The sequence below is a fragment of the Roseibium sp. genome, from assembly GCF_965233565.1.
In the GTDB taxonomy this organism is placed as follows: Bacteria; Pseudomonadota; Alphaproteobacteria; order Rhizobiales; family Stappiaceae; genus Roseibium.
Window position 1 is genome coordinate 3,351,016 of record NZ_OZ247494.1, and the last position, 41,485, is coordinate 3,392,500.

Annotated in this window: 38 protein-coding genes and 1 pseudogene (2 of these 39 running past the window's edge); 19 read left to right on the forward strand and 20 right to left on the reverse strand. The window is 59.5% G+C overall.

Features of this window, described 5'->3' with window-relative positions; genetic code table 11:
• The 5 genes from phaZ to ACO6TG_RS15545 form a co-directional block, all read left to right on the forward strand.
• Window positions 1-862: the 3' portion of a polyhydroxyalkanoate depolymerase gene (phaZ, locus tag ACO6TG_RS15525; protein ID WP_422378889.1), read on the forward strand. Its footprint begins 671 nt before the window's first position; only the last 862 of its 1,533 coding nucleotides appear in the window; its start codon lies beyond the left edge, outside the window; its stop codon occupies window positions 860-862.
• A gap of 162 nt (window positions 863-1,024) precedes the next feature.
• Window positions 1,025-1,717 carry a glycosyltransferase gene (locus ACO6TG_RS15530; protein WP_422374028.1) on the forward strand — a complete coding sequence of 231 codons (693 nt, stop codon included), beginning with the start codon at window positions 1,025-1,027 and terminating at the stop codon, window positions 1,715-1,717.
• Between the two features lie 163 nt (window positions 1,718-1,880).
• Complete coding sequence (locus tag ACO6TG_RS15535; protein ID WP_208988302.1) at window positions 1,881-2,306, forward strand: DUF2852 domain-containing protein; 426 nt, start codon at window positions 1,881-1,883, stop codon at window positions 2,304-2,306.
• Between the two features lie 205 nt (window positions 2,307-2,511).
• Window positions 2,512-3,249 (forward strand): M48 family metallopeptidase, encoded by a 738-nt coding sequence (locus ACO6TG_RS15540; RefSeq protein WP_422374029.1) that lies wholly within the window; start codon window positions 2,512-2,514, stop codon window positions 3,247-3,249.
• 98 nt (window positions 3,250-3,347) lie between these two features.
• Window positions 3,348-3,782 carry a hypothetical protein gene (locus ACO6TG_RS15545; RefSeq protein WP_422374030.1) on the forward strand — a complete coding sequence of 145 codons (435 nt, stop codon included), beginning with the start codon at window positions 3,348-3,350 and terminating at the stop codon, window positions 3,780-3,782.
• Between the two features lie 147 nt (window positions 3,783-3,929).
• On the opposite strand, the gene ACO6TG_RS15550 is transcribed toward ACO6TG_RS15545, so the two are convergent.
• Window positions 3,930-4,121 carry a hypothetical protein gene (locus ACO6TG_RS15550; protein WP_422374031.1) on the reverse strand — a complete coding sequence of 64 codons (192 nt, stop codon included), beginning with the start codon at window positions 4,119-4,121 and terminating at the stop codon, window positions 3,930-3,932.
• A gap of 394 nt (window positions 4,122-4,515) precedes the next feature.
• Here ACO6TG_RS15550 and ACO6TG_RS15555 point away from each other — a divergent pair, with 394 nt between their 5' ends.
• On the forward strand, window positions 4,516-5,244 hold the full coding sequence (locus tag ACO6TG_RS15555; RefSeq protein WP_422374032.1) for a hypothetical protein: 729 nt from the start codon (window positions 4,516-4,518) through the stop codon (window positions 5,242-5,244).
• On the opposite strand, the pseudogene ACO6TG_RS15560 reads toward ACO6TG_RS15555, so the two are convergent.
• The 5 genes and pseudogenes from ACO6TG_RS15560 to ACO6TG_RS15580 form a co-directional block, all read right to left on the reverse strand.
• Window positions 5,235-5,677, reverse strand: a pseudogene (locus ACO6TG_RS15560) (transposase); the annotation flags it as partial. The gene ACO6TG_RS15555 and the pseudogene ACO6TG_RS15560 sit on opposite strands and share 10 nt — an antisense overlap.
• A gap of 135 nt (window positions 5,678-5,812) precedes the next feature.
• A complete protein-coding gene (locus tag ACO6TG_RS15565) occupies window positions 5,813-8,071 on the reverse strand; it encodes a transglycosylase domain-containing protein (protein WP_422374033.1) in 2,259 nt (752 codons plus the stop codon).
• Window positions 8,072-8,373: 302 nt separating this feature from the next.
• The gene (locus tag ACO6TG_RS15570; RefSeq protein WP_422378890.1) at window positions 8,374-9,312 is read right to left on the reverse strand and encodes a GNAT family N-acetyltransferase; all 939 of its coding nucleotides are present in this window, start codon (window positions 9,310-9,312) and stop codon (window positions 8,374-8,376) included.
• 286 nt (window positions 9,313-9,598) lie between these two features.
• Complete coding sequence (locus ACO6TG_RS15575; RefSeq protein WP_422374034.1) at window positions 9,599-11,956, reverse strand: ATP-binding protein; 2,358 nt, start codon at window positions 11,954-11,956, stop codon at window positions 9,599-9,601.
• 272 nt (window positions 11,957-12,228) lie between these two features.
• The gene (locus tag ACO6TG_RS15580) at window positions 12,229-12,510 is read right to left on the reverse strand and encodes an SCP2 sterol-binding domain-containing protein (RefSeq protein ID WP_422374035.1); all 282 of its coding nucleotides are present in this window, start codon (window positions 12,508-12,510) and stop codon (window positions 12,229-12,231) included.
• Window positions 12,511-12,766: 256 nt separating this feature from the next.
• On the opposite strand from ACO6TG_RS15580, the gene ACO6TG_RS15585 reads away from it, so the two are divergent.
• Complete coding sequence (locus tag ACO6TG_RS15585; RefSeq protein WP_422374036.1) at window positions 12,767-13,534, forward strand: substrate-binding periplasmic protein; 768 nt, start codon at window positions 12,767-12,769, stop codon at window positions 13,532-13,534.
• A 33-nt stretch (window positions 13,535-13,567) separates the two neighbouring features.
• On the opposite strand, the gene ACO6TG_RS15590 is transcribed toward ACO6TG_RS15585, so the two are convergent.
• The 9 genes from ACO6TG_RS15590 to ACO6TG_RS15630 all read right to left on the reverse strand — a co-directional run bounded on the left by ACO6TG_RS15590 (window position 13,568) and on the right by ACO6TG_RS15630 (window position 27,407).
• A complete protein-coding gene (locus ACO6TG_RS15590) occupies window positions 13,568-15,364 on the reverse strand; it encodes an IlvD/Edd family dehydratase (RefSeq protein WP_422374037.1) in 1,797 nt (598 codons plus the stop codon).
• Between the two features lie 125 nt (window positions 15,365-15,489).
• Window positions 15,490-17,010, reverse strand: coding sequence for an HAD family hydrolase (locus tag ACO6TG_RS15595; RefSeq protein WP_422374038.1), 1,521 nt, complete (start codon window positions 17,008-17,010; stop codon window positions 15,490-15,492).
• A 689-nt stretch (window positions 17,011-17,699) separates the two neighbouring features.
• On the reverse strand, window positions 17,700-19,436 hold the full coding sequence (locus tag ACO6TG_RS15600; RefSeq protein WP_422374039.1) for an ABC transporter ATP-binding protein: 1,737 nt from the start codon (window positions 19,434-19,436) through the stop codon (window positions 17,700-17,702).
• A gap of 7 nt (window positions 19,437-19,443) precedes the next feature.
• Complete coding sequence (locus ACO6TG_RS15605) at window positions 19,444-20,421, reverse strand: ABC transporter permease (RefSeq protein ID WP_422374040.1); 978 nt, start codon at window positions 20,419-20,421, stop codon at window positions 19,444-19,446.
• 15 nt (window positions 20,422-20,436) lie between these two features.
• Complete coding sequence (locus tag ACO6TG_RS15610) at window positions 20,437-21,411, reverse strand: ABC transporter permease (protein ID WP_094073191.1); 975 nt, start codon at window positions 21,409-21,411, stop codon at window positions 20,437-20,439.
• Between the two features lie 73 nt (window positions 21,412-21,484).
• Entirely contained in the window at window positions 21,485-23,071 is a 1,587-nt protein-coding gene (locus ACO6TG_RS15615; protein ID WP_422374041.1) for an ABC transporter substrate-binding protein, read from the reverse strand.
• Window positions 23,072-23,187: 116 nt separating this feature from the next.
• Window positions 23,188-24,357, reverse strand: a complete 1,170-nt coding sequence (argE, locus tag ACO6TG_RS15620) for an acetylornithine deacetylase (protein WP_422374042.1) — start codon at window positions 24,355-24,357, stop codon at window positions 23,188-23,190.
• A gap of 19 nt (window positions 24,358-24,376) precedes the next feature.
• Window positions 24,377-26,146 (reverse strand): adenylate/guanylate cyclase domain-containing protein, encoded by a 1,770-nt coding sequence (locus ACO6TG_RS15625; protein WP_422374043.1) that lies wholly within the window; start codon window positions 26,144-26,146, stop codon window positions 24,377-24,379.
• 100 nt (window positions 26,147-26,246) lie between these two features.
• Complete coding sequence (locus tag ACO6TG_RS15630; RefSeq protein ID WP_422374044.1) at window positions 26,247-27,407, reverse strand: hypothetical protein; 1,161 nt, start codon at window positions 27,405-27,407, stop codon at window positions 26,247-26,249.
• Between the two features lie 199 nt (window positions 27,408-27,606).
• Here ACO6TG_RS15630 and ACO6TG_RS15635 point away from each other — a divergent pair, with 199 nt between their 5' ends.
• Window positions 27,607-27,966 carry an ArsC family reductase gene (locus tag ACO6TG_RS15635; protein WP_422374045.1) on the forward strand — a complete coding sequence of 120 codons (360 nt, stop codon included), beginning with the start codon at window positions 27,607-27,609 and terminating at the stop codon, window positions 27,964-27,966.
• A 50-nt stretch (window positions 27,967-28,016) separates the two neighbouring features.
• Window positions 28,017-28,598, forward strand: a complete 582-nt coding sequence (locus ACO6TG_RS15640; RefSeq protein WP_422374046.1) for a hypothetical protein — start codon at window positions 28,017-28,019, stop codon at window positions 28,596-28,598.
• A gap of 18 nt (window positions 28,599-28,616) precedes the next feature.
• On the opposite strand, the gene ACO6TG_RS15645 is transcribed toward ACO6TG_RS15640, so the two are convergent.
• Window positions 28,617-29,033 carry a YcbK family protein gene (locus ACO6TG_RS15645; protein ID WP_422374047.1) on the reverse strand — a complete coding sequence of 139 codons (417 nt, stop codon included), beginning with the start codon at window positions 29,031-29,033 and terminating at the stop codon, window positions 28,617-28,619.
• 238 nt (window positions 29,034-29,271) lie between these two features.
• Here ACO6TG_RS15645 and ACO6TG_RS15650 point away from each other — a divergent pair, with 238 nt between their 5' ends.
• Together ACO6TG_RS15650 and ACO6TG_RS15655 are read left to right on the forward strand one after the other, a co-directional pair.
• Complete coding sequence (locus tag ACO6TG_RS15650) at window positions 29,272-30,588, forward strand: aspartate aminotransferase family protein (protein ID WP_422374048.1); 1,317 nt, start codon at window positions 29,272-29,274, stop codon at window positions 30,586-30,588.
• A 2-nt stretch (window positions 30,589-30,590) separates the two neighbouring features.
• Window positions 30,591-31,409 (forward strand): 3-keto-5-aminohexanoate cleavage protein, encoded by an 819-nt coding sequence (locus ACO6TG_RS15655; RefSeq protein ID WP_422374049.1) that lies wholly within the window; start codon window positions 30,591-30,593, stop codon window positions 31,407-31,409.
• Window positions 31,410-31,418: 9 nt separating this feature from the next.
• Here ACO6TG_RS15655 and ACO6TG_RS15660 read toward each other — a convergent pair whose 3' ends face one another.
• On the reverse strand, window positions 31,419-32,345 hold the full coding sequence (locus tag ACO6TG_RS15660) for a LysR family transcriptional regulator (RefSeq protein WP_422374050.1): 927 nt from the start codon (window positions 32,343-32,345) through the stop codon (window positions 31,419-31,421).
• A 95-nt stretch (window positions 32,346-32,440) separates the two neighbouring features.
• Here ACO6TG_RS15660 and ACO6TG_RS15665 point away from each other — a divergent pair, with 95 nt between their 5' ends.
• Complete coding sequence (locus ACO6TG_RS15665; protein WP_422374051.1) at window positions 32,441-32,677, forward strand: hypothetical protein; 237 nt, start codon at window positions 32,441-32,443, stop codon at window positions 32,675-32,677.
• Between the two features lie 82 nt (window positions 32,678-32,759).
• On the opposite strand, the gene ACO6TG_RS15670 is transcribed toward ACO6TG_RS15665, so the two are convergent.
• The gene (locus tag ACO6TG_RS15670; protein ID WP_422374052.1) at window positions 32,760-33,287 is read right to left on the reverse strand and encodes a TetR/AcrR family transcriptional regulator; all 528 of its coding nucleotides are present in this window, start codon (window positions 33,285-33,287) and stop codon (window positions 32,760-32,762) included.
• Between the two features lie 135 nt (window positions 33,288-33,422).
• Here ACO6TG_RS15670 and ACO6TG_RS15675 point away from each other — a divergent pair, with 135 nt between their 5' ends.
• Entirely contained in the window at window positions 33,423-34,133 is a 711-nt protein-coding gene (locus tag ACO6TG_RS15675) for a methyltransferase family protein (protein WP_422374053.1), read from the forward strand.
• A 6-nt stretch (window positions 34,134-34,139) separates the two neighbouring features.
• Here ACO6TG_RS15675 and ACO6TG_RS15680 read toward each other — a convergent pair whose 3' ends face one another.
• Window positions 34,140-34,886: a substrate-binding periplasmic protein gene (locus ACO6TG_RS15680; RefSeq protein ID WP_422374054.1), complete on the reverse strand. Its 747-nt coding sequence runs from the start codon at window positions 34,884-34,886 to the stop codon at window positions 34,140-34,142.
• A gap of 148 nt (window positions 34,887-35,034) precedes the next feature.
• A complete protein-coding gene (locus ACO6TG_RS15685) occupies window positions 35,035-35,631 on the reverse strand; it encodes a LysE family translocator (protein ID WP_422374055.1) in 597 nt (198 codons plus the stop codon).
• Window positions 35,632-35,736: 105 nt separating this feature from the next.
• Here ACO6TG_RS15685 and ACO6TG_RS15690 point away from each other — a divergent pair, with 105 nt between their 5' ends.
• The 6 genes from ACO6TG_RS15690 to ACO6TG_RS15715 all read left to right on the forward strand — a co-directional run.
• Window positions 35,737-37,146, forward strand: a complete 1,410-nt coding sequence (locus ACO6TG_RS15690) for a PLP-dependent aminotransferase family protein (protein ID WP_422374056.1) — start codon at window positions 35,737-35,739, stop codon at window positions 37,144-37,146.
• 132 nt (window positions 37,147-37,278) lie between these two features.
• Window positions 37,279-38,058, forward strand: a complete 780-nt coding sequence (locus ACO6TG_RS15695) for an energy-coupling factor ABC transporter ATP-binding protein (protein WP_422374057.1) — start codon at window positions 37,279-37,281, stop codon at window positions 38,056-38,058.
• Window positions 38,055-38,663, forward strand: coding sequence for an energy-coupling factor transporter transmembrane component T family protein (locus ACO6TG_RS15700; RefSeq protein WP_422374058.1), 609 nt, complete (start codon window positions 38,055-38,057; stop codon window positions 38,661-38,663). The genes ACO6TG_RS15695 and ACO6TG_RS15700 overlap by 4 nt, the downstream gene beginning before the upstream one ends.
• A 143-nt stretch (window positions 38,664-38,806) precedes the next feature.
• The gene (locus tag ACO6TG_RS15705) at window positions 38,807-39,376 is read left to right on the forward strand and encodes a biotin transporter BioY (protein WP_422374059.1); all 570 of its coding nucleotides are present in this window, start codon (window positions 38,807-38,809) and stop codon (window positions 39,374-39,376) included.
• A gap of 23 nt (window positions 39,377-39,399) precedes the next feature.
• The gene (locus ACO6TG_RS15710) at window positions 39,400-40,827 is read left to right on the forward strand and encodes an AMP-binding protein (protein ID WP_422374060.1); all 1,428 of its coding nucleotides are present in this window, start codon (window positions 39,400-39,402) and stop codon (window positions 40,825-40,827) included.
• On the forward strand, window positions 40,824-41,485 hold the 5' portion of the coding sequence (locus ACO6TG_RS15715) for a thiolase family protein (RefSeq protein ID WP_422374061.1). Its footprint extends 529 nt past the window's final position; the window shows 662 of its 1,191 coding nt (coding positions 1-662); the start codon lies at window positions 40,824-40,826; its stop codon lies off the right edge, out of view. The genes ACO6TG_RS15710 and ACO6TG_RS15715 overlap by 4 nt, the downstream gene beginning before the upstream one ends.

The following is a 41,485-nucleotide window of genomic DNA, read 5'->3' on the forward strand; positions in this document are numbered from 1 at the left end:
GGTGCCGTTCCCGCATGCCGGTTTCATGCGCGACGTTTATCCAGGCTTCCTGCAGCTGTCGGGTTTCATGAGCATGAACCTCGACCGGCACGTGACGGCACACCGGGAGTTCTTCCAGCATCTGGTGGAAGGGGACGGCGACAGCGCGGAGAAACATCGCGAGTTCTATGACGAATATCTTGCCGTCATGGACCTGACCGCGGAATTTTATCTGCAGACCGTCGAAACGGTGTTCATCGACCATGCGTTGCCCAACGGCACCATGATGCATAACGGCCGGCTGGTCGACTGCAGCAAGATCACCCGCACCGCTCTGCTGACCGTGGAAGGTGAGAAGGACGACATTACCGGCCGTGGCCAGACCCGGGCAGCGCATGATCTGTGCGTCAACCTGCCGGACGACATGAAGGCGCATTACGAGCAGCCGAATGTCGGCCACTACGGCGTGTTCAACGGCTCGCGCTGGCGGTCCGAGATCGCGCCGCGCGTGATGGATTTCATTCGCTCGAACCGCCCGGATCTGCAGAAAAACAAGCCTGTTTCCAAGCCACAAGCCAGGAAAACGGCTCCGGCGGCTCCAGAGGTGAAATCGAAAAAGCCCGCGGCAAAGGCAAGCAGTCCGCTCGAGAGCATCCTTCTGGCAAAACCGGATGGTGCGGCGGACGATCTGAAGGCCATCAGCGGTGTCGGGCCGAAGCTTGAATCCGCGCTCAACGAGGCGGGGATTTTCCACTACTGGCAGATCGCCGGCCTGACCGCAGAACAGATCGAGGCCCTTGATGGCAAGCTCGATTTCCGCGGCCGGATTGCGCGCGACAACTGGATCAAGCAGGCTCGCGAACTGTCCGAAACGGTCAGCTGAACGACTGGCTTGCACACAAGGTTCATGGGTGCTTCGTTTGAAGCACCCATAACTTGCCTCAAATAGTCCGGTTTTTTACGAACCTCCCGGCCACCGCTATTGATCTGCCGCATTTGGAGCAATACAAGGTCCGGTCAGTAAGAGACGCCGGAGGTTTCTGTAGTGCTCAATATTTTCATCGGTTTCGATCCGCGCGAAGCGGTCGCCTATCACGTCTGCGCCAACAGCCTGACACGGCAGTCGAGCGACGTTCTGGCGATCACGCCACTGTCGCTGCACAATCTGAAAACCTATAACGAGACCCATACAGACGGGTCCAACCACTTCATCTACACCCGGTTTCTGATCCCGCACCTGATGAATTACAACGGTTGGGCGCTGTTCATGGACGGCGACATGATCGTTCGGGACGATATTGCCAAGCTGTTTGCGCTCCGCGACGAAAGCAAGGCGGTCATGTGCGTTCACCACGACTACAAGACCCGGCAGACCACCAAGTATCTCGGTTCCAAGAACGAGAACTATCCGCGCAAGAACTGGTCGAGTGTAGTTCTGTGGAACTGCGCCCATCCCGCCAACAAGGTGGTCACGCCCGATTTCGTCATGAACGGCACCGGGGCGCAGCTGCATCGTTTCACCTGGCTGGAAGACGAGCTGATCGGCGAATTGCCGATCGAATGGAACTGGCTGCCGGACGAACTCGGTCCGAACCCGGATGCCAAGCTGTTGCATTTCACGCTCGGCACGCCCTGCTTTCATGAATATGCCAACGCCCCAATGGCCGCTGAATGGCATCGGGAAAAGCTCCTGGCCAATTATTCCGCACAACATGTGATTGATGGGCCGTTCGACTGAACGAAGCTTCATTTGTCATAGAAAACAATGGAATAGACCCGGCGAACTACCAGTGTCGCCGGGTTTTTTGCATCCGTTTCACTGTGATCTCCATCACGAATCCTTGAAGGCAGGCCCGCCAATCCCCACTTGGAAAACGTGGATGTCTTAAATGGATAGGACGATGACGACGACCAAAAGTTGCATGATTAAACCTGCCTGGACGCCTGTCACTATCGGCCTGATGGTGCTGGGTTTCGTGGCCTTCTGGCCGCTGGGCCTCGCCATGCTTGCCTATATTTTGTGGGGCGACCGCTTTGAAAGCATGGCGCGCGATGCGCGTGATCAATGGCGGGGCAGCCCGCTGAAGGGAGCATTCGATCAGATGTCAAATACGACCGGTTATGCGCGTACGGGCAATGTCGCTTTCGACGATTATCGTGAGCGTGAACTGAAGCGCCTGGAAGAAGAGCGCGCCAAGCTCGACACCATGCGTGCCGATTTCGACGACTTCCTGCGGGAGCTGCGCCGTGCACGCGACCAGGAAGAGTTCGACCGCTTCATGGCCAACCGGGGCCGGAGCAGCAGCAGCGACCCTGCTCCGCTGTAAATCTCCTCCCAGACCCGTCCCTGGACGGCCAGACCGAGAGCGGCGCCCTGAAAAGCGCCGCTTTCGTCATTTTGAATTGACGATCGTGCCGCGGTCGTTTTCCACCGGACCTCAGCCTGAAATTTGGCCGCGCTCCCGTCCGGCAAAGTCAGTAAACTGGGTCAACTGATTCGCTTGGACAGATTCCCCTGGAACACACCATTTGATGTTTTCGCGCGCCCGCAGATCCTCCCTACCGGACCACATCGAGATTGATGCCGGCGACGGCGCCGTGCGTATCCGCCTCAAGGCCAATCCGCGTGCACAGCGGTACCTGCTGCGTCTGCCCGCGGACAGTTCCGGCCCCGTGCTGACGGTCCCCAAGGGCGGCAACCTGGCACGCGCAGAGCATTTTGCCCGTCAGCACATCGACTGGCTGTTGGAACGGCTTCAGGACCGGCCCGACCATGTTGCCTTTTCTCCCGGCGATATCGTGCCGCTCCGCGGCGAGGACCATGTCATCGTGCCGACCGGCAAACTGCGCGGTCTCGTCACTGTCGGCGCAACCGAAGACGGGTTTCCGGCCTTGCAGGTTCCCGGTGCGGACGATCACATACCGCGCAAAGTGACGGCCTGGCTGAAGGAAGAGGCGCGCTCAGACATTACCCGGCAGGCCACGCTGCACGCCCAGACCATTGGCAAGAAGATCGCGGCGATCAGCATCCGCGACACGAGAAGCCGCTGGGGCTCCTGCGCCTCGAATGGCCGATTGTCCTTTTCCTGGCGCCTGATCCTGGCCCCGCCGGACATTCTTGATTATGTCGCGGCCCACGAAGTCGCCCATCTTCGGGAAATGAATCACTCCGCAAGGTTCTGGCGCCTGTGCGAAGACCTGGCACCGCAAACGCCGCGTGCACGGATCTGGCTGAAGAAAAATGGCCAGCGTCTGCACGGCTTTGGTTAAGGCTTGTGCTGCGTTCGCCGTCTGATCCTGTCCGAATTTGCAATTGCATAAATCTGGAAATGTGATTGGCTTTCCCAACGTGAGTTGGGAGGGCATTCATGAATTTATTGAAAAGACTATCGGCGGCCGCCGCAGGCCTTGCATTTTGCGCCGGTCTGAGTGTGCTGCCGGCCAGCACAGCGATGGCCGACAGTTGCTGGAACCACAATGGGTCGCTGATGCGCCTTCAGGCCCAGGGCAATCAGCGCTGGCTTTCCTACGAGCGGCCGCGCAGCGTTCTGCGCAATGCCGGCGTGCGTTCCGGAACGCTGCTGTTCAATGGTGTGAAGAACGGCAACTGGTATTCCGGCACGGCGCGGGTCTTCTCCAAATACTGCCCTGGGTCGCCGCTGGAATATTATGTCGAAGGGCCGGTGCGCGGCGACCAGCTGCAGGTGACCGTTACGGGCACCCGCGAGGTCTACAACCGCTGCCGCCCGACAGGCCGGTTCACGACGGATACGCTGGTCTTCACCTACAGTCACCAGTGTTGAGGGTTTTCGTATCGGCGCTTGGATAAAGAGCTGCGTAAATCAGGGGCTTGTCGAGGAATGTGGCTTGACCAAAGATCACGACGAGAATGGCCGTACAAGCTGTGGAAACCAAAAGGGGGCGACCTGTGAAGCCGCCCCCCAGTCTGCTTACGCGGTCGGGAAATCCGCCGGAAGCTGTTTCGCAGCCGGAATTTCGGGGAACCTGCGTCCCTTCATAACGTCTGCGATGCGACCCTGATTGATCTGAAAATACGCTGCGATCCGAGCGTAGTTGTATTTCAGGCTCCGGGCCAGTTTGATCACCGGCACCATGTCCGGTGTGAGTTTACGGTCTTGCATGCTTTTAACCTTTCGCATGATAAGACCGAGAAACCGGTTGACGCAGATTCCCATATGAATCATAGTCAGTTGGCTTGTGATAGGCTGGTTTCCCGGTCTGTTGTTCTGGTCCGGAACTATTTCCTAACCAGTGTGGAGCCGGGGCAGAGCCCCGACCCCTGCCGCCCATTCGGCGACTGCTGACCTAACCAGGTGTGCTAGACCTCGTTAGACCAGGAAGCGGAAACTATATGGGCTCCATTTCTTCATTCTCCGAATGTTGCGACACCGAGGGCTGCTACCCTCGGTGAATCGCATCATGCATATCTATAGCTCATTCGCAAGTCGTTTTGGCTAAAATTGACTTTTATCCAGTGGCGGGCTATAAGTCGCGTACCCACCAAGGAGCGCTACTATGGCCCGTGTAAGAAGTCCTGCTTATCCAGCCCTCAGCCTGCCTGATGCTGTTGAGATGGTGCGCAAGGTCTACGAGCTACAGCAGACAACACCGGAACCCCGTAGCGTGGTAATCCGGCATATGGGGTACACAAGTGAAAATGGTCGAGCGCTAAAAGCACTAAGCGCATTGATTAAATATGGTTTTTTGGACAAAGCAAGCGAGAGCGGACTTCGAGTAAGCCCACGAGCAATTGCAATTTTATTCCCTGATCCAGATCATCCGGATGCAAAGCACAAAGCTTTGTTTGATGCCGCTCGTGAGCCGTCCCTTTTCAATGAATTTTTTGATCGATGGGAGAATCGACCGTCGCTAGAGAGCTTAAAAGCTTACCTTGTCAAAAAAGGGTTCAATTTGAACTCTGTGGAAAACGTAGCTCGCGCATTTTACGAAACCTATGACCTTGTATCGGATCTCGGTGATTCGTATGATTCGGCAGACCCGAGTGACAATGACGAGGAGGGAGGCACTGCCATGCCAGAACGACAGAAAGCCGTTGGCGAAAAGGGCGCTACGTCAAAATTGCCTCCAGATAAAGATTTGAACCAAATGAATGTTACGAAACCGCTATTCGATTTCGAGACAGTCAGTATCAACACTATTATCGACAACCAGCAAGATTTGGAGCAGTTGATTACTCGGCTGCAACAAATCAAGTCGATGTTGCCTGAGAAAACTCAGCACTGATTGCCTCTACGCTGCCAATAGCCGCACGAGCAGTCGGACTTCGGAGCAATCGACACGGCACCCATTACCATCGTGTACTGGGTGCCGTTTGATTCACGGCGGCAATCCTCGCGTCAAGCCATTTCAACGGCGTATGGGTCGAGGTAACGACCGGCAATCTTGTGATGAATGCCGATTTCAGCGCGGCGGAGGCGGGAAAGAAGCTCTCAGCCTGATTGGTGCAGGCGCCGTCCTTGGAGTAAGCTTCCTTGTGGTTGATACGCTTTATCGGGAAGTAGGCAGCGAACTTGTCCCAATGGGATGCTTCGTCAGCATGGACGGTGGAACCGTGTTTGACCTTGGCAGCAACAAGCTTGACGACTTCGGCTTCCGAGCCAGTCACATACGTAAGGGTGCGGCCATCACGTGGGTGCATAGCAACTACGACTTGACGCTAGTCCGATTGGTTGACGGCCCTTGACCTCGTTTGTCGGCTACACGTAACCGACAAGTATTTGGTGGTTTTACTCCACGATACCGGGGCTCTTTGTCAAATCATCCTCTGTACCACATGTGAGCTGCGCCAGACCTATCCGCCGCCGCCGAAGATGTTCCGGAGCAGATTGAGCGGGCCGCGGCGTTCGCCGGTGGTTTCGCTTCCGCCGATCGGGGCCGGGGGCAGCGGCTCGCTTCCGGAGCCGACATTCTGGGTTGGCACGGGTTTGCGCGGCGCCGCCACTGTCGCAGGCAGGTTCGGGACCCCGGGAAGGTCCGCCACCGGCAAACCTTCGTGGGCAGCATCCATGACGCTTTTCCAGACTTCGGCAGGCAATCCGCCACCTGTTGCCTTCTTTGTCGGGGAATTGTCGTCATTGCCGAACCAGACGGCGGTGGTCAGGTTGCCGGTGTAGCCGATGAACCAGGCGTCGCGGAAATCCTGGCTGGTACCGGTCTTGCCACCGGCGGGCCGGCCGCTTTCCAGCCGCGCCTTGCGACCGGTCCCGGTCATCAGCGTTTCGGACATCATCAGGTTCATCTCACCCACATGGCGCCGCTCCACCACCCGGCCGCGGCCGTCGCCCGACCGGGAATAGAGCGTTTTGCCATCCACGGTCCGGATCCTGCGGATGATGTGCGGCAGGACGCCATATCCGCCATTGGAGAGCGGCACGTAAGCGCCGGCTATCTCGATTGGCGTCACCTCCGACGTGCCAAGCGACAGCGACAGGTTCCGTTTCATATCCGAGCTGATGCCGAGCCGTTTCGCGGTGTTCGCCACAGTGCCGGCGCCAACTTCATGAGCAAGCTGTGCTGCAACCGTGTTCAGTGACAGGCTCAGCGCCCGCGTCAGCGTGACGGGGCCATAATGTTCCTTGGTGTAGTTCTTCGGCGACCAGTTGCCGTATTTGACCGGCCGGTCCTGCCGCACGCTCTGCGGGCTGAGGCCGTTCTCAAGCGCTGCCAGATAGACAAACGGCTTGAAGGACGAACCGGGCTGACGTTTGGCATAAACCGCACGGTTGAACTGGCTCTTGGAATAGTCGGCACCGCCGACAAGGGCCTTGACGGCGCCGGCCGTATCAAGCGTGACGATTGCGCCCTGGGTGACACCGAATGTCTGTCTGTTGTCCTTCAAGGCATTGCGCAGGGCCTGCTCCGCAGCCTGCTGCATCTTCGGATCGATGGTCGTGTCGACAATGATATCCTTCTCGATCGAGCCGACAAAATGCGGCAGCACATCCATGACCCAGTCCGCGGCGTAATTTTCGCTGGCCGTTGTGTAGCGGCGCACCACCTTTGCGGGCGCTGCGAGTGCGTTCTTGGCCTCATCGTCGCTGATGTAGCCTTCTTCGTTCATTGCCGCGAGCACCAGCTGGGCGCGGTCTTCGGCAAGGCGCGGGTTGCGCGCCGGGGAATAGCGGGAAGGCGCTTTCAGGAGACCTGCGATCGTTGCGGCCTCGGGGATGGTCATCAGACGCGCGGACTTGCCGAAATAGCGCCGGGCCGCGGCATCGACCCCGTAGGCCCCCGATCCGAGATAGACCCGGTTGAGATACATCTCGAGGATCTCGTCCTTGGAATATTCGGCCTCCAGCCAGAAGGCGAGCACCAGTTCCTGGATCTTGCGCTTGATGGTGCGGTCCGGCTCCAGGAAAAGATTCTTGGCCAGCTGCTGGGTCAGGGTCGACCCGCCCTGCTGCAGCCGTCCGGACGTCAGGTTGGTGAACATCGCGCGGGCCAGGCCGATCGGGTCGACACCGAAATGCGAGCGGAACCGGCGATCCTCGATGGCAATCACCGCGTTGGGCAGATAGGGCGGCAATTGCTCGAGGCGGACAGCCTCTCCGCCCGTATCGCCGCGATTGGCGATCAGCGCGCCGTTGCCGGCAACGATTTTCACGTTGGGTGGCCGGGCCGGCACCTGCCATTCGGACGTTGGCGGCAGGAAGGCCGCGTAATAGCCGATCACGCAGACCACCGCGATCGTACCCCAGATGCCGAGCACCATGCTCCAGTAAAGCCCGCGCTTCAGCAGGCGCCCGAAGAATGTCGGTGCCTGGAAGCGGTTCTTGCGTTTGGTGGAACGTCTTTTGGCACCGGAGCGGCCGCCTCTGGCTTTGCCGCCGCCCGAACTCTTGGTCTTGCGGCGTGTGGCTGTGCTTTTCTTGGCCGGTGCCTTTTTGCGCGTTCCCGAGGAGGCGGTTTTCCTGGATTTGGTCTTGGTTGTGGACTTGCCGGAAGGCGCGGCGGTGCGATCCTGCGGGCTCAGTCGCAGGTTCAGCAGGCTGCTTTCGCTCTCTCCAAATGTCGGTTCAATACGCGGCTGGCGTTTCGCCCGAGGCGCCATTGATCCCTATCCCTTTTTGATGCCGGCCAAACACCGGTTTCCCCGGTGATGATCCTAGATTGCGGCAATTTAAGGGGGCGTTAAGGCTTTGGGACTTTGCGGGAAAAGCGACGGCTTTTCGCAAGTGGTGAACCCGGCGATTCGATTGATCGTTCTTCCGGACGTAACTCAGCGAAAATTTGGGATCGATGAGGCACCAGGTCTTGATGTCAGGGCGTCGAGGGCAAGAGGCGACCACACCGACCCCGGACCGGCGTTTGTCCGGGGGGATGCTGTGCCGCGACGGGCCCGCGTCAATCCGGCTAACTGGAGTAGCGGCTGGCGTCGGCGCCGTAATAGTTGACGTATCGTGTGTTGAGTTCGGAAACCGGCATGATGATCAGGACGTCCGTGGTGCCGAACTGCTGATCGACCACGGCCCCGTCGCCGATGAATGCGCCGAGGCGCAGATAGCCCTTGACCAGCGGCGGCAGGGCGCGCAGCGCTTCCTTGGCGTTGAGCTCCTCGGCAGTCTGCCGGTTCATCTCAACGTACCGGTCATCGACCGCGCGCACGCGCCACTCTTCGGGCGCTCTTGCGTTGTGGTGCAGGAAGGACAGCTGGCCCGCAAGCGCATCCGGATTGGTGCCTTCAATGGAGGCGCAGCCGAGCATGACGTCGATCTTGTGCCGCAGCACATAGGACCAGATGCCATGCCAGAGCAGTTCGACGGTCTTCTTGTTGCGATAGGGTTTGAGCACGCAGGACCGGCCGAGCTCCATGAAGCGCTTGTCCGGATTGGCGTCGATCAGCGACTGGATGTCATATTCGGCAGCGGTGTAGAAACCGCCGTGCTGGTTGGCAATTTCCTGTCGCAGAATGCGATAGGTGCCGACAATTTCCGGCTTGAGTCGCCCGAGTTTGTTGCGTTTCAGCGAGGCATGATCGACGACCAGGAGATGATCGCAATAGGCGTCGAACGGGTCGGCATCGCGGCGCGTCGCCAGCGTATGAGCATCGGCAATGGCCGACATTTCCTCGTAAAAGACCTCGTAACGCAGGCGTTGCGCCTTTTTGACTTCCTTGAAATTGCGCGCCATGCGGACTTCCAGGGAGCCGATGCGGCCGAGTGTTTCACCTGTCTTGACCGGCAAACGGAGAGAAGGATCGGAGCGTGTCGCGGTTGCCATGGCAGTGCGCGGACGCATCGACGGTGTGAATTTGCGAACCAGTTTTCGCGGAGAAAACAACCCTTGCCGCATTATGGACATTCCACCCTCTTGTATTCCTTTTGGCCAAGCTGCCGGTTTCACAGGTTAGAGGCTGTTTCACCGACAGATTTACCTTCGCCGGAACAAGAACCCGTTCGAAAGTAACTGTGCTTTGACCCTGCCGTAGAACATACAATTCCGACAACTGGATGACACCCGGTTTGTTTCCGGGTTTATCTGGCCACAGGATACTCCAGTCCGGGCGCTTTGTGAATTTTAACGATCACCGCAAAGCGTGTTTTCTGGTGAGTATCTAAATCACAGGTAGAAATCGCTGTTATTGTCGGCCGATTTCAGAGAGGGCGTCCGAGATCGCTTCAACGGAAAGAGGCTTGGTGAGGTAGCCGGCTGCGCCGACTTCCGCGGCCTTGTCCCGGGCGTCTTTCATCACGTCTGCAGTGACGATCAGCACCGGAACGGGTTGCCGGCCGCTCGCAGCTTCGTCGCTCCTGATCTTGCGGATGGCCTGAAAGCCATCCAGGCCCGGCATGTGCAGGTCCATGAGAATGGCATCGTAGGAACCGTTGGAAGCCTCTTCCACGGCCTTTTCACCGTCGACAACCATGACGGGGACGTGCCCGAGCTTGCGCAGCATCGCTTCGCTCAGGAGCCGGTTGATATCGTTGTCTTCGGCGACCAGGAGGCGCAAGGGGCGGGCAGGCATCTTGTGCCGGCTGGACAGAAAGCCGTTGCTGACCGGCTCGGCGCTCACATCCCACGCATGGGCCTCGCCCGCATCGTCGAGAAGGCCCGCCAGGATCTGGGCCAGCGTCTCGATGCGAACCGGGCGGATCAGGTAGGCGGCATAGCCGGCTTCGCGCAGGTGTTCCAGGCGCTCACGCTCCGGCGGTGCAATCATGACGATGGCAGGTGCCTGGCATCCTGTCAGCCGTACCGTCGCCAGCCAGCCGCCGCTGTCTGACAGGGCGGCGTTGTCGACGATCAGCAGGTCAGCGGTTGCAAGGCGGGCGTCAAGCTCCGGGTGCCCCGGTGCAAGCACGGCGACATCCGCCTGGTGACGCCGCAAACGCTCCGCCAGCAGCGGGCATTCGATCTGACTGTTGCTGACAAAGATGACCTTTCGCCCGGAAACCTTGTCGAGACGCGGGTCCTGGTTTTCCGACAGTGCCTCGGGGATTGGCAGGGAGACGCGAAAGAGGGCACCGCCCTCGCCGGACGGGCTGGCGGAGATCCTGCCGCCCATCAGGCCGGCAAGCCGTTGCGCGATTGCCAGGCCAAGACCCGTTCCACCGAACTTGCGCGCCGGGCCGTGATCTACCTGTTCGAATTCCTGGAACAGCCGTTCGGCTTCTTCCTGGTCAAAGCCGATTCCCGTGTCGCGGACATCGATATCGAGAAAGCTGCCGCCGTCGGGTGCCGGGCGGCCGGACAGTTCGATTGCAACGCCGCCTTCATCGGTGAACTTGACCCCGTTACCGATCAGGTTGAACAGGATCTGGCGGACACGGGTGGCGTCAAGCGTGACCTGTTCCGGCAGGCTCGGATCGAGCATGGCGCCGATTTCCAGCTTTTTGGCATGCGCCTTGGGAGCCAGAAGTTCGACAACGCTTTCCACCAGCGCGCCGACGCGGACCGGTGAGGCCTGGATGTCCAGCTTGCCGGCTTCCACCTTGGAGAAATCGAGCACTTCGTCAATCAGGAGCAGCAAGGTTTCCCCGGAGGTCTCCAGTGCTTCGATATAGGCGCTTTGCTCCTTGGTGAGCCGGGTGTCGCGCAACAGCGCAGCCATGCCGAGAACGCCGTTGAGGGGGGTGCGGATCTCGTGGCTGACCGTGGCCAGGAACCGGGACTTTGCCTCGTTGGAACTCTCTGCCGAATGGCGGGCGGCGAGCAATTCCTCTTCGATCAGACGGCGTTCGGTCACATCGCGCAGAACGGTCTGCACCAGCTGGCGATCCGTCGTCGTGTCGCGCACCGGAATGTCGATCCGGGAGAACCAGCGATGGCCTTGTGCCGTTTCAAGATGCAGGTCCTGAAAGCCCATGCCGCTGGAACCGTTTGCTTCCGGAACGCTGTCGTTCCGCGCTCCCGATCCGCTTGCCGCCAGTGGCAAGGTCATCGGTTCTCCGGGTTGCAAGTGATGGTCAGCGCCAAATACGTCGGTGGCCGCCGAATTGACATAGGTAACGAGCCCGTCCTGGTCCCGTCGGATGACGACATCGCCCAGGGTCGCCAGAATGCTGGCGTGACGTTCGTCGGATTCGCCAAGTTCCCAGGCGCGGTCCTCAAGTTCCTCGCAGCGCGCCATGAGGCGCCTGATCTTGTCGTCCTTCAGTTGCACCGCCTGGATGGCACGGTGCATGTCGTCGGCAAAGAGCCTCCAGACGGCAAGACCGCCAGCAAAAAACACCAGCCCAAGGCCGAAATACCGGTTGATGCCGTCGGTCGACACCAGGAGAAACCCGGCAACAAGACCGATGACAAGCCCGGCGACCGCCATGTGTTGCAGTGACTTTGCCGGTGCCGACACCGGCAGGTCCGTCGCGCGCCGCCCGGGGCCGACCTCCGGACCATCATCGACATGCGGGCTTTCGGCCTCTTCGAAAGGCGAATAAGCGGTGTCTTCCTGAGGGGGGTAGGTCTTGTTGTCGGCAAAGCGGTCCTGGTCCGCCACATCGGCTTCCGGCACAGCTTTGGCGGCGCGATCACTGTTTTGACTGACCAAGATCACTACTCTCTACAAGACTCAGTTGCCGAGAGAGTGCCGCCTAAACTTTGAAAAACCGTTTCATTGACAAAACTGCCAAGGAATATTCGAAACGATTGCTTGATCGGCTTGTCAGGGAATGAAGGGGCTTGTTCGCGCTCTGCAAAAAAAAGCCGGTCCTGGTGAGGACCGGCAGGCAAGGTCTTGCTGCAAGACCGAATTCGATTTCCCTTGTGGGATTAGACGATGCTGCCCAGTTTCATGGCGACACTCATGTCGCCTTCCACCTGCATCTTGCCACCCATGAAGGCTGCGGTCGGATTGAGATCACCGGACAGCAGGTCGGCGAGATCGTCGGCGGACATCTTGATCGTGCAGTCGGCGTCGCTGTCCTCATTGGAGACAGTGGAGCCCTGCAGGAAGATGATACCGGATTCACCGAGATCGAACTTGACGCTTTCTTCGATGCCACCATCGGCCACTTTGCCGCGCACGCCGTCAGTCAGCTGTTCCAAGGACATTTGGTCTTCTCCCATTTGATGTGAGCCTGAACGCTCGTTGCCTTCTTGAAGCATGCCGTTTACGTAATCGTCAAGAAGGAAAATTGATTGGCACTATCGCGGGAACTCAATTCACGTTGATCTTCGGACGACCCAGACTACGCCCGCCGTTTGAATTATGCGGGTTATTCAGCGGCGGGTCCGTGGCATTTTTCTGAAATCGGGAAACCTGTCTTAAGATGCAGGGAAAGAGAAGAGCATCTGAAGGGACTTGAAAGTGCACATATCGTTTCGGACTGCTCTCCTCCTCCTGTTTCTTTGGCTGGTCCCGGACGACGGGCAGGCCGAAGACACGATCGTCAGGTTCGGTCATTACAACGGCTATCCGCCCATGACCCATGGTGATGGCGCCGATGTCCAGGGAATACTGGTGGAATCCCTCAAGGAAATTTTCAGCCGCGTGGATGGATATTCCGCCGCGTTCTACGGCTACCCATGGGCACGTGCGCAGAAGATGGTCGCGGCCGGGCGTCTTGACGCATTTTGCACGGTTCCGACACCCGCAAGGCTGGATTACACGTATTTTGGATCCGAGGCGGTCTGGGACCCGCTTCCTGTCGCCTTTTATGATGCCGACAATCCGCATGCGGGCCGTATCCGGGACATTCGGGAAAAAAAGGATCTGGAAGACATCCTGCTGATCGATTTCATCGGCGATGGGTGGGGCGAGGCGAACCTGTCAGAATTCGAACCTCAAAAGGTGGCGGATCTGGAAACGGTTTTCAGGCTGCTCAAACGGCATCGCGCCGACGCCCACATCACCCCTTATCTGCTGGGGCAATACCAGATCAACCGGCTCGGGATGGAGTTTGCTCACGTCGACCTGCCGTTCTTCGGTGACGGTTTCACCTTCAAGATCGGCATCAGGAAAGACTTTCCAAATGCCGAAGACCTGCTGGTCCGGCTTGATGCAGCCATAACCGAGCTTCGAGAAGAGGGCGAGCTGGCCCGCATTCAGAAAGACTATCTTCAGCGGGTCAACTAGACCGGTGGCTTACAGCTTCCGGACCCGGAAACATCAGTGATTGTCCCGCGGCAGGCCCTTGTGAGCAACGTCCTGATATTTGACGGCCGGTTCAAGCACCATGCCCTTGTCGAACTGGCCGATCATCGAGCGCTGGATCTCCTGCCAGGGGGTCTGGCTGTCGACGATCCTGAAACCACCGGCTGCCTCAAGGTCCTTGCGGCGTTGCGCCAGTTCCTCGTCAGGGATCAGGATATTGGCTGTCCCCTTGTTGAGGTCGATGCGCACGCGGTCTCCGGTTTGCAGCAGCGCAAGCCCGCCCATTGCGGCAGCTTCCGGCGACGCGTTCAGGATGGAGGGTGAGCCGGAGGTTCCCGACTGGCGGCCGTCGCCGATACAGGGCAGGGCCGTGATGCCGCGTTTGATCAGTTCGGCCGGCGGTTGCATGTTCACCACTTCAGCGCCGCCGGGATAACCGATCGGCCCGGTACCGCGAATGAACAGCAGGCAACTCTCGTCGATGGCCAGCTCCGGATCATCGATCCGGTGATGGTAGTCTTCCGGACCCTCAAACACGATCGCCCGGCCTTCAAAGGCGTTCAGATCGTCCGGATTTGAGAGATAGCGGTCCCGGAATTCCTCGGAGATCACGCTGGTCTTCATGATCGCGCTGTCAAAGAGGTTGCCCTTCAGGTTCAGGAACCCGGCCCTTTCCTTCATGGGCGCGTCAAACGGCTTGATCACGTCCGGCAGGTCCGTGGTGATGCCTTCACAATTCTCGGCCATGGATCTGCCGTTGGCGGTAACCGCTCCTGGATGCGGCAACTTTCCGTGGCGCATCAGTTCGGCAATGACGGCCGGTACACCACCGGCATGAAAATAGTCTTCGCCAAGATAGTCACCGGCGGGCTGCAGATTCACCAAAAGCGGCACGTCCAGACCGATGGCCTGCCAGTCGTCATTGGTCAGGTCAACGCCCAGATGGCGGGCAATGCCATTGAGATGGATCGGTGCGTTGGTCGAGCCGCCGATTGCCGAATTGACGACAATAGCGTTCTCGAAGGCTTCGCGTGTCATGATGTCGGACGGCTTCATGTCCTCATGCACCATGTCGACGATGCGCTTGCCGGTTTCATAGGAAATGGCACCGCGCTCGCGGTAGGGCGCCGGAATGGCTGCGGACCCGGGCAGCTGCATGCCAAGCGCCTCGGCCAGCGAATTCATGGTCGTTGCAGTGCCCATGGTGTTGCAGTAGCCGACGGACGGGGCGGAGGAGGCCACCAGATCCATGAAGCCTTCATAGTCGATTTCGCCCGCGGCCAGCATCTGCCGGGCCTTCCAGACAATTGTGCCCGAACCGGTGCGCTCACCCTTGTGCCAGCCGTTCAGCATCGGCCCGACGGACAGCGCGATCGCCGGAATATTGACGGTTGCCGCGGCCATCAGGCAGGCAGGGGTGGTCTTGTCACAGCCGATTGTCAGCACCACGCCGTCAATCGGATAGCCGTAGAGCAGTTCGACAAGGCCAAGATAGGCCAGGTTCCGGTCGAGGGTAGCGGTCGGCCGTTTGCCGGTTTCCTGAATGGGGTGGACCGGAAATTCAAAGGCAATGCCGCCGGCGTCCCGGATGCCCTCGCGCACGCGTTTTGCCAGTTCCAGGTGATGGCGGTTGCAGGGCGACAGATCGGAACCGGTCTGGGCAATTCCGATGATCGGTTTGCCCGATTGCAGCTCTTCCCGTGTGATGCCGAAATTGAGGTAACGCTCGATATAAAGTGCCGTCATGCCCGGATTGTCCGGGTTGTTGAACCAGGCGGCGGACCGCAGTTTTGGTGTTTTCATGTCACTCATGGCGCCTCGTCCCTCATCGCGTACAGACCTGTTGAGGGCCGATAAACACCAGCGTCAGGGTACTGTAAAGCGGGATTGGTTCCACCATGTGAGATTGCCGCTGGTCCTGCAAGCCTGCGAAACCCCTAGTCGATCGACTTCAAGGTATCGGCAACGGAAAAACGGGCAAAGGCCCACAGGATCGCAAGACAGACGGCAAACAGCATGGGAGCTGCAAAAAGGGGCACAAGGGCAGCGCCGCCACATAGTCCTGCAAAAAGCCAGAGACCGGTCAGAAGGCGGCGGGCATGCACGGCCAGGAGCGTGCGGCGCATGGCAAGCGCTTTCAGGGCCGGAAAGGCGCCGATATCGTCCGTGTCGCTGACTGCAATCGGGTCTGGCCGGTCGCGGTCGTTTGACCCTGCCTCATGGCCCTCGCGCAGTTCGAGCGACAACCTGTCCTCCGAGAGCGACAGGACCAGCGGGGCGCCTCCGGGAAAGATCCGGGCCGCAGCCTGTTGCGCGCTTTCACCGGGCTCGGGATCATCGAGATGTTCCAGGCCAAGCAAGCCGGCCAGCGCTTCGCGGGTTTTCGGGCTGTCGCCGCTGAACAGCCAGGGGATCAGACCCTCCCGGCGCAAGGCCATGCCTGCGACGCCGGCGTCCTGTCTCAATGTGCCTTCCAGCCCCAGAACACCGACGACGCGCCCGCCGACTGCGACGCGAAGAGCGGTCTTGCCGTCGGCTTCCAGGGATCGGGCAATGGCATCCGCGGTGAAGCTGTCGATCTTGAGCCGTTTCAGAAGGTCCGTGGTGCCGATCACGACGGTCTGCCCCCCCAGGAGAGCAACGACCCCGAGGCCCGGGGCCGGTTCGAAGCGGTCCGGGTGTTTCAAGGCCACATGCCATTGCTCGGCAAGTTGACGCAGGGCCTGTGCCACGGGGTGACTGCTTTGCGCCTCCGCGGAGGCGGCAACCGCAAGCAGGGTTCGCGGTTCATTGTTGAAAGCCATGACGTTGGTGACGATCAGATCCGGTCCGGACATGACCGCCATCTTGTCGATCAGGATGTCGCGTGCGCGTGCAATCTTGCTGAAGGCGCCGGGTTCAAGAACGCGGGTGCCGGCATTGAGGGCGGCCTGGTGGAAAACCTTGTCGGCGAAGGCATTGATGCCGTCGATCAGATGCGGCCAGGACAGAAGGAGGGTTGCCGCCAGGATGGCGGGTGCATGCATCGGGCCTGCAAGGCCCCACCAGAGCGATGCACCGACAACGGCAAGCAGGAGTGAGAAAGTGGCCTCACGCAGGCCGCTGTGGTCGCCGCGGGGAGGCAGGATGGCAACGCCATAGGCGCGAAGGACCATCAAAAAGGCGGCGGCAAGGGCAAGAGAGCCTGATGCGCCCATGGGAAGGCCTCCCTGCTGGATCAGAAAGGCGCTTGCCAGCAGGACAGTGCTCACGGCGGACGTGAAGAGCGTGAGGGACCGTCCGATTTCGGAGTTCAGGGAAAAGGAAAGGGACAAAAGCGCAAAAATCGCAGCAAACATGCTGAAAATCAGGGCACTGTGCGTGCCGAACACCATCAAACTGGAATGCCCGGCGATAACGCCCTCGCCGTGAACGAGGCAGGCAAGCGCCAGGAATGCGGTGGCGAATCCCAGGGACAAGATCCAAGTTATTGAATTTATGCGATTTGTCGGCATGGCCGTGTGTCTTTCGTGACGGGCGAACGGATTTGGGCTGTTTGGGCGGTGGACAAGAGACACATTCAGGGCGCCCGGGAGGCCGTTAAAAAATGCGGGAGCCCGAGTGCCCAGGCAATGCCGCTTTGGTCCCCAAACAGGCAGATTGCCTCGTTCACGGGCGCAAGCCTGCCAATTCTGCCGAGCATTTGTGCGAGGCAATGCTTGCTGTGAGAGGTGGCTGACGTAGAATTATTTCGAAGGTATTTCAGAAGACCCGATGTATTTAAGGGTCATGCAATGGTTGTCTGAGTAAGCAACCTTATTTTTTGGGTGTGGTATATTCGCGGGAGGGCTGTTGGGCCCTCCCATTTTTATGGGAAAAGCCCATTGTTGCCACTTTCATGCAAGGAAATACAGATTAACACTTCATTAGGAAGTCAATCGTTCCCAATCGGAACGAAGCTTAACTGTCCGAAAAAAACGATAGGGTCAGGACCCGGCAAAAACTGCCCGGTGCGGACTGGTTTGTGGTTACTGGCAGGCTCTGCTGAAGGAATCAGGGAGGCTCGGTGAGTCAAGACCGCGACTCGCCCGAATCTGAAAAAAGACTCAATTCCAGAGACTTGGCCGGTGCAAATGCACCGGCCCAGCCGGCTTCGGGTTTATGGCCGTCAGGTGCCGGGTTGCTCCACCGTATCCAGGTTGGCGGTCGACAACAGGTCCAGCGACGGCATCAGGGACAGCAATTCACGCGTATAGGCGTGTTGCGGCGCCTCGAACAGCTGGTCGCAGTCTGAGACTTCGCATAGTTCACCATTGCGCATGACGCCGATGCGGTTACACATTTGCCGGATCACCGCGAGGTCGTGACTGATGAACAACATGGTCAGGCCGAGTTCCTCCTGAAGGTCCTTCAGGAGGTTCAGGATCTGGGCCTGGATCGATACATCGAGCGCGGAGGTCGGTTCGTCGCAGATCAGGAACCGGGGCCGCGTCGCCAGAGCCCGCGCGATCGAGATTCGCTGCCGTTGCCCGCCGGAAAACTCATGCGGGAATTTCTTGCCGGACGCCGCACCGAGGCCGACGTGATCGAGAAGATCGTCAACGATCTGCCGGACTTCCGCATTGCTGGAGGCCAGCTTGTGGAACTTGATCGGCTCGGCGATGATGTCGCTCACCCGCATGCGGGCATTCAGCGAGGAATACGGATCCTGGAAGATCATCTGCATCTGCCGGCGCATGGCCAGAACGTCGCGGCGATTCTTCAACGAGGTCAGTTCGGTCTTGCCGAACAGGATCGAACCACCGGTCGGATGATAGAGACCCGTGATCAGACGCGCGATGGTCGACTTGCCTGATCCGCTTTCGCCCACGAGGCCAAAGGTTTCGCCTTCCTGAATGTCGAAACTGACCTTCTTGACGGCCTGGAAATACTTGCGCCTGGACGGAAAGATCGAGCCACGGGTTTCAAACCGCATGTCGAGGTCCCGGATCTGGACAAGCGGGCCGGTGACCTTTTCATAGTCGCGTGCCTTGCCCAGCCAGTGTGTGGAGATGTCGATATGCTTTTGCGGCGTACCGGCTTTCTCGATGTAGTTGACCACTGGAAACCGTTCGACCCGGATGTCGGGGCGCGGCACGGCGGAAATCAGGCTTTGCGTATAGGGGTGCTTCGGCGCCCCGAGCACCTGTTTTGTGTCTCCGAATTCCACCAGGTCGCCGTGATACATCACGGCCACATGGTCGGTGATATCTGCGATGACGCCCATGTCGTGGGTGATCACCAGCATGGCCACGTTGCGCTCGGCGCAGAGGTTTTTCATGAGGTCCAGGATCTGGGCCTGGATCGAGACGTCAAGCGCGGTGGTCGGTTCGTCGGCGATGACCAGTTCCGGCTCCGCGCAGAGCGCCAGCGCAATCACGACACGCTGGCGCATGCCGCCGGAAAACTGGTGCGGATACTGTTTGACGCGTTCGGCCGGATTGGGGATGCCAACGGCATCGATCAGTTCCACCGCCCGTTGCTGGGCCTCCTTGGCCGACAGCGGCAGGTGGGTGCGGATCGTCTCGACGAGCTGGGATTCAACGGTCTGCAGCGGATCAAGGCTGGTCAGCGGATCCTGGAAGATCATGCCGATCTTGCGTCCGCGCAGCAGGCGTTTTTCCTTGTAGGGCAGCTCGTCGATGCGTTTGCCGTGCAGAAAGATCTCGCCGCCGGCAATGTGACCCGGCTCCTGCAGGAGACCGATGACGGCATTGCCGACCGTGGACTTGCCGGCCCCGGATTCCCCGACAACACCCAGCACCTTGCCGGCTTCGACACTCATGTCGACGCCATTGACGGCGACAAAGACCGATTTTCGACCCGGGAACTCGACGGTCAGGTTTTTGATATCAAGAACTGACATGGCGCCCTCACCGCAGTTTCGGGTTGAGGGCGTCGCGCAGCCAGTCGCCCAGGAGATTGACGTTGAGAACCAGCAGTGCCAGTGCCAGGCCCGGGAAAATGGCAATCCACCATTCGCCGGAATAAAGGAAGTCATTGCCGATGGCGATCAGGGTGCCGAGCGACGGCTGGGTGGGCGGCATGCCGACCCCGAGGAACGACAGCGTTGCTTCGGTGACGATCGCCAGGGCCAGGTTGATCGTGGCGATGACCATCACGGGTCCCATGACATTCGGCAGGATGTGGCGCGCCATGATGATGAAGGCCGGAATGCCGATCACCCGGGCGGCCTGAACATACTCCTTGTTCTTCTCCACCATGGTGGAGCCGCGGACAGTGCGCGCATATTGCACCCAGAAAGACAGGGCCAGCGACACGATCAGGATGTAGAAAGCGAAGATCTCCCGATCGAGCGAGCCGAAGACACCGGCGGCGACACCGTCGATCAGAAGCGCGATCAGGATGGCCGGGAAGGTCAGCTGAACATCGGCGATCCGCATGATGACGGCATCCGTGCGCCCTCCCACATAGCCCGCCACAAGCCCGAGCGTAATGCCGAGTATGGCCGCCGCAATGACCGAGCAGAAGCCGACGATCAGCGAAATCCGCATGCCGTAGAAAATGCCTGAAAGCAGGTCACGTCCCTGGTCGTCGGTCCCCAGGATGAAACGGGGATCCGCATATTCCATCCAGACGGGCGGCACCCTTGCATCCAGGATCGAGATGGAGGCCAGGTCGAACGGATTGTGGGGGGCGACCCAGGGGGCCAGGAAGGCCAGCAGGAACAGGATCAGCGTCCCGCAGGCGGCAACCACGGTGACCTTCGAACGCAGGAAGGAGTGAAACAGGTCGCTGTCCAGCAGCTTGGCAACGCTGCCCTGGTTCTGGGGCACGCCGGCCCTGTCCTGAACCGCGGTTTTAGCTTCTTCGTTGGAGACGTAAGGCATGGGTTCATGTCTCCCTTATGGCCGGCCGACGCGCAGGCGCGGGTCGATGAGGAAATAGAGAATGTCGACGATGAAGTTGATCGCCACGAACAGGAAGGCGGTCAGCAGCAGATAGGCCGACATGATCGGGATATCGACGTTCTGCACGGCCTGCAGGAACATCAGGCCCATACCGGGCCACTGGAACACGGTTTCGGTAATGGTCGCAAAGGCGATGATGGCGCCGAGTTGCAGACCGGTAATCGTGATCACGGGGACGAGCGTGTTTTTCAGGGCGTGCCGGAAATGAACCAGACGGTCCGGCAAACCGCGGGCGCGGGCGAACTTGATGTAGTCGGTCCGGATGACCTCGAGCATCTCGGCCCGGATCAACCGCATGATCAGCGTCATCTGGTACAGACCGAGGGTGATCGACGGCAGGATCAGTGCCTTCAGGCCGGACACCGTCAGGAAGCCGGTGGTCCACCAGGAGCCGACTTGCACCACCTCGCCGCGCCCGAAACTGGGCAGCCACTGCAAGGTCACGGAGAAGAGGAAGATCAGCAGGATGCCGATAAAGAAGGTCGGCAGCGAGATGCCGATGAGTGAGACGGACAGGAACAGTTTCGAAATGGCCGATTCCCGGTTGAGGCCTGCATAGATCCCCATGGGTATCCCGACCACCAGCGCAAACAGCGCAGAGGCGAAGCTGAGTTCAAGGGTCGCTGGAATCCGCCGCGCAAACAGCTCGGAGACCGGTTGCTTGAACTGGTAGGAGGTGCCGAAGTCGAATTGGGCCGCATTGCCGACGAAGCGTGCGAACTGGACCGGGATGGGGTCGTTGAGGCCGAGCCGTTCCCTGAGGGCTTCGCGTTCTTCGATGGATGTCTCGATCCCGACCATCTGGTTGATGGGATCTCCGACAAAACGGAACATGGTAAAGGCGAGAAGCGCCACCACCAGCATGACAATCATCGCCTGAAACAGGCGACGCGCTGCAAAACCAATCATTTCGGCTCTTTAGGTCTATATATGAAAAGACGCTCCCGGCCGGGGCCGGGAGCGCGGTGTCGGGTTATTCAGGTCACTTCTTGGTTACGAAGCGGAACTTGAACTGGTTGTCGGCACGTTGCACGAGATCCACATCGTCAGCTACACCCCACGCCAGGCCCTGCTGGTGCAGCGGGATGTAATAGGCGTTGTCGTGGCTGATCTGATAGGCTTCGGCAATCAGCTTGTCGCGCTTGTCCGGATCGATTTCGACCAGCACTTCCTTGGTCAGGCTGTCGATTTTCGCGTCGCAGAAACCGCCGAGGTTGAACGGCGAGCCCTTGCCGGCCTCGTCACGGCAGTTCATCAGGTTGGACAGAACGTTCCAGCTGTCGAGCGAGCCAGGGGTCCAGCCAAGCAGATAGAAGGACGTGTCAAAGCCGCCGGATGCCAGCACCTTGGCGAAATACTTCGCTTTCGGCTGGGCATTGAGGTCAACCTTCACGCCGACGCGTGCCAGCATGGCAGCCACAGCCTGGCAGATTGCTTCGTCATTGACGTAGCGGTCGTTCGGGCAGTCCATGCCGACGCTGAAGCCATCGGCATAACCGGCTTCGGCCAGGAGTTTCTTGGCGTTTTCCGGATCGTAGGCGTAGCGCTCGAACTCGCTGCCCTTGGAGAACAGGAACGGAGAGATCATGATCGCGGACGGGGTCGAGAGATCCCGCATCACTTTCTTCTTGATCGCCTCGATGTCGATCGCCTGATAGAACGCCTGGCGGACTTTTGCGTCCTTGAACGGGTTCTTGCCCTTGACGTCCGAATAGAGCAGCTCATCGCGCATCTGGTCCATGCCGAGGAAGATGGTCCTCAGTTCCGGGCCGGTCAGGGCCACGGTGCCGGCATTGTCGTTGATGCGTTTGATGTCCTGAACCGGGATCGGATAGACCATGTCCAGCTCGCCGGACAGGAGTGCCGCAACGCGGGTAGCGTCGGATCCGATCGGCGTGAACTCGACGGTGTCGAGATTGTGTTTCGCTTCGTCCCACCAGCCGTCGAATTTCTCGTAGACGGTTTTCACACCAGCTTCATGGCTGAGGATCTTGAACGGACCGGTGCCGTTGGCGTGAAGAGAGGCGTAGTTCGGGGATGTGTCGGACGCAGACGTGACCTTGACCGCATCGTTCTCGGTCGTCCACTCCTTGTCCATGATGTAGAACGTGTCCCACTCGTAGTGCAGGATCGGGTTCGGACCGGGCAGGACAAAGTCAACGGTGTGATCGTCTACGATTTCCACCTTAACGTCGGCGCCGACGCGAGTGGTCAGGTCGGAACCTTCGGAGCGGACGCGGTCGACGGAAAATGCGACGTCTTCAGCCGTGAAATCGCTGCCGTTGTGGAACTTGACGTCCTTGCGCAGATAGAAGCGCCAGCGGTTCGGTTCGATGATTTCCCAGCGTTCTGCAAGGGCCGGTTCGATGGCCAGGTCCGCGCCGCGCCGGGTGAGACCTTCATAGGTGTTGCCCAGCGAGGACAGCGTGAAAGTTTCGTTGAGGCTGTAAGGATCCAGCGCGTTCAAAGTGCCCTGAAAAGCGAATTTGAGTGTTTCGGCCTGCGAAGTCGAAACCGATCCCGCCACGAGAAGCGCAGCAGTGATTGCGATACTTGTCTTTTTCATCATCCCCTCATTGTTTCCGGTTTCCGGAAGTCTTTCATGGTCTTAGTGCCCCTTTCGGGGCTTGGCGCCATCTTGTCAAACCTAACTATGACACCGTAACTCTCTGTGTTCAAACCTGTTTAGCTGTCAAATTGCGACATTCTGTCAGTCAGCTCACTCAGGAAAGATGCGCAGCGGTCCAGTTGAGCCAGCTCGATGAATTCATCGGGCTGGTGTGCCTGGTCGATGGAACCCGGGCCGCAGATCACGGTTGAGAGCCCGTGAGACTGAAACAGGCCGCCTTCAGTCGCATAGACAACCACGTTGCGGGCATTGTCTCCGGTCAGGCGGCGCGCTGTGACTTCGGCAAGACCGTCTTCTTCCTCGCCAAGTCCCGGCACGTTGGCAAGCTCGGTTATTTCCACATCGCATAGCGCCGAAACAGCCTTCATGTCCGGCAGGATCTCGGTTTCGACAAAACTGCGATAGGCTGCGATCCATTGCTCCGGCGTCTCACCGGGCAGCATGCGGATGTCGGTGACGAATTCGCAGCTTGGTGCCGTGATATTGTGCGCTTGACCACCGGAAATCGTGCCGCAATGGAGCGTCGTATAAGGTGGCTCAAAAGGGCAATCCGGATCGGCTTTTGCCCGATTTTCCGCCGTTTTTCCGTCCAGCCAGCCAATCAGTCTTGCTGCGACAGAAATAGCGGACAACCCGCGATGCAACTGGCTTGAATGAACCGGATGGCCGGTGATGCGGGTTTTCAGGACCGTGATGCCCTTGTGCCCTGTCACCACTTTCATGCTGGTCGGTTCGCCGACGATGACCCGCGCCGGACGCGGGCCGTTGTCGAGCATGTCCGGGATCAACCGCCGCGCACCGTCGCAGCCGGTTTCCTCGTCGTAGGACAGAGCGATATGGATCGGTGCGCGCAACTCCGCTTTCAGGAAGTCGGGTACCTTGGCAAGAACAGTCGCGGCAAAGCCTTTCATGTCGGCCGCCCCGCGCCCGTAGAGGCGGCCATTGTCTTCCCAGGCCTGGAAAGGATCGCGGGACCAGGCCTGGCCCTCGACCGGTACGACGTCGGTATGTGCGGACAGGACCGTGCCGCCGTCCGTGTCCGGACCGATCAGCGCATAGAGGCTTGCCTTTTCGCCGGTCGGGTCCGGAACGCGCTGCGTGCGGACACCCCAGCCGTGGAGATAGTCTTCGACAAAGGCAATCAGGTCGAGATTGCTGCGATCGGAAACCGTGTTGAAGCCGATCAGTTTTGTCAGCATCTCTTGCGGTGTATATGTGCGCCCCACGGCCCCTCCTGGCATCGCATCAACGGTTTCCGGCGGGCTCACTTGCTGCCAGAAAGAGCGTATCTAAGCTGCTCAAAGCAAAGATTTGCAAGGGCTTTTCTTTACCCCGGATCTTGATTTCCGCTGTCTCGGCGCCGTCGACCCGGGCGGCCGCTGCGTCAATCACGGCCTTGGAAACCACCAAAAAACTGTCATGAGTTTTGTTTTCCGTCTCCAGACGGCTGGCCGTGTTGACCACATCCCCGAGTGCGGTCAGGCCGCCCTGGCTGCCGGCCGTTCCAGCGGCGCCGATCCGCCCGAGAATGGCAGGACCGAGATGCAGCCCGATTCCGAGCCGGATCGGGTCCTGAAATTGCGGCCCCTTCTCCGCGTCCAGAGACTTCATCACCGCCTCGATGCGCTTGCAGGCAGCCAGTGCCTGGCGGGCCCCGGTTTCCGGACTGGAATCCATTCCGAAGATCGCCATGATGCCATCGCCGATAAACTTGTCGACATATCCGCCTTCCGCACGGATGGCCGAAGAGGCCTGGTCGAGATAGCTGTTCAGAAGATAGACGACGTCATAGGCAAGCTGGCTCTCGGTGATGCCGGTGAAGTTGCGCAGATCGACGAACATCACGACCACATCCTGTTCGACACCCCAGTAATAGGCATCCTTGATGTGTTCACTGTTGGTCAGACTGGCCTTGACCGGAACCAGGGGCTGAACGGCAAGACTGTGGTCGGGCCGGATCTGGCAGGCCAATCGGACATCTCCGCCTGCACCGATCCGTGAAAGCACCGCGGTTTCCGCTGTGCCCGGCTTTGCCAGCGCGTCAGCGCCTTCCAGCACCTTGACCCGGCAGGTGGAGCAACGTGCACGCCCGCCGCAGACCGAAGCGATCGGAACGTCATTCATCCGGCTGATTTCCAGAAGTGTAGCACCGGGCTGGGCCTTGATGGCCAAGCCTCCCGGATAGGTAATGGACAGGCTTCGGGCGCGAAGGCCGAGCAGATACCGGATAAGGACCGCCAGCAGGCTGACAGCGATCAGGCCAAAGACCACCGCCTGGAACTGGACAACAACCTCGTGTGCCCAAAGTCGCTGGTCTTCAGTGATCTTGACCTCAACATCGGACGTCAGGGCCAGTCGCCGGGCGGCTTCGATCCATCCCCAAAGAGCGGCTACCGGTAGAGCGACTGCAAATGTCGCGGCGAGGGGGCGCAGTCGCTGGTAAAGCGGATAAAGCCGAAGCCAGAAATGCAGGCCGATCATGGCATGGATCCAGACGACGAGCAGCAGCAGCGACTGGTCGAAAGCGTGCCTGGGCCAGAGGATGGTCAGCATTTGCTCATAGACCGGTGAGAAGCCGAACTCTTTCGCGAGACCCATCGTTGTGGCGATGTGAGGGATCAGCTGCCAGGGTATGTAAAGGCCCAGTGCCAGCTGCAAAAACTCCCAGCGGGACATCTTGAAGGTGCGACGCTTGCCTGTGCGCCAGAGGGCAAGAAAGACATGCGTGAGGGCTGCCAGGGTCAACAGCGCTTCACCGGGCACGCTGCGCCATATCCAGTAGTGCCAGACCGACGCCTGGTCCATGGCTTCCAGAGAAACGATGCCAAGGGCGTGGTTGGTGAAGTGGCTCAGGCAGAAGGCGAACAGGATCAGTCCGCTCCAGAGACGCAGGCGCTGGCGCCAGTTGCCGTGGCCCATCATGCCGCGCCGTTTGCCATGGTCTGCATTTGTCGCCACCATGGGTTTCACCGCTGCCCTGCCCCGACGGGATGTGGCCTCTGTCTTTTCAGCCATCTATGCCGAACCTCCGGTGCGCCTCCGGCATGGTCGCAGCCGAAGGGTCGTCGGTTCACTTCAAGCCTGCGAGGCCGGAGAGGTCAAGCGCCGGGTGGTCTTAGTGGTGCACACTGTTGTGTGTTTTGGGAACGCGCAGGGTGAACGGATAGCATTCCGTACGGAGCTTGGGATAGCCATCTCCCATGCGCCAGGGAATTTCAAGCCGTGGCACCTTTGCCTTGCGGTCCGGCTTCCTGCCATTCTGAAGGTTCAGTTCCTCACGCACGGTCCAGAGTTTCCAGTGCAGCTCGCGAATGTCAGCCAGTTTCCTGTAAAGATGTTTTTCATAGGCATCTTCCCAGTTTTCCAGCTTGTCGTGACGGGTATCGAGTTTGTCATGACGCGCCTGCGCGGCTTTCTTCTTTTTTTCATAGCCCCAAAGGACATTCTGCAGGGCTTCGCGGTCCTTGCGGTGATAGATCTTGCCCTGCCATGTCGCGAGACCCTTCTCCAGAAGCCGTTCATACTGACCCATGACCATATCGAAATTGTTGCTGGAGGCTGTGAGGACCTTCGATGTCTTGCTCAGTTCGATCTCGATGTTGTCCGCGCGGCGGTCGACTTTCACGAATTTTCCGATCATCACCTTGAGTTCGCTGATGGCGCGTTCCAGCTGGCCGATCAGTTGCGTATTCTGTGCCTCCAGGCCGATCAGCTTTTTTACAAGGGCCTTTTGCCTGTCTTCCTTGGCCTGCAGCTTGCTCCGCAACTTGGTTCGAAGGTTTTTGTAGGTGTTGGTCCAGGACACACATTCATACCAGCCTTCCGCGACACCAGCGGCCGTCGACATGAAATTGAGAACGGCCGTGTCGGCGGACCTGTTCACTTTCTCCAGATATCTTTGGTATTTGCGATCCACCTTCAGGTCGATGATCGGGATCATCTCCATCAGGGTGTCGAGAAGGGCGTTGCCGTCCAGCGTGGAAAAGGCGTTGGCTTCGGTAAAGACCTGGGCGACGGCAAGCGAAAATGGCAGGCCGGTTACCGGTTTGTCGGCCTCTTTTTCATAGGCTTTCAGCAGGAGATCGCCTTTTTTGGTCAATTCAAGGCTCTGTGTATCCTTACCAATGTCCCGGTCCATCGCATTGCGGGCAAACTGCCTGGACTGGGATTTGACAGCTGATCGCAGCGCGATATTGATCAGCGACTTAATGCCTTTTTTCGCCAGTTCCTTGGCTGACGCCTTGGCGACCTGACCTCCAATGGCTCCACCGGGCATTTGCTGATCTCCATCCGACTAAGACTAAAACAGACTACCGGCAAAAACCGCAGGAAGCTGTGATAGCCGGCACAAGATGACGCGGCGGCATGAGGGCGGTGGTTTTCCCCAGACGACCAGAAACTCGGATAGGGCCTCTTGATTGTTCCGCCGCAGTCGGCACAGTCCGCTCCGGGCATGAAACAGCTGGAAAGAGACGATGAAGGTTTACGGCATCAAGAACTGCGACACGGTCAAGAAGGCGCGGAAGTTTCTAGAGGAGGCTGGTGTCTCCTACGATTTTCACGACTACAAGAAGGACGGTGTCGATGGCGACAAACTCGCCCGGTTCGTCGGTGAATTTGGTTGGGAAGCCGTTTTGAACAAGCGCGGCACGACCTGGCGCCGGCTGGACGAGGCCACGCAGGTCGGCGTGGTCGACGCCAAAAGCGCGATCGATGTCATGATCGATAACCCCTCCGTGATCAAGCGGCCGATCGTCGAAGGCGAAGCCAAGAACTTCATTGGCTTTGATGCCGTCGCCTGGGAAATGGCTTTGGAACTTGGCGAATTGAAATAATTCCTGAATGGCTATACCAGGATTGGTGGAGCTGGGGCACTGAACAGCCTGTGCTTGAGACGCAGCGAGATTCAGTGCGCGAGCCGGCTTTGGTTTCGGCCTTGCTGAAACGCTTCGAAGGAACCGCTTCCATGTCTCAGTCGATCAATCCCGAGATAGTCGTATGGGTGAAAAAGGACCCGTCTCCCCTCCGTTTAGCGCTCGCGGCCAAGCGTTACAACTGGGACGAGGGTATGGAGTTTCTGCATTGGCTTTTCGAAACCTACGACGTCGACAAGGTTGCGGCACTTGAGATTGCTTATGCCGCCGAGCCGAGAGATTTCAGCGGATTGAATACGTCCGAAGAGGTTGTCGAAAAATGGGGCGAGATCTGGCTGGAGGGATGGCATTTTCTGGAGTTGCTCGAACGAGAATGGCTTAAGGGAAAATTCCGCTCCCAGCGAACGGGTGCCTTTCCTGAAGTGCGGCGGAACCTTTTGGACCGGATGAATCCGGTACCGGCCGATGTCATGGGCTGTCCCCGGTTCACCTTTCTCCAGGAATTCGAAAGTCTGCGTTCCGACTTGCCCATATGGACCTACTCGGATCTTGAAGACGAGGACCTGTTGGAAATGAACGAGATTTTCTTCTGACGGAACGCGGCGGGCTCGTTACCAGGTCCGGCGCGGACCTGTGTCGATGTGATAGTGGCCGGACGAATAATGTTTGTAGCCGCCGACTTCTTTTTGTGCCTTCAGGAAGGCGATGACCGAGGACGGATTGCCGGCGACGGAGAAATCCACGGCCTGGCAATTCAGGTGATAGCTGTCCCTGGCGCCACCCTTCCACCAATTCTCCAGCCACCAGCGTTTGGTGGAATGCACAGTCACCTTGCCGTAGCGCCGGGCAACCCGGTTCAGCACCTTTTTCAGCTTGCGCGGCACACACCAGGACGTGTCGTTGTAGTCAATGGAATTGTGGGAACCTGTCATCCAGCCCATGCCCGTGACGCCTGCCACCGTGCCGCACCCGGCCAGGGCAACGGTCAGTCCGATAAAAACGATCCAGGCGATGAGGCGCTGACGCATGAGAGGCAAGCCTTGTCAGAAAGTGTTTGCGATGTCGTCCCCCGCACAAATGCTCCTGCAATTTGATTAAAATTGTAATGAAAAACGTGGTTAACGGATTACGCTCCGGTGCCGGGGTTTGATGCGGTCCATGCGTGGCACGCGGGCCCGAAACAAATGTTTCAGCTTTTGCAAATTTCTGATACAAATGTCTCAAGCCCGTCCGGGCCACTGCCGCAAACATCAGGTTTTCAGCGCAATGTCACACGTCTTTCCACGTCACACCAAGGCCACGCTTCCTGTCGCGGCAAGTGGTGATGGTTGTTACATCATTGACAAGTCAGGGAAAAAATACTTCGACGGGTCTGGCGGAGCCGCCGTGTCCTGTCTCGGGCATTCCGACGCGGACGTCACGCAGGCCATCAAGAACCAGATCGACAACATCGCCTTTGCGCATACTGGCTTCTTCACCACCGATCCGGCTGAGGAATTGGCGGATCTTCTGATCGAACATGCGCCCGGCGGCCTCGACAGGGTTTATTTCGTTTCCGGCGGGTCGGAAGCCATGGAAGCGGCGCTGAAGCTTGCGCGTCAGTATTTCCTGGAAAAAGGCGAGACTTCCCGGCATCGGGTGATCGCCCGCAGACAGAGCTATCACGGCAATACGCTGGGTGCGCTGGCAACCGGTGGCAACCAGTGGCGCCGGGAGCCCTTCTCGCCCCTGATGATCGAAACCTCTCACATTGCCCCGTGTTACGAGTATCGCGGGCGCAGGGAGGATGAGACGGCCTTCGACTATGGTCAGCGGGTGGCCAATGAACTTGACGCGGAAATCGAGCGGCTAGGCGCAGAAAACGTCATGGCATTTGTCGCCGAGCCTGTGGTCGGTGCGACGGCCGGTGCGGTGCCGCCGGTCGAGGGGTATTTCAAGCGCATTCGCGAGATTTGCGACAAGCACGGTATTTTGCTGATCCTGGATGAAGTCATGTGCGGCATGGGCCGCACAGGGACCTTGTTCGCCTGTGAACAGGACGGCGTTGCACCGGACATTCTGTGTATCGCCAAGGGGCTCGGCGCCGGCTACCAGCCGATTGGCGCCATGCTGTGTACATCCGACATCTATCAGGCCATTGAAGACGGTTCGGGCTTCTTCCAGCACGGCCACACCTATATCGGCCACCCGACCGCCTGCGCGGCAGCCCTGGCCGTTTTCAGGAAGCTGACCGGCGGCGTTGCAGATCGCGTCAAACCAATGGGTGAAAAGCTGCAGGCAGCGCTCGGCGAGGCGTTTGGCCAGCATCCCCATGTCGGCGATATTCGGGGGCGTGGCCTCTTCCGTGGCCTGGAAATCGTCGAAGACCGGGCGACCAAAGCGCCGTTCGATCCCAAACGCGGTGTCAACAAGGCGCTGAAAAAGGCGGCCTTCGAGGCAGGCCTCATCTGTTACCCGATGGGGGGCACGATTGACGGCGTAACCGGTGATCATATCCTGTTGGCGCCGCCGTTCATTCTTGAGGACGCGCAGGTCGATGAAATCACCGGCAAGCTCGACACCGCCTTTCGGGCCGTATTCTGACCATGAGCCAGAGTGATTTGATGTCGCCATTGCCGCTCATCATGGTGGCGCCAAACGGCGCGCGCCGGACGAAGGCCGATCACCCGGCCCTGCCTGTCACGATCGCGGAAACGGTGGCGACGGCAAAGGCCTGTTTTGAAGCCGGTGCCGGCGCGCTTCATGCCCATGTCCGGGACGCGACCGGGGCTCATGTCCTTGATGCAGGTCTTTACAGGGAGCTGCTCGCGGAAATGAGATCGGCAGTGCCTGGCATGCTGGCACAGATCACGACCGAAGCCGTCGGGCGGTATTCGCCTGGAGAGCAGCGGGCCCTGGTTCGGGACGTTTTGCCGGACGCGGTTTCCATTGCACTCCGGGAAATGATCCCGACCGATGACGTGGCCGCTGCGCAGGCTTTTTATACCCTGCTTCATAGCCGGGGCTGTGCGGTGCAGCATATTGTTTATGACGCCGCTGATCTCGACCGGTTTTTTGACCTCACCGCTGCTGGCGTTCTACCCGGAAACCGTCATCAACTGCTGTTTGTCCTCGGGCGTTATGCTGTTGGCCAGCAAAGTGACCCGTCCGACCTGGAACCGTTTCTGGACACGCTGCAAGGGCGGCGCGGCGATCTGGACCTGGACTGGGCGGTCTGTGCCTTCGGACACCAGGAGACCGCGTGTCTCGTTGAGGCGGTTCGAAGAGGTGGCAAGGCCCGGATTGGGTTCGAAAACAGCCTCTGGAACGCCGACGGCGCGGTTGCGGCCGACAATGCGGAGCGAGTCCGTGACCTTGTGTCAGCGCTGGAAGGCGATGGCCTGATGCGGGCAGCGAGTGCCTGACCCGGAACGTCAGGCCACCACGGCCATCTTGCCGTGAATCGGCATGCCGTCCCGTTCGAGTTCCGAAGTGACCCAGTCCCGAAACAGTCTGACCTTCCGACTGGTGCGGAGCGCCGGCGGATAGCTCAGATACCAGCTTTCACTGTCCGCGCGGCAGGTCAGATCGAACGGCTGGATCAGCTGCCCGTTTTCCAGGGCCATCTTGCAGAAATAGGGTGTCAGGATGGCGACACCCTGCCCGGCAATGGCCCGGTTGGCCTCCAGCGCCTGGGACCCCATGCGTGAGCTTGGATGTCCGCTCAAATCGACGTCTTCAAGCCCGGCGGCCTCGAACCACATCGGCCACCAGGGGTCCTGAGGGTCGACAAGCGGAAGCTTCAGGAGGTCTTCCGGGGTCTTGATGCCGCCGATGCTCTCCGCAAGGCCGGGGCTCAACATGGGTGTGAAATCTGCCTGGACAATTTCATGGGCAACCCAGCCCTTTGGCGGCGCCTTGCAGGCGGACACGACGATGTCCGACTCGCTGAAATCGGGATCGGCCTTGGGGCCGTAGGGGACAATGCGCACGCCAACGTCCGGGTTCTGCATCTGAAAGTGAAACAGCCGGCTGGCGAGCCAATTGACGGCAAAGGTGGTGTTGCTGGAAACGACAAGCTGCGCGGCGTTCAGTTCGCTGACATCTTCAAAGGCGCTGCGCAGTGCCGAAAAGGCATCGACAACACGGGCGGCCAGCTGCGCGCCGTGGTCGGTCAGTTCGATCTTGCGGGCCTTGCGCGTGAACAGCTGAAAACCGAGTCTCTCTTCCAGAAGCTTGATCTGGTAGCTGACGGCTGCCTGGGTCATGCCAAGTTCGTCTCCGGCCTTGGTAAAACTCAGGTGGCGACTGGCGGCTTCGAAAGCGCGAATGGCGGACAAGGGTGGCAGGTTGGTTGGCATGCATAAATCTCCCTTATGCATAGCTAGTGACATTTCGTTGGTAACACAAGCCGGACACGCCGATATCTAGCTCCTAACAACAAGGAGTTAGAAAAATGTCCCCGTCATCGCAATGCCAATCCAACCGAGAAATCCATCAGCAGGGTTTAGGTCAAATTATCCTGAAACTGGTCGCTCTGTTCATGGGAAGGCAACGGTCCAGCCGCCGCGTCCTGCGCAGCACTGCCGACCTGCCGGCCAGCTTGCGCCACGATATCGGCCTTGATCCTGATGGAGCGACCGGCTCGTTCGAGGCCAGGTGGCAAGAGGAACTGAAGTGTTTGACGCGGTGATGGCCGTTTTTTCACACCGGATGCGGTCTCCCCTGCATCCCGACTGACAGGTCCTGCAAGGAGTTCGCAGGACCTGTCCCCTTCAACGCATGTTGTCCAGGAGCGGCCGGAGTGTCTCATAGGACAATTCCCCGCCGGTAAAATGACGCATGAGCAAGGTGCCCATCATCAGGCACATCACGGCATCAGGGTCAGCCGTACCGGATATTTTCTCCACCTGTTGACGCAGGCGCCCATTGGCAAGACGCATTGCCGGGTCGGCGGCGATGTCATTCGCAGACTTGCCGCGCAGATAGTCGAACAGCAAGGCCATTTCCCTGGCAAAACCGGGTTCAAGCTTCCTGGCAAAGGCGATCAGGGCATCGGCCGCACCGTCATCCGTCTGCTCCGGCACCTCCTCGGTCTGTACATACGTCATAACGGCTTCGGTACAGGCCAGAAACAGGCTCTTCTTGGTTGGGAAGTAGTGGTAGAGCGCGCTTTTGGAGAGGCCGAGTTCCTCGGCGATGCGGCGCATGCCCAGGCCGGAATAGCCCATTTCGGAGAACAGCGGGGCAGCTCTTTGGGCGATATCCCTGCGATGTGCGTCGTGATCGATCTGTTTTGGCATTTATTTCGTCCATCTGGTCGAGAACATATTGACCAACACCCGAAGCGGCGTCTAGATCTCTATTTCGTCCAGTCGGTCGATAAAGGTTTTGGGTAGCGGTGAAGATGACCATACCTCCGCGTCAAGGAGAACCGGATGAGTAAATCGGGCGGTGTGAGCCGCACTCATGGCAGATCAATCGCTGAGAAAACCCTGTTCGCCGGATTGCACCTGACAAGTGTCGCCCTGTGTGCCTGGCTCCTGTTTGGAGGCTGGCAAAGCCTCGGGGATGTGATCGGGCCGGCCCTTTCGCTGGCCGACCCCGAACGGGGACTGCTGCTGCTTGCCTGTGCCCTTCTCTATTTTGGCCGCCACCTCGTGACCCTGTTCGTGCTGCTGACCCGAAAGGTCGCCCTGTCCGAGGTGATCGGCCTTTCGGCATTCATTGCCGTCTTTGAGATCGGCTTCCTGCTGCTGGGTGCTGGGGCCTTGCGCGATTCGCCGGTTCCCCTGGGCTGGCTGGACGGAGTGGCGATCGGCCTGGTGCTTGCTGGTTCCTACCTGAACACCTGGTCGGAGCTTCAGCGAAAATGGTGGAAGCAGGACCCGGTCCATCGCGGCCGTTGCTATACGGGCGGCCTGTTCGGCTGGTCGATGCACATCAACTATTTTGGCGATACAGTGCTGTTCACCGGCTGGGCAATGCTGACCCAAAGTCTCTTCGCCTTCAGCGTGCCGGCCTTCATGGCGATGTCATTCGTTTTCTTCCATATTCCGGCGCTGGATGCCTATCTGGCAGAGCGATATGGTTCCGACTTTGACGCTTATGCCGCCAGGACACGGAAATTCATTCCGTTCCTGTATTGAATTGCTCTAGCGATAGCGGTCGTGGATCTTCTTGTACGTGCCGTCTGCGCGGATTTCGGCAAGGCCCTTGTCGAACAGGGGCAAGAGTGTCTCTGACAGGGGATGCCGCCTGGAAAAACACAGATGATAGTCCCAGTTCTCGGTCACCACGAAGCCGAACTGATCGGTCATGCCAAGTTGCATGATCTGAAAATCGGTCGATTGTTTGCCGCTATAGAGAAAGTCGAAACGACCGAGGGCAAGCATCTTGAAGCCCATGGTTTCGGACTGCACTTCGACAGGGTTCGCGCCGATCTCGATCAGCTTGGCAAGGGACGCGTAGCCGGAGACCGACGCGACGCTTTGCCCGATAACATCTTCCAGCTTTCGGATCTCGGGTGGTTTGAAGTCTTTTCGGTAGTAGAGGCCGTAGGTGTCCTGGCTGATCGGTGCGCTGAACAGAAAGTCCCGTTCGCGTTCGGCATTTCTGGCGCAGGACAGCAAGGCCGGTGACAGGCCGTTCCTGGTATCACTGACGGCCCGTGTCCAGGGCACATAGATGATCCGGGCTTCGACCCCGACGCGGTGAAAGGCCTCGACTACGGTTTCATGATCGAAACCATGCAAACCGTCGACCGGTACATCCATCTCGAAGGGGGGATAGTTGACCGCCAGGATGGTCACCGGTTCGCGCGGGTCTGCGAGCACTGACCGGCCGACGCCGAATATCAGCATCAGGCAGTAAAGGCATAGAATGACACGAGGCCTTTTCATGAATAGGAAGCCTGGCATTCGTGTTGAGACCGACGACAGACCAGATCATAGCAGCAAGTGGTAAGAAAATCCTTGCGCGATTACATTAAGTGTATTTCGCCCAATGACTTACTTATGGTGGTATGGTCTTGTGTTGCCGGTTTTAGGGCTAAATCAATAGCGCCCAAACCGTTGCTGCCAGCATGGCTATGGCCATCGCGACCGTGATGACCCGCATCAGGGGTCCATCCCCAATCAGTGCGAGAATGGAAACGCCGACCAGGGCCCAGAGCGAGTGAAACACCATGCCGCCAAGGGTGAAGCCGATCATCAGGATCAGGGCGTTTTCCGGAACGCTCAGCCCATTGCCGGCCAGAAAGGTCGAGAAGGCGACCAGGCTCATGGCCCATGTCTTCGGGCTGAGCGGGTGGATCAGGACACCTTCCCAGAAACTCGGCAGGGCGACTTCGCCCTTTGGCTTCACGCTGAGCGAAATGATGCGCCAGGCGAGATAGGTCATGTAGGCCATGCTCAGGCCCTTGAAGATGGTGACAACCGGCCCGCCGCTCGCCATGACATGACCAAGACCGAGCGCAACGCTCAGGTTCAGCGCGAGCGATCCCACCTGGGAGGCCAGAATGACCGGGAAGGCGGTTCGATAACCTGACGAGGCTCCAATCGCCAGGAATGTGAGATTGCCCGGGCCAGGCGTTCCGGTCATCACGATGACAAACACCGCAAAGGCAAATAGCGTTGCGAGATCCATGAGCGTCTCCAGGCAATGTGAATGCATATCGATACAATCGATACAAAATCGGGAAGACATAAATGCACTTGAGGAATTGTATCGGTCAATGATAACATTGTTCTCATGACAATGTGGGTGCCGAACATCGAGGCCGCGTCTGGGCCGATTTATCTGGCGATCGCCGATGCCCTGGAACAGGACATCAAGGCCGGTGCGCTGGCCCAGGGGGATCGCTTGCCGCCGCAGCGCGAGCTTGCCTACCAGTTGGGTGTCACCCTCGGCACGATCACCCGTGCCTATGGTGAGGCCGAGCGGCGGCGCCTGGTGAAGGGCGAAACCGGCCGCGGCACCTATATTGCCTCCGAAACCCAGAAAGTCTCGCCATTGGTTCCCAAGGAAGACGAGCCCGACAGTTGCGATCTGGCGCGAAATTTCGCCTATCCGCATCTTAATCCCAGCCTGTCGGAAGGGCTGGTGCGGATGGCGCGTACGGCAGGCATCGACCGGCTGAACGGCTTTGTCCCGTCCGAAGGGCTGAAAACGCACCGCGAAACCGGCGTGCTGGTGTTCAAGGATTACGGTCTTGAGGCGGACCCGGCGCGCGTTGCGGTCACCTGTGGCGCCCAACACGGCATTCAGGTGACGTGCCAGGCCCTGTTCCGGACAGGTGACGCGGTGGCTGTCGACCGGTTCACTTATCCTTCGATCTTCTCTTCGCTGGCCAGTCTTGGTCTGAAACCCGTGCCTGTGCCTGCGCTCATCCGCGAGGATGGCGGGTTCGGGGCCATGGATCCCGAGGCACTGGTCCGGGCGGCGGAAACACATAATGTGCGTGGCGTTTTCCTGATGCCGAACATGCAGAACCCGACCACGCACACCATGTCTCTCACCGAGCGCGAGGATCTAGTCCGAGTGGCGCGGCAATCGGACCTGAAGATTGTCGAAGACGACCCTTACACCCCTTTTCTTGCGGAGACCTTGCCGGCTTTTGGTGCCCTGGCGCCGGAGCGAACGGCGTCCATTGCCAGTATCTCGAAGGTGTGTTCGCCGGGAAGCCGGATCGGCTTCGTCCACGTGCCGGAAGCCTTCGGCGACAGCATTCGCAACAAGATCGGTGAAAGCACCTGGATGGCCTCACCGATCACGGCGGAACTGATCGCCGGCTGGGTGCGCGAAGGGCATCTGTTCAAGACGCTGCGTCTGAAGCGCAAGGCCAACCGCCAGCGCTTTCTCTTCGCGCGCGATCAACTGGCGCCGCATTTCCTGCAAGGGGACGTCAACAAGGTCTTTGGCTGGCTGCGCCTGCCGGAGGGGGTCGATCCCGATGCGCTCCAGGCAGCCCTTGCGCATCAGGGCATCGCTGTTTTGTCGTCACGCTATTTCCAGGTCAAGGATCACGTGCCGGCCCCTTTCCTGCGCTTGACCTTCGGGTCCGAGGAGGCCGATGACCGGTTCCTTTGGGCGCTGAAGCGCATCAAGTCGACGATCAGCCAATTGGCCGACTTGCCGCAACTCACCCGCCCGGTAGGCTAGGACCGACCCGGAGAAACGCTTCGCCCGTGCCAAGCGAAACATTTACCGGTTTTGACAAACGCCAGATTCCGGCTGATAAGCGGCGCAAAGCGAAGGACCGGGCACCCAAGAAGCGGCCCGTGACGAGGTGATATGGCTCTCTGGCCCAAAAAGAAAAACAACAACAAGGCTGATCCGGTCTGCAATCCCGAAGCGACACCCTTTGCGGTGTTTGACAGCGTGGGGCTGGAGATCGGCGGCAAAAAGATCCTCGAGGACATCAGCCTGTCGCTGGAGGAAGACAGGATTGGCGTGATCGGTCTGAACGGGTCCGGCAAGAGCTCGCTGGTGCGCATGCTGAACGGATTGCGCATGCCCACGAGCGGGGCGCTGACCTTGTTCGGTGCACCGGCGCGTGAGGCCGAACCGGAACTTCCGCGTCATGTCGGCTTCGTGTTCCAGAACCCGGATCACCAGGCGATTTTCCCGACGGTCGAAGAGGAAATCGCCTTTGGTCTCACGCAGCTGGGCGAAGGCAAGGCCGAAAGCCGCAGCCGTGCCCGCGCTTTTCTGGCGTTGCATGGCTGCGAAGCGCTGGCCGGCAAGCCGATTACCGAGCTTTCCGAAGGCCAGAAACAGCTGGTCTGCATTTTGGCAGTTCTCGTGATGGAGCCGCGCCTCCTGGTTCTGGACGAGCCGATGACAAGCCTCGATGCGCTGGTCACGCGGAGGATCCGGGACAAGATCCTGTCATTGCCGCAGAAAATCGTCATGGTCAGCCACGACCTGGACCATTTTTCCGGCTTTGACCGTCTGGTCTGGCTGGAAGACGGACGGCTGCGCATGGATGGCGCCCCAGCTGACATACTGGAGGCCTACCGGGAGGACATTCAGCTGCGGCTCGGCGGTGAAACGGAGTTGGCAGGCCTATGATCCCGATCTATCTACAGGGCAACAGCTGGGCCCACCGATTGCCCGCAGGCCTGAAACTGCTCACCGTTGCACTTGCCAGTCTGGTGTTGTTTCAGGTCGCCGACTGGCGCGTGTTTCTTGCCTGCCTGGCCGGTGTCCTGCTGTGTTATGCCTCGCTCGGAAAACAGGGACTTGAGCAACTCAGACTGTTGCGCGGCCTGAGCATCCTGGTGCTGTTCCTGCTGCTGTTGCACTGGCTTTCCGGAACATTGATCGAGGGCATGGTTATCAGTCTCCGGCTGGTGGTGATGATCCTTGCGGCGAATTTCGTATCGGTCACGACCCGGCTGGACGACATGCTGGCCGCCGTAGAACCCCTGTTCTGGCCGCTCAGGGCGTTCGGTCTGTCCGCCCGCAAGCCGGCCCTTGGTGTTGCGCTTGTGCTGCGGTTTGCGCCGCACCTTCTCCTGATCTACGGCGTGTTGCGCGAGGCCTGGCAGGCGCGCACAGGGTCGAAAAACTCCTGGAGGCTGCTGGCTCCTTTCGCGATCCAGTCCCTGCGCATGTCGGACCATGTCGCTGAAGCGCTGAAGGCGCGTGGCGGTTCAGAAGGATTGTCAAGATAACCTAAGAAAAAAGACTAATGCGACTGGAGTTTGCCAAGAATTTGGGTTATCTCGCCAACAGGAAACGCAGCGTCGCGCTCAAGAAATTGATAAGTTCAACTTAGAGCGGTGGAACGCTCGACAAACAAAACAGGGTATATAACATGAATGACCGGTCTTTGGTGCATGTCGCCTTCTATGCTGCGCTCATCGCGGCCTTGGGGCTTGTTCCGCCCGTGGCAATCGCTTTCCTCGGCGGTGTTCCGATCACGGCGCAGACGCTTGGTGTCATGCTTGCAGGGGTGATGCTCGGTCCGGTCCGCGGCGCGTTGGCCGTTCTGCTGTTTTTGTTCCTCGTCGCGCTGGGCGCGCCGCTTCTGGCTGGTGGACGCGGTGGCCTCGGGGTCTTCATGGGCCCGTCCGTCGGCTTCCTGATCGGCTGGCCGATCGGTGCGTTTGCTGCCGGTCTTGTCATGCGTTCGACCCGTGACATGAACATCCTTGTCTCGGCCGCTCTTGCAGCCGCCGTGGGCGGCATTCTGGTGGTTTATGCATTCGGCATTCCCGGCGTTGCCATCATGGCGGGCCTCTCCCTGCCGAAAGCCGCTCTGGGCAGCGCGATCTACATCCCGGGTGATCTGGTCAAGGTCGTCTTGACGGCGATCATTGTGCAAACCGTTGCGCGAGGTCTGCCGGGCGCTGTTCTGTCACGCGGCGCCGGCCCCAAAATCTAAGACTGTGGCGGGTAACGCAGGTCATGGCTTTTGTCGGCGACCGGCTTGACCAGTTTGCAACCGATTTTCCCGAACGGGCCGCACTGACATGCGGCCCGAAACGTTTGTCGCGGCGAGACCTTGTCCGTGCGCTGGATAGCTTGGAACGCGCTTTGCTGCCGCGAACCGGTGACACTGGCCGGGTCGTCCTGCGCCTGAGAGATCCGGTCGCCCTGCTCCTGGGCTTTTTTGCCTGTGCGCGTACAGGCAGGATTGCCGTGGTGATGGATCCGGACTGGCCGGACGCACAGGCCGGTTCCACCCTGGCTGCGGTGTCTCCTGACCTTGTGGTGACCGACCGGACCTATTCGGAGCTTGTGGCCTCCTCGCCCGACGTGGGCACGCTGGTGCGGCCCGGGGCAGAAAATCTGTTCTATGCGGGTTTCACGTCCGGTTCCAGCGGACAGCCCAAGGCCTATGTGCGGTCTCACGGCTCCTGGCTGGACAGTTTTGAATTATCCTCGACAAGCTTTGGCATTGCACCGGACAGCCGTGTCGTCATTCCCGGGCAGCTGACCCACTCGCTGCATCTTTACGGAGCTGTCTGCGGTCTCGCCGGCGGTCAGGAAGTTGCCATTGTACCGCGCTTTGATCCGCGCTCGGTGCTTGGCGCCCTGTCCGGTTCGAAGACCGGCGCCGTCCTTTATGCAACGCCCACCCAGTTGCATCTGATTGCCGAGGCAGCGCGGCATTCGGGGCCGGTCGAAAACGTCAGGCAGGTGCTTGCCAGCGGCGCAAAATGGCATGACGCAGACCGGAAAGCGCTTCGCGCAGTTTTCCCGGAAGCGCAGCTGTTTGAATTTTACGGAGCCTCCGAGACCAGCTTCATCACGATTTCCGGACCTGAAGACCGGATGCCCGAGGGCTCGGTGGGGCGCGCGGCCAAAGGGGTCGACATTCTCATTGGTGAGCCGCGGAACCCGGCACCAACCGGACAGGCCGGACCTGTTTGGGTCAGGAGCAGTCTCCTCTTTCACGGCTATCTGACCGGGGCATCGCAAGTGACCCGCTGGCAGGATGGCTGGTTGACGGTTGGTGATCACGGCCGGCTTGATGCTGATGGCTTCCTGTTTCTGACGGGGCGCGAGAACCGGATGATTGTGACATCCGGCCTGAATGTTTATCCGGAGGAAGTGGAAACGGTTCTGGCCAGCCATCCGAATGTTCTGGAAGCGGTCGTGATCGGTCTGGCCGATCCCGTGCGCGGCGAGCGGCTGGAAGCTGTGGTGAAAATGACGGCGGCGACGGAAGAGACGGCCATGGAGCTCACACGCTTTTGCCGGGACAGGCTGGCACCCGGAAAGGTGCCGCGTGCTTTTCATGTCAAGGAGACCCTGCCGATGACGGCCGGTGGCAAACCCGATATTCAGCAGCTCGTCGCGGACCTGACGAGCCCTGGAGCCCGAGTATGAGCCCGGACAAAAGGCCGGTACGGCGGGCCGTCATCGTGGCGGCAAGACGCACGGCCGTTTGTCCTCGGGGCGGGGCTCTGGCGCATCTGCAGGCGGATGAACTGGCTGCGCCGGTTTTGCGGCAACTGCTTTCAGATGCCGATCTTGCGCCCGACGCCGTTGACCAGGTGCTGCTCGGCAATGCGCTTTATGGCGGCGGCAACCCGGCTCGCCTTGCCGCACTCAGAGCCGGTTTGCCTGCTTCCGTGCCCGCCATGACCATCGATACGCAATGCTGCTCCGGCCTGGATGCCATTCTTCAGGGCGCGCGCATGATTGAATCCGGTGCCGCTGAGTGCGTCTTGGCCGGAGGAGCTGAAAGTTTCAGCCGGGCGCCGATCCGCATGCACCGCCCGGAAACAGCTGAAGGTCGCCCGGTTGCTTATGACCGGCCGTCCTTTGCACCTCCCCCCTTTGGTGATCCGGATCTGACGGAGGCTGCTGCCTGTCTCGCTGACCGGCTTGGTGTCGCGCGGACCGCCCAGGCGGATTTTGCCGTCACATCGCATAGCAAGGCCGATGCAGCGATGCCGGCAATTGGCAAAAGATTGGTTCGCCCGGACGCCGGGGCGCCGGACAGGGACGGGTTCACCAGACCGCTGACCCGAAAGACCGTTCT

Bases quoted from the DNA above. Each gene is read 5' to 3' on its own strand.
- ACO6TG_RS15710 (WP_422374060.1), top strand. From the start codon at position 39,400: ATGGCTTTTGTCGGCGACCGGCTTGACCAGTTTGCAACCGATTTTCCC.
- ACO6TG_RS15700 (WP_422374058.1), top strand. From the start codon at position 38,055: ATGATCCCGATCTATCTACAGGGCAACAGCTGGGCCCACCGATTGCCC.
- ACO6TG_RS15535 (WP_208988302.1), top strand. From the start codon at position 1,881: ATGACGACGACCAAAAGTTGCATGATTAAACCTGCCTGGACGCCTGTC.
- ACO6TG_RS15680 (WP_422374054.1), bottom strand. From the start codon at position 34,886: ATGAAAAGGCCTCGTGTCATTCTATGCCTTTACTGCCTGATGCTGATA.
- ACO6TG_RS15605 (WP_422374040.1), bottom strand. From the start codon at position 20,421: ATGCCTTACGTCTCCAACGAAGAAGCTAAAACCGCGGTTCAGGACAGG.
- ACO6TG_RS15675 (WP_422374053.1), top strand. From the start codon at position 33,423: ATGAGTAAATCGGGCGGTGTGAGCCGCACTCATGGCAGATCAATCGCT.
- ACO6TG_RS15555 (WP_422374032.1), top strand. From the start codon at position 4,516: ATGGCCCGTGTAAGAAGTCCTGCTTATCCAGCCCTCAGCCTGCCTGAT.
- ACO6TG_RS15695 (WP_422374057.1), top strand. From the start codon at position 37,279: ATGGCTCTCTGGCCCAAAAAGAAAAACAACAACAAGGCTGATCCGGTC.
- ACO6TG_RS15705 (WP_422374059.1), top strand. From the start codon at position 38,807: ATGAATGACCGGTCTTTGGTGCATGTCGCCTTCTATGCTGCGCTCATC.
- ACO6TG_RS15610 (WP_094073191.1), bottom strand. From the start codon at position 21,411: ATGATTGGTTTTGCAGCGCGTCGCCTGTTTCAGGCGATGATTGTCATG.
- ACO6TG_RS15625 (WP_422374043.1), bottom strand. From the start codon at position 26,146: ATGGCTGAAAAGACAGAGGCCACATCCCGTCGGGGCAGGGCAGCGGTG.
- ACO6TG_RS15630 (WP_422374044.1), bottom strand. From the start codon at position 27,407: ATGCCCGGTGGAGCCATTGGAGGTCAGGTCGCCAAGGCGTCAGCCAAG.
- ACO6TG_RS15615 (WP_422374041.1), bottom strand. From the start codon at position 23,071: ATGATGAAAAAGACAAGTATCGCAATCACTGCTGCGCTTCTCGTGGCG.
- ACO6TG_RS15670 (WP_422374052.1), bottom strand. From the start codon at position 33,287: ATGCCAAAACAGATCGATCACGACGCACATCGCAGGGATATCGCCCAA.
- ACO6TG_RS15655 (WP_422374049.1), top strand. From the start codon at position 30,591: ATGAGCCAGAGTGATTTGATGTCGCCATTGCCGCTCATCATGGTGGCG.
- ACO6TG_RS15650 (WP_422374048.1), top strand. From the start codon at position 29,272: ATGTCACACGTCTTTCCACGTCACACCAAGGCCACGCTTCCTGTCGCG.
- ACO6TG_RS15660 (WP_422374050.1), bottom strand. From the start codon at position 32,345: ATGCCAACCAACCTGCCACCCTTGTCCGCCATTCGCGCTTTCGAAGCC.
- ACO6TG_RS15580 (WP_422374035.1), bottom strand. From the start codon at position 12,510: ATGTCCTTGGAACAGCTGACTGACGGCGTGCGCGGCAAAGTGGCCGAT.
- ACO6TG_RS15565 (WP_422374033.1), bottom strand. From the start codon at position 8,071: ATGGCGCCTCGGGCGAAACGCCAGCCGCGTATTGAACCGACATTTGGA.
- ACO6TG_RS15645 (WP_422374047.1), bottom strand. From the start codon at position 29,033: ATGCGTCAGCGCCTCATCGCCTGGATCGTTTTTATCGGACTGACCGTT.
- ACO6TG_RS15690 (WP_422374056.1), top strand. From the start codon at position 35,737: ATGACAATGTGGGTGCCGAACATCGAGGCCGCGTCTGGGCCGATTTAT.
- ACO6TG_RS15540 (WP_422374029.1), top strand. From the start codon at position 2,512: ATGTTTTCGCGCGCCCGCAGATCCTCCCTACCGGACCACATCGAGATT.
- ACO6TG_RS15570 (WP_422378890.1), bottom strand. From the start codon at position 9,312: ATGCGGCAAGGGTTGTTTTCTCCGCGAAAACTGGTTCGCAAATTCACA.
- ACO6TG_RS15600 (WP_422374039.1), bottom strand. From the start codon at position 19,436: ATGTCAGTTCTTGATATCAAAAACCTGACCGTCGAGTTCCCGGGTCGA.
- ACO6TG_RS15635 (WP_422374045.1), top strand. From the start codon at position 27,607: ATGAAGGTTTACGGCATCAAGAACTGCGACACGGTCAAGAAGGCGCGG.
- ACO6TG_RS15685 (WP_422374055.1), bottom strand. From the start codon at position 35,631: ATGGATCTCGCAACGCTATTTGCCTTTGCGGTGTTTGTCATCGTGATG.
- ACO6TG_RS15665 (WP_422374051.1), top strand. From the start codon at position 32,441: ATGTCCCCGTCATCGCAATGCCAATCCAACCGAGAAATCCATCAGCAG.
- ACO6TG_RS15590 (WP_422374037.1), bottom strand. From the start codon at position 15,364: ATGAGTGACATGAAAACACCAAAACTGCGGTCCGCCGCCTGGTTCAAC.
- ACO6TG_RS15550 (WP_422374031.1), bottom strand. From the start codon at position 4,121: ATGCAAGACCGTAAACTCACACCGGACATGGTGCCGGTGATCAAACTG.
- ACO6TG_RS15545 (WP_422374030.1), top strand. From the start codon at position 3,348: ATGAATTTATTGAAAAGACTATCGGCGGCCGCCGCAGGCCTTGCATTT.